Annotated in this window: 49 protein-coding genes (2 of these 49 only partly in view); 17 read left to right on the top strand and 32 right to left on the bottom strand. The window is 63.8% G+C overall.

Annotated elements, in window-relative coordinates; genetic code table 11:
* On the top strand, positions 1-1,736 hold the 3' portion of the coding sequence (locus tag AC07R0_RS23080) for a phosphatase PAP2 family protein (RefSeq protein WP_495106629.1). It extends 187 nt beyond the left edge of the window; the window shows 1,736 of its 1,923 coding nt (coding positions 188-1,923); its start codon lies beyond the left edge, outside the window; it ends in the stop codon at positions 1,734-1,736.
* A gap of 17 nt (positions 1,737-1,753) precedes the next feature.
* On the opposite strand, the gene AC07R0_RS23085 is transcribed toward AC07R0_RS23080, so the two are convergent.
* Positions 1,754-2,980 carry a cyclic di-GMP phosphodiesterase gene (locus AC07R0_RS23085; RefSeq protein WP_495106630.1) on the bottom strand — a complete coding sequence of 409 codons (1,227 nt, stop codon included), beginning with the start codon at positions 2,978-2,980 and terminating at the stop codon, positions 1,754-1,756.
* A gap of 50 nt (positions 2,981-3,030) precedes the next feature.
* Positions 3,031-4,557: a methyl-accepting chemotaxis protein gene (locus AC07R0_RS23090; protein WP_495106631.1), complete on the bottom strand. Its 1,527-nt coding sequence runs from the start codon at positions 4,555-4,557 to the stop codon at positions 3,031-3,033.
* Positions 4,558-4,774: 217 nt separating this feature from the next.
* On the opposite strand from AC07R0_RS23090, the gene AC07R0_RS23095 reads away from it, so the two are divergent.
* The 4 genes from AC07R0_RS23095 to AC07R0_RS23110 all read left to right on the top strand — a co-directional run bounded on the left by AC07R0_RS23095 (position 4,775) and on the right by AC07R0_RS23110 (position 7,843).
* A complete protein-coding gene (locus tag AC07R0_RS23095) occupies positions 4,775-4,930 on the top strand; it encodes a hypothetical protein (protein ID WP_495098638.1) in 156 nt (51 codons plus the stop codon).
* Positions 4,931-4,994: 64 nt separating this feature from the next.
* Positions 4,995-5,948, top strand: coding sequence for a LysR substrate-binding domain-containing protein (locus tag AC07R0_RS23100; RefSeq protein ID WP_495106632.1), 954 nt, complete (start codon positions 4,995-4,997; stop codon positions 5,946-5,948).
* A 17-nt stretch (positions 5,949-5,965) separates the two neighbouring features.
* The gene (locus AC07R0_RS23105; protein WP_495106633.1) at positions 5,966-6,853 is read left to right on the top strand and encodes a Dyp-type peroxidase; all 888 of its coding nucleotides are present in this window, start codon (positions 5,966-5,968) and stop codon (positions 6,851-6,853) included.
* Between the two features lie 66 nt (positions 6,854-6,919).
* Entirely contained in the window at positions 6,920-7,843 is a 924-nt protein-coding gene (locus tag AC07R0_RS23110) for a 4-hydroxybenzoate octaprenyltransferase (RefSeq protein WP_495106634.1), read from the top strand.
* Here the strand turns inward: AC07R0_RS23110 and AC07R0_RS23115 are convergent.
* Together AC07R0_RS23115 and AC07R0_RS23120 are read right to left on the bottom strand one after the other, a co-directional pair.
* Positions 7,828-8,190: a TfoX/Sxy family protein gene (locus AC07R0_RS23115; protein ID WP_310376774.1), complete on the bottom strand. Its 363-nt coding sequence runs from the start codon at positions 8,188-8,190 to the stop codon at positions 7,828-7,830. The genes AC07R0_RS23110 and AC07R0_RS23115 overlap by 16 nt on opposite strands.
* A gap of 2 nt (positions 8,191-8,192) precedes the next feature.
* Positions 8,193-9,152, bottom strand: a complete 960-nt coding sequence (locus AC07R0_RS23120; protein ID WP_315235215.1) for a helix-turn-helix domain-containing protein — start codon at positions 9,150-9,152, stop codon at positions 8,193-8,195.
* A 193-nt stretch (positions 9,153-9,345) separates the two neighbouring features.
* Between AC07R0_RS23120 and AC07R0_RS23125 the strand changes: the two genes are divergently transcribed.
* From AC07R0_RS23125 to fdhA, 3 genes are all read left to right on the top strand, one after another.
* Entirely contained in the window at positions 9,346-11,037 is a 1,692-nt protein-coding gene (locus AC07R0_RS23125) for a glycoside hydrolase family 13 protein (RefSeq protein WP_495106635.1), read from the top strand.
* Positions 11,038-11,066: 29 nt separating this feature from the next.
* Entirely contained in the window at positions 11,067-12,338 is a 1,272-nt protein-coding gene (locus AC07R0_RS23130; RefSeq protein ID WP_495106636.1) for an ABC transporter substrate-binding protein, read from the top strand.
* Between the two features lie 189 nt (positions 12,339-12,527).
* Entirely contained in the window at positions 12,528-13,730 is a 1,203-nt protein-coding gene (gene fdhA / locus AC07R0_RS23135) for a formaldehyde dehydrogenase, glutathione-independent (RefSeq protein WP_495098643.1), read from the top strand.
* 84 nt (positions 13,731-13,814) lie between these two features.
* Here the strand turns inward: fdhA and AC07R0_RS23140 are convergent, their stop codons facing one another.
* The 3 genes from AC07R0_RS23140 to AC07R0_RS23150 are packed head-to-tail and all read right to left on the bottom strand — an operon-like array spanning position 13,815 to position 15,450.
* The gene (locus AC07R0_RS23140) at positions 13,815-14,153 is read right to left on the bottom strand and encodes a TfoX/Sxy family protein (RefSeq protein WP_495106637.1); all 339 of its coding nucleotides are present in this window, start codon (positions 14,151-14,153) and stop codon (positions 13,815-13,817) included.
* A gap of 16 nt (positions 14,154-14,169) precedes the next feature.
* Positions 14,170-15,045 carry a pyrroline-5-carboxylate reductase gene (proC, locus tag AC07R0_RS23145; RefSeq protein WP_495098645.1) on the bottom strand — a complete coding sequence of 292 codons (876 nt, stop codon included), beginning with the start codon at positions 15,043-15,045 and terminating at the stop codon, positions 14,170-14,172.
* 27 nt (positions 15,046-15,072) lie between these two features.
* Positions 15,073-15,450, bottom strand: a complete 378-nt coding sequence (locus AC07R0_RS23150; protein WP_495098686.1) for an FKBP-type peptidyl-prolyl cis-trans isomerase — start codon at positions 15,448-15,450, stop codon at positions 15,073-15,075.
* A gap of 228 nt (positions 15,451-15,678) precedes the next feature.
* Here AC07R0_RS23150 and gorA point away from each other — a divergent pair, with 228 nt between their 5' ends.
* Genes gorA through AC07R0_RS23165 form a run of 3 tightly spaced genes read left to right on the top strand, consistent with a single transcriptional unit; the run spans position 15,679 to position 19,834 of the window.
* Positions 15,679-17,055 carry a glutathione-disulfide reductase gene (gene gorA, locus AC07R0_RS23155; protein WP_495106638.1) on the top strand — a complete coding sequence of 459 codons (1,377 nt, stop codon included), beginning with the start codon at positions 15,679-15,681 and terminating at the stop codon, positions 17,053-17,055.
* A gap of 25 nt (positions 17,056-17,080) precedes the next feature.
* Entirely contained in the window at positions 17,081-18,574 is a 1,494-nt protein-coding gene (locus AC07R0_RS23160; protein ID WP_495098647.1) for an AMP nucleosidase, read from the top strand.
* A gap of 45 nt (positions 18,575-18,619) precedes the next feature.
* A complete protein-coding gene (locus AC07R0_RS23165) occupies positions 18,620-19,834 on the top strand; it encodes a GGDEF domain-containing protein (protein ID WP_495106639.1) in 1,215 nt (404 codons plus the stop codon).
* On the opposite strand, the gene AC07R0_RS23170 is transcribed toward AC07R0_RS23165, so the two are convergent.
* The 3 genes from AC07R0_RS23170 to AC07R0_RS23180 are packed head-to-tail and all read right to left on the bottom strand — an operon-like array spanning position 19,827 to position 29,077.
* Entirely contained in the window at positions 19,827-20,423 is a 597-nt protein-coding gene (locus AC07R0_RS23170; protein WP_495106640.1) for a DUF1003 domain-containing protein, read from the bottom strand. The two genes, AC07R0_RS23165 and AC07R0_RS23170, sit on opposite strands and share 8 nt — an antisense overlap.
* Complete coding sequence (locus AC07R0_RS23175; RefSeq protein WP_495106641.1) at positions 20,410-28,830, bottom strand: glycoside hydrolase family 94 protein; 8,421 nt, start codon at positions 28,828-28,830, stop codon at positions 20,410-20,412. The genes AC07R0_RS23170 and AC07R0_RS23175 overlap by 14 nt, the downstream gene beginning before the upstream one ends.
* A gap of 4 nt (positions 28,831-28,834) precedes the next feature.
* Entirely contained in the window at positions 28,835-29,077 is a 243-nt protein-coding gene (locus tag AC07R0_RS23180; protein WP_495098651.1) for a hypothetical protein, read from the bottom strand.
* Positions 29,078-29,487: 410 nt separating this feature from the next.
* Here AC07R0_RS23180 and AC07R0_RS23185 point away from each other — a divergent pair, with 410 nt between their 5' ends.
* Entirely contained in the window at positions 29,488-31,464 is a 1,977-nt protein-coding gene (locus AC07R0_RS23185) for an AsmA family protein (protein ID WP_495106642.1), read from the top strand.
* 2 nt (positions 31,465-31,466) lie between these two features.
* Here the strand turns inward: AC07R0_RS23185 and AC07R0_RS23190 are convergent, their stop codons facing one another.
* The 6 genes from AC07R0_RS23190 to AC07R0_RS23215 form a co-directional block, all read right to left on the bottom strand.
* On the bottom strand, positions 31,467-32,204 hold the full coding sequence (locus AC07R0_RS23190) for a Crp/Fnr family transcriptional regulator (protein WP_495098653.1): 738 nt from the start codon (positions 32,202-32,204) through the stop codon (positions 31,467-31,469).
* Between the two features lie 435 nt (positions 32,205-32,639).
* Positions 32,640-32,798 carry a DUF3309 family protein gene (locus AC07R0_RS23195; protein ID WP_495098655.1) on the bottom strand — a complete coding sequence of 53 codons (159 nt, stop codon included), beginning with the start codon at positions 32,796-32,798 and terminating at the stop codon, positions 32,640-32,642.
* Positions 32,799-32,917: 119 nt separating this feature from the next.
* Positions 32,918-33,334, bottom strand: a complete 417-nt coding sequence (locus AC07R0_RS23200; protein ID WP_495098656.1) for a hypothetical protein — start codon at positions 33,332-33,334, stop codon at positions 32,918-32,920.
* Between the two features lie 19 nt (positions 33,335-33,353).
* Positions 33,354-33,734 (bottom strand): ElaB/YgaM/YqjD family protein, encoded by a 381-nt coding sequence (locus AC07R0_RS23205; RefSeq protein ID WP_495106643.1) that lies wholly within the window; start codon positions 33,732-33,734, stop codon positions 33,354-33,356.
* A 69-nt stretch (positions 33,735-33,803) separates the two neighbouring features.
* Positions 33,804-33,968, bottom strand: coding sequence for a DUF1328 domain-containing protein (locus AC07R0_RS23210; protein WP_490591492.1), 165 nt, complete (start codon positions 33,966-33,968; stop codon positions 33,804-33,806).
* Positions 33,969-34,266: 298 nt separating this feature from the next.
* Complete coding sequence (locus tag AC07R0_RS23215) at positions 34,267-35,622, bottom strand: CHASE3 domain-containing protein (RefSeq protein ID WP_495106644.1); 1,356 nt, start codon at positions 35,620-35,622, stop codon at positions 34,267-34,269.
* 56 nt (positions 35,623-35,678) lie between these two features.
* On the opposite strand from AC07R0_RS23215, the gene AC07R0_RS23220 reads away from it, so the two are divergent.
* Positions 35,679-36,311, top strand: coding sequence for a response regulator (locus AC07R0_RS23220; RefSeq protein ID WP_495098659.1), 633 nt, complete (start codon positions 35,679-35,681; stop codon positions 36,309-36,311).
* A 15-nt stretch (positions 36,312-36,326) separates the two neighbouring features.
* Here the strand turns inward: AC07R0_RS23220 and AC07R0_RS23225 are convergent, their stop codons facing one another.
* Entirely contained in the window at positions 36,327-36,728 is a 402-nt protein-coding gene (locus AC07R0_RS23225; protein ID WP_495098660.1) for a response regulator transcription factor, read from the bottom strand.
* 327 nt (positions 36,729-37,055) lie between these two features.
* Here AC07R0_RS23225 and AC07R0_RS23230 point away from each other — a divergent pair, with 327 nt between their 5' ends.
* Complete coding sequence (locus AC07R0_RS23230; protein WP_495098661.1) at positions 37,056-37,859, top strand: beta/gamma crystallin-related protein; 804 nt, start codon at positions 37,056-37,058, stop codon at positions 37,857-37,859.
* Here AC07R0_RS23230 and nudK read toward each other — a convergent pair.
* The gene (gene nudK, locus AC07R0_RS23235) at positions 37,856-38,470 is read right to left on the bottom strand and encodes a GDP-mannose pyrophosphatase NudK (RefSeq protein ID WP_495106645.1); all 615 of its coding nucleotides are present in this window, start codon (positions 38,468-38,470) and stop codon (positions 37,856-37,858) included. The two genes, AC07R0_RS23230 and nudK, sit on opposite strands and share 4 nt — an antisense overlap.
* 87 nt (positions 38,471-38,557) lie before the next feature.
* Here nudK and AC07R0_RS23240 point away from each other — a divergent pair, with 87 nt between their 5' ends.
* Complete coding sequence (locus AC07R0_RS23240) at positions 38,558-39,316, top strand: DeoR/GlpR family DNA-binding transcription regulator (protein WP_495106646.1); 759 nt, start codon at positions 38,558-38,560, stop codon at positions 39,314-39,316.
* 108 nt (positions 39,317-39,424) lie between these two features.
* Here AC07R0_RS23240 and AC07R0_RS23245 read toward each other — a convergent pair whose 3' ends face one another.
* Positions 39,425-40,018, bottom strand: a complete 594-nt coding sequence (locus AC07R0_RS23245) for a hypothetical protein (RefSeq protein ID WP_495106647.1) — start codon at positions 40,016-40,018, stop codon at positions 39,425-39,427.
* Between the two features lie 273 nt (positions 40,019-40,291).
* Between AC07R0_RS23245 and AC07R0_RS23250 the strand changes: the two genes are divergently transcribed.
* Complete coding sequence (locus tag AC07R0_RS23250) at positions 40,292-40,843, top strand: hypothetical protein (RefSeq protein ID WP_495098665.1); 552 nt, start codon at positions 40,292-40,294, stop codon at positions 40,841-40,843.
* Positions 40,844-40,928: 85 nt separating this feature from the next.
* Here the strand turns inward: AC07R0_RS23250 and otnI are convergent, their stop codons facing one another.
* The 11 genes from otnI to purT form a co-directional block, all read right to left on the bottom strand.
* Positions 40,929-41,726 carry a 2-oxo-tetronate isomerase gene (otnI, locus tag AC07R0_RS23255; protein WP_495106648.1) on the bottom strand — a complete coding sequence of 266 codons (798 nt, stop codon included), beginning with the start codon at positions 41,724-41,726 and terminating at the stop codon, positions 40,929-40,931.
* A 27-nt stretch (positions 41,727-41,753) separates the two neighbouring features.
* Entirely contained in the window at positions 41,754-42,410 is a 657-nt protein-coding gene (locus tag AC07R0_RS23260) for a class II aldolase/adducin family protein (protein WP_495106649.1), read from the bottom strand.
* Positions 42,403-43,668, bottom strand: a complete 1,266-nt coding sequence (gene otnK, locus AC07R0_RS23265) for a 3-oxo-tetronate kinase (RefSeq protein ID WP_495106650.1) — start codon at positions 43,666-43,668, stop codon at positions 42,403-42,405. The genes AC07R0_RS23260 and otnK overlap by 8 nt, the downstream gene beginning before the upstream one ends.
* Complete coding sequence (denD, locus tag AC07R0_RS23270) at positions 43,665-44,687, bottom strand: D-erythronate dehydrogenase (protein ID WP_495106651.1); 1,023 nt, start codon at positions 44,685-44,687, stop codon at positions 43,665-43,667. The genes otnK and denD overlap by 4 nt, the downstream gene beginning before the upstream one ends.
* A complete protein-coding gene (gene ltnD, locus AC07R0_RS23275; RefSeq protein ID WP_495106652.1) occupies positions 44,684-45,574 on the bottom strand; it encodes an L-threonate dehydrogenase in 891 nt (296 codons plus the stop codon). Before ltnD ends, denD begins: the two co-directional genes overlap by 4 nt.
* 27 nt (positions 45,575-45,601) lie before the next feature.
* Complete coding sequence (locus AC07R0_RS23280) at positions 45,602-46,906, bottom strand: MFS transporter (RefSeq protein WP_495106653.1); 1,305 nt, start codon at positions 46,904-46,906, stop codon at positions 45,602-45,604.
* Between the two features lie 922 nt (positions 46,907-47,828).
* Positions 47,829-48,326 carry a hypothetical protein gene (locus AC07R0_RS23285; RefSeq protein WP_495106654.1) on the bottom strand — a complete coding sequence of 166 codons (498 nt, stop codon included), beginning with the start codon at positions 48,324-48,326 and terminating at the stop codon, positions 47,829-47,831.
* Entirely contained in the window at positions 48,323-49,465 is a 1,143-nt protein-coding gene (locus AC07R0_RS23290; RefSeq protein WP_495106655.1) for an AAA family ATPase, read from the bottom strand. The genes AC07R0_RS23285 and AC07R0_RS23290 overlap by 4 nt, the downstream gene beginning before the upstream one ends.
* Positions 49,466-50,082: 617 nt before the next feature.
* Positions 50,083-50,910, bottom strand: coding sequence for a FadR/GntR family transcriptional regulator (locus tag AC07R0_RS23295; RefSeq protein ID WP_495106656.1), 828 nt, complete (start codon positions 50,908-50,910; stop codon positions 50,083-50,085).
* Between the two features lie 90 nt (positions 50,911-51,000).
* Positions 51,001-52,092 carry a mechanosensitive ion channel family protein gene (locus AC07R0_RS23300; RefSeq protein WP_495106657.1) on the bottom strand — a complete coding sequence of 364 codons (1,092 nt, stop codon included), beginning with the start codon at positions 52,090-52,092 and terminating at the stop codon, positions 51,001-51,003.
* Entirely contained in the window at positions 52,089-53,291 is a 1,203-nt protein-coding gene (gene purT, locus AC07R0_RS23305; RefSeq protein WP_495076894.1) for a formate-dependent phosphoribosylglycinamide formyltransferase, read from the bottom strand. The genes AC07R0_RS23300 and purT overlap by 4 nt, the downstream gene beginning before the upstream one ends.
* Before the next feature lie 149 nt (positions 53,292-53,440).
* On the opposite strand from purT, the gene AC07R0_RS23310 reads away from it, so the two are divergent.
* The gene (locus AC07R0_RS23310; RefSeq protein WP_495106658.1) at positions 53,441-54,547 is read left to right on the top strand and encodes an ABC transporter substrate-binding protein; all 1,107 of its coding nucleotides are present in this window, start codon (positions 53,441-53,443) and stop codon (positions 54,545-54,547) included.
* Positions 54,548-54,556: 9 nt separating this feature from the next.
* On the opposite strand, the gene AC07R0_RS23315 is transcribed toward AC07R0_RS23310, so the two are convergent.
* Entirely contained in the window at positions 54,557-55,147 is a 591-nt protein-coding gene (locus AC07R0_RS23315; RefSeq protein WP_495076892.1) for a malonic semialdehyde reductase, read from the bottom strand.
* 116 nt (positions 55,148-55,263) lie between these two features.
* Positions 55,264-56,336, bottom strand: partial view of an MATE family efflux transporter gene (locus AC07R0_RS23320; RefSeq protein ID WP_495106659.1) — the 3' portion only. It continues 277 nt past the right edge of the window; 1,073 of the gene's 1,350 nt are visible here — the last part of the coding sequence; its start codon lies beyond the right edge, outside the window — the gene reads right to left on this strand; its stop codon occupies positions 55,264-55,266.

The following is a 56,336-nucleotide window of genomic DNA, read 5'->3' on the forward strand; positions in this document are numbered from 1 at the left end:
CCACCAATGTGCGTGGCGACGGCTGCCATGCCACGCTGGATACCAATGCGGGCGTGCGCGTGCTCAGCGGCTTTTTGGATCTGTGGACCCCGGCCACGCTGCTGGTGGATGCTGGCGTGACCGTGGCAGCCACTGGCAGCTGCCCCGCCATCACTGCCTATACCGGCACTGGCATGGACGGCACGGTGAAGAACGCCACCGTATTGAACGCCAACGTGCAGTACGCCATTGACGTGACCACCGCGCGTACCGCCGACCAGGCCTCCGCCGCCTATTTTGATGACCGCCGTGGCAAGGGCTATAGCGTGACCGATGGCCTGGGCCCGCTCACCGCCGCCTGGCGCACAGCCGCGCAGCAAACCACCACCATCACCAGCGTGCCTGCCGACGCCACCACCGTGTTGTACACAGACGGTGGCAACAACACTGGCGTGGGCAGTAGCTTGGGTAACACCAGTTTCGGCAGCGTGGTGGACTTTGTCGGCCTGATGGGCACGAACGCATCCACCGAGCCGGCCAAGCGCTTCTACAAATACGCGCGCCCCTGGCGCTGGAGCAGCAGCGTGGTGGTGGTGCCCGCACTGGTGCCGGCCAAGGGCTCCCCAGCCGCTACCGATGGCGGCTACCCCAGCGGCCACACGGCCGAAGGCGTACGCGATGCGCTGGCCATGGCCTATGTGATGCCCGAGCGATTCCAGGAGATGGTGGCCCGTGCGCTGGAGCTGGGTAATAACCGCATCCTGGCGGGTATGCACTCGCCGCTGGACGTGATCGGCGGCCGCATCCTGGGCCAGGCCTCGGCGGTTGGCAACTTGTACGCTGCGAGCGCCAGCACCCGCAAGGCGGCGTATGACCAGGCCCACAGCGTGCTGATGTCCGCAGTCGGCACCAGCGACCTGACCAGCTTCTACAGCTATGCCCACTCCGGCAGCAACGACCGCTTTGCCGACAGCGCCGCCACCAAGGCCGCCGCCCTGGCGCGCCTGACTTTCGGCTTCACCCCGATTGCGGCTACGGCCGCCGTGGCGAACGTGCCCAAGGGCGCAGAACTGCTGCTGGAAACGCGTTTGCCCTACCTCAGCGCCGACCAGCGCCGCGTGGTGCTCAAGACCACGGCCCTCAGTGCGGGCTACCCTGCGATGGACGATGCCGAAGGCTATGGCCGCCTGAACCTGGTGGCTGCAGCCGACGGCTTTGGTGCCTTCAATGGCGACGTCAGCGTCACCATGGACGCCAGCCTGGGCGGCTTCAACGCGGCCGACACCTGGCGCAACGACATCAGCGGCGCGGGCTTGCTGACCAAGCTCGGCAGCGGCACGCTGGGCCTGAGCGGCAACAACAGCTACAGCGGCGGTACTGTGCTGAACGCCGGCACCCTGGTGGCCAGCTCCGCCAAGGCCCTGGGCAGCGGCGATGTGTACCAGAGCGGTGGCGTGTTGCGCGTCACGGCGGCCAGCCCTTTGGCATTGGGCAAGCGCTTCACGCAGACCGGTGGTACTTTGCAGCTGGTGTTGGCCACGGCTAGCCAGGGCACGCTGGCTGTGGCTAGCGACATCACCCTGGCTGGCAACCTGGCGGTGAGCTTTGGCTACCAGCCTGCGGTGGGCGACCTGGTGACCGTGCTGTCCAGCAGCGGTGCCGCCTTGCATGGCCGTTTCGCCAGTATCACGGTGGATGGCCATAGCGTCACGCCGGTCTACAGCGTCAACGGTTTGCAGCTACGCATCAACTCCTGAGATTGCTGCAGAGGCCGCTAGATGAACCCGGACCAGAGTGACTCCTGGTCCGGAAAACGCCAGTAGTCGGGGTCTTCGCGGGCGGCGATTTTCTCGGTGCAGCCCGCTGCGGCCAGGTTCACCAGTTCGGGGCGTATGCGCATATCTGACTTGGTGGAGAAGAACACCTTCACCACCGGCTTCAGCAGAGTGCCCGGGCTTTGCTCGGTCACCACGCCTATGCGCCCCGAGCTGAGCCGCACCAGCGCGCCCACCGGGTAGATGCCCATGCGTTTCACAAAGGCCTGGAAGATGCGCGGGTCTAGGTGGCCCTTGGTCCATTCGGCCATGCGCTGCAGCGCCAGCGACGGGTCCCAGCCCTTGTTGTAAGGACGGGTCGAGGTCACGGCGTCATAGACATCGCAGATGGCGCCCATGCGGGCCGATAGGCTGATGGCTTCGCCTTTCAGGCCGTCCGGGTAGCCCGTGCCATCCATTTTTTCATGGTGGTGCAGCACCACGTCCAGCGCCATCGGGTCGGCGGCCAGGCAATCCATCAGGATCCGGTAGCCCTCCTTGGGGTGGGCCTGGATGGTGGCGTATTCGGCGTCGGTCAGCTTGCTGGGCTTGTTGAGTACGTCGGTGGGCATCACGGCCTTGCCCATGTCGTGCAGCAGGCCGGCCAGGCCCATGGAGCGGGTCTGCGATTCGTCCAGCTCCAGCTGGCCCGACAGCGCCACCATCAGCGCGCAGACCGCTACCGAATGCATATAGGTGTAGTCGTCGGCGGTCTTCAGCCGGGCCAGGCTGACCATGGCGTCCGGGTTGCGCAACACCGAATCGGTGATGTCCTGTACCAGCGCCTGTGCCAGTTCGGTATCCACCGCATGGCCCATCCGGGCCTCCTGGAAGATGGCGGCCACCACCTGTTTGGCCTTGCTGCAGATCTGCGCGGCGCGTGCATATTCCACCGCGGTGGCGGTGGGGGCGGTGTCGCGCTGCGGTGGTGTTGCGGGCTCCTGCGCGATGGGCGCGGCCGGGGGGAGTGGAGTGGCGGCTGCGGGGGCCGGACCGGCCTCCACATCTAGGCCCTTGCTGGGGTCTATCCATACCTCTGCGACCTTGCTGGCGTGGATGCGTGCGATATCGGTCGGGTCCGCCAGCACGAAATGGTTGCGCCAGAAAGGATGGTCCATCCACGGCGCGCAAAAACCGTCGATGTGCATACCCAGGCGCAGCTGCTGGACGGGTATGCGCTTCAGCATGGGCCGCCTGGGGGAGCTTGCTTAGAACGTCGACACGCTCTAGTAAAGGCCTAACCGAAGCGGAACACCGCCACGGCGTCTTTCAGATGGTCGGCCTGCTCCTTCAGGCTGCTGGCGGCTGCGGCGCTTTCTTCCACCATGGCCGCGTTCTGCTGCGTCATATGGTCCAGCTCGGCGACCGAATGGTTGATGTGCGACAGCTCCTGGCTTTGCCGTTCGGTGGAGTCCGCAACCTCCTGCAGCAGACCGGCCACGGCCTGCACGCTTTGCACCAGGTCACCGATGGAGCCGCCGGCGGCGGTGGCCAGGGTCACGCCGGCATTCACGTTCTGTACGCTGTTGGCGATCAGGCCGCGAATCTCTTGTGCAGCGGTGGCACTACGCTGCGCCAGGGTGCGCACCTCGTTGGCCACCACGGCAAAACCGCGGCCGTTTTCGCCGGCGCGTGCGGCTTCCACGGCCGCGTTCAGCGCCAGGATATTGGTCTGGAAGGCGATGCTGTCGATCACGGCGGTGATCTCGGCGATCTTGCTGCTGCTGGAGGCCATTTGCTGCATGCTGGCTACGAGCTCATTCATTTGCGCGCTGCGCTGCACGGCGTTGGCACTGGCGCTCTTGGCCAGCTGGCTGGCCTGGGTGGCGTTGTGGGCGTTGTTATGCACGGCCGAGGTCATCTGCTCCATGGTGGAGGCGGTCTTTTGCAGGGTGCCGGCCTGTTGCTCGGTGCGCACGCTGAGGTCATTGTTGGCGGAGGCGATTTCGCCCGAGCCCAGTTGCACGGCCTCGGCCGAGGTCTGGATGCTGGACAGCGTGGTACGCAGGCGCTCGCACATGCTTTCCTGGGCGCCAAACAACTGCTCCAGCTCACCCTGGACCTTGACCGTGCTGCGTGCCGTCAGGTCACCCTGGGCTACGGCATGGGCCATGCGCACGGCTTCCATCAGTGCGCGGCGGATGCCGCTGGACAGGCGCCAGGCCACCACACCGCCCACGGCGCAGGCCAGTATGCCCAGCAGCAGCATGGCGCGGATGCCGTTGGCGCGTTCCACATCGGCGGCGGCGCGGCCCTGGTCCATCTGTTCCTGCTGGTGTTGTGCCAACGTTTCCAGCAGATCCTGGTAGGTGCGCACGGCGGGGGCGAACTTGTCGTAGAACTCCGAGCGCATGAAGTCGCTGGAGCCCGAGGCCACCGCGTCCATGAAGTCCTTGGTGGCAGCAGTAAAGTTTGTATGCGCTTTGCTGATGGGGGCCTGCGCGTCGTCGCGCTTGGCATAGGCGGCGTACAGCGCCGTGATGCGGGCCGTGCCGCTATTGAGCTCCTCCACCAGGGGCTTGAGCTTTTCCGGGTCGCTGGTGACGAGCACGCCGTTGGCCGTCAAGGCGTTGCGCCCCAGCAGTGTTTGCCATTGCCGGGCCTCGCGCTCGCGGGCTGCCAGGTTGTCGATGAGGTGGTCCGAGGTGGCGCCCAAGCGGTTCATTTGCACCCAGGCCACTCCGATGTTCAGAGCCATAAAGACCAATAGCGCGGCAAAACCGCAGGCCAACCGTCCGCTGATCGTGCTCGGAATAAGTCTCATCGATACGCCTCCAAATACATGTTATTGGCAGTCTGTTGCCGGTCGCCAGATGAAATCGTGACCCCACCCAGTGGGTATGCGGGGGCCTATTTTGAACGTATTTTTTCGGGCTTCGGGCCGATTTCAGTACCTGTGTACGAAATGGTACACAGTCTAAATCGGGCGTGAGGGTACAGGTTTTATGATGCGGCCTGTTTTTTCAATAAGTGGGGCGAGTATGCGGCGATGGATGTGGGTGGTGGCCATGGCGATGGCGTGCAGTGGCTGTGCCGTGGTGGCCGTGGCCGACGCCGTGGTGACCACCGGCGCCGTCATCGTCAAGACCGGCGTGAAAGCCACCGGCGCGGTGATCGACGCCGTGATTCCTGATTAGCTTCGCCTGTATCGCCCTGGCAAAGGGGGTGCACAGAGCCTTGGACCGGTAGACAATACAGCCCATGACCCTCACCGAACTCAAATACATCGTGGCCGTGGCCCGCGAGAAGCACTTTGGCAAGGCGGCCGATGCCTGCTTCGTGTCGCAGCCTACGCTGTCGGTGGCGATCAAGAAGCTGGAAGAAGAACTGGACGTGAAGCTCTTCGAGCGCAGCGCCAACGAGGTCACCATCACCCCGCTCGGTGAAGAGATCGTGCGCCAGGCGCAAAGCGTGCTGGAGCAGGCCGCCAACATCAAGGAAATCGCCCAGCGCGGCAAAGACCCCCTGGGCGGCGCGCTGCGCCTGGGCATCATCTACACCATTGCCCCGTATCTGCTGCCCGACCTGGTGAAGCAGGTCATCAGCCGCACGCCGCAGATGCCGCTGATGCTGCAGGAAAACTTTACCGTCAAGTTGCTCGAAATGTTGCGCATGGGCGAGATCGATTGCGCCATCATGGCCGAGCCCTTCCCCGATACCGGTCTGGCCGTGGCGCCGCTCTACGACGAGCCTTTCATGGTGGTGGTACCCACAGCCCACCCGCTGGCGCTGCTACCTAGCGTCACCTCCGACCAGCTCAAGGCCGAGACCATGCTGCTGCTGGGCAACGGCCACTGCTTCCGCGACCATGTGCTGGAGGTGTGCCCCGAGTTTGCGCGCTTCTCCAGCGGAGCCGAGGGCATACGCAAGAGCTTTGAAGGCTCTTCGCTGGAGACCATCAAGCACATGGTCGCCGCTGGCATGGGCATCACCCTGGTGCCGCGCCTGAGCGTGCCCAAGGCCGCCCTGTCCACCAAGCCACGCCGGGGCCGCGACGAGGACCCCTATGTGCGCTACCTGCCGTTCGACGGCGAGCCGCCCATGCGCCGCGTGGTGCTGGCCTGGCGGCGCAGCTTTACCCGTTACGAGGCGATTGCCGCCTTGCGCAACGCCATCTACGCCTGCGAACTGCCGGGCGTGAAACGCCTTTCCTGATCTTTGTGGAGCACCCTGTGGAATTTGCACAAGCCGGCATCTTGCAAGCCGTACCCGCCCATGGGCGTTACCTGTTTTTCTCCATTCCGGCCCAAACCAGTGCAGACGCCCTGCGTGCCGCGCTGCAGCGCCTGGTGGACCAGGTCGATGGCCGCCGCGTTGTCGCCGGCCTGGGTGCCACGCTGGTGCAGGCCCTGGGGGCTGAGGTACCCGGCCTGCGGCTCATGCCCGACATGTCTGGCCACGGCGTGCAGGTGCCCAGCACGCCCGTGGCGTTGTGGTGCTGGCTGCGTGGCGCAGCGCAAGGCGAGCTGGTGCTGCAGGCCCGCGCCATCGAAAAAGCCCTGGCCCCGGCCTTCCACCTGGACCGCGTGCTCGACGGCTTTCGCCACGGCGACCCGGCGGCCGAGCATGGCCGCGACCTGACCGGCTTTGAAGACGGCACCGAAAACCCCGAGGGCGCCGAGGCCGTGGCCGCCGCACTGCAGCAGGACGGTTCCAGCTTTGTCGCCGTGCAGCAATGGGTGCACAACCTGGACGCCTTCGACGCACTCGGCACGGACGGGCAAAACAAGGCCATGGGCCGGCGCATGTCCGACAACGAGGAGCTGGACGACGCGCCGATTTCGGCCCATGTGAAGCGCACAGCGCAAGAAAGCTTCAGCCCCGAAGCCTTTGTGCTGCGCCGCTCCATGCCCTGGGCCGTGGGCCACCAGTGCGGCCTGTTCTTCGTGGCCTTCGGCGCCACCCTGGATGCGTTCGAAGCCCAGATGCGGCGCATGGCCGGGCAGGAGGACGGCGTGGTCGATGCCACCTTCAGCTACTCCAAGCCGGTCTCGGGCGCCTACCTGTGGTGCCCGCCGGTGCTGCAGGGCAAGCTGGACCTGCGGCAACTCGGCCTGTAAGTCTGTTTGCTACATAAATCGTAGCTGCTAGCGCAGGCTCTACCTGCGCTGGCAGCCTGTTTGGCTATGAAATCTGTGCGTCTTTATCTGCAACTGATACGCTGGGATCGCCCGGCTGGCTGGCTGCTCTTGCTCTGGCCCACCCTCAGCGCGCTGTGGGTGGCGGCGGGGGGCTTCCCGGGCTGGCATCTGCTGGCGGTGTTCACCCTGGGCACCATCCTGATGCGCAGCGCCGGCTGCTGCGTCAACGACGTGGCCGACCGCGAGTTCGACAAGCACGTCAAGCGCACGGCCCAGCGCCCGGTGACCAGCGGCGCGCTGTCGGTGGGGGCGGCGCTGCGCTTTGGCGCGCTGCTGGCCATCGCCGCGTTTGCGCTGGTGCTGACGACCAATGCGGTCACGGTGGTCTGGTCGTTTGCCGCGCTGGCCGTGGCCCTGGTCTATCCGTATGCCAAGCGCTATGTGTCCATGCCGCAGGCCGTGTTGGGCGTGGCCTTCAGCTTCGGCATTCCGATGGCATTCGCCGCCGTGCGGGGCGGGCCGGCCTGGCAGGTGTTCAGCGCCGCCGGCTGGGTGGGCTTCAGCCTGGCCGCCTGGTGGCAGAGCGTGCCGCCGCTGGCCTGGGTCTTGTTGCTGGGCAACCTGTTCTGGGTGCTGGCCTACGACACCGAATACGCCATGGTCGACCGCGACGACGACCTGAAGATCGGCATGAAGACCTCGGCCATCACCCTGGGCCGCTTCGACGTGGCGGGCGTCATGGCTTTCTACGCGATTTACTTGCTGATTTGGCTGCTGGCGCTTGAGCCGTATGTGCAAGGTGCTATTTTTTACGTAGCAATCGGGGTGGCGGCGCTGCAGGCGCTATGGCACTGGACCCTGATCCGTAGCCGCCAGCGCGATGGCTGCTTCAAGGCCTTCCGCCTGAACCACTGGGTCGGGTTTGCGGTGTTTGTCGGCGTGGCCGGCGGTAGCTACGCTTTCGGCTGAGCCTTCTTCTTCGGTTTCGCTTTGGGTTGTGGTTTGGGCTTGGGTTCGGGCAGCGCGTGGGCCGTGACCTGCACCAGTTGGCACAGCCAGGTCGCGTCTTCCCACTGGTCGGCGGTGATCCGCCAATGTGGCCGGGCACCGGGAAAGGGCGCGCCCTCCACCGCCTGGCCGATCAGGCGCTGGCCGGCTTCGGTGGGCTTGAGGAACAGCTGGTTGTCGCACAGCAGCGCTACCGGCTTGCCCGCCAGGTAGACGCAGTATTCGCCAAACATGCGGCGCACGGACGCGGCGCCGGTGGCGGCCAGTTGGTCGAGCAGGAATTCGGCGGTGCTGGGGTGGGTGGCCATGTTTACTCCGTTATCGGCATTGTGCTGCCCCGCTCGGCCCGGCGCTTGGCACGCCACTGCTGCGGTGTGGCGCCGAACTGCTGGCGGAAGGTCTGGATGAAATAACTGGGGGTGGTAAAGCCGCAGGCCCAGGCCACCTCTTTGCCCACCATATCGGTCTCTTCCAGCAGATGCGCGGCGCGCGCCATGCGCTGGCGGTTGATGTGGGCGATCAGGTGGCCGCCGGTGGTCTGGCTGAACACATGGGACAGGTATTCGGGCGTGCAGCCAGCCTGCGCGGCCAGGGCGGTGACGTTCAGGGCGTGGTCGCCCAGCTGGTTGTTGACCCACATGCGTACCCGGGCCACCAGCGGCGGCTCGGGCTGGGTGCGCGGCGCCGCATCGTCCAGCACCCGCAGCACGCCTGCGCAGGCGCTGGCCAGCAGGGCGCGCACCTGCAGGCGGGCATTGGCATCTTCGGCATCAAAGCCCAGTGCGGCAGCGTCGGCCAGCCAGTCGTGGATGCGGGCGGCGTGCGGGTGCTGGCGCGATTCCAGGTGGTCTATGCCGGGGCGGCCGGGCGTGGTTTCGGCCGCCAGGTGGCAGGTAAGGGCCGTGCCGTCGGCATACACCACCAGGTTGCTGAAGTTGCCCGAGATGGTTTCGGCATGCAGCATGCGCGGCGGCATCAGCAGGGCTTCGCCCGTGCCCAGCGCCAGCGGGCCGTGCGGCATCGTGAACTGGGTGCTGCCGCCGATCTGCAGGAACAGCTCGGGCACCAGGTGGAAATGGCCCTCGCCGCGCAGGCTGCCGGCACTGCTGGCGCGCGTGCCGCCGCAGCTGCGCACCGCCATGCCGCCGGCCAGCAGGCTGGCCATGCTGTGGCGCAGATGCGCGCGCATGCGCAGGGCTTTTTCGGCACTGTTGCGGGCGGTTTCTTCCGCCGGATAGGGCAGGGTGCGGCGATTGGGTTTTTGTTGCATGGCCTGGGCATTAAAACCGGTTGAACCAAACTGCACCACAGGTGATTCACCGTATTTACCCTTGGATATGGGCTGGAATGCATCCCAGTTTTATTGCATAGCTTGCAGTTTTTTGGCAGTGGATTCGCTGGTGGCAAGCAGGGGCGGCTTCTAAACTTTCGGCAACCCAACTACCCCGAGAGAAGGAAGCGCAATGGCCCCAGCATGGTGGAAAAGCAGCGTGGTGTACCAGATCTACCCGCGCAGTTTTTGCGACAGCAATGGCGACGGCGTCGGCGATCTGCGCGGCATCACCAGCAAGCTGGACTACCTGCAGACCCTGGGAGTCGACGTGGTCTGGCTGTCGCCGATCTACCCGTCGCCCAACGACGATGGTGGCTACGACATCAGCGACTACCGCGCCATCGCCCCCGAATTCGGCAGCATGGCCGACTTCGACCAGATGCTGGCCCAGATGCACCAGCGCGGCATCCGGCTGGTGATGGACCTGGTGGTGAACCACAGCTCGGACGAGCACCCCTGGTTCACCGAGGCCTGCAAGTCCAAAGACAACCCCTACCGCAACTACTACATCTGGCGCGCCCCGGCGGCCGATGGCGGCCCACCGACGAATTGGGAGGCCGCGTTCTCCGGCTCCACCTGGGAGTTCCATGCGCCTACCGGCGAGTACTACCTGCACCTATTTTCCAAAAAGCAGCCCGAACTGAACTGGGAGAACCCGCGGATGCGCGCCGAGGTGCATGGCCTGATGCGCTTCTGGCTGGACAAGGGCGTGGACGGCTTCCGCATGGACGTCATCAACATGGTCTCCAAGACCTATGCGGCCGACGGCAGCCTGCAGGACGCACCGGTGCTGCGGCCCGGCTTCTTGCAGCCCGCCTTCACCCTGCTCACCAATGGGCCGCGGCTGCTGGAGTTTTTGCAGGAAATGCGCCGCGAGGTGCTGGACCACTACGACACCCTGACCGTGGGAGAAGCGCCCTGCGCCACCATCCGCCAGGGCGTGGAGATCACCCATCCCGACACCGGCGCACTCAATATGCTGTTCCAGTTCGAGCACATGGACCTGGACTCGGTGCCCGGCCACGGCGAGGGCAAGTGGGCGCTGAAGACCCTGGACCTGCGCGACCTGAAAGCCTGCCTCACGCGCTGGCAGGACGGCCTGGCCGGCCAGGGCTGGAACAGCCTGTACCTGGGCAACCACGACCAGCCGCGTCCCGTATCGCGCTTTGGCAACGACAGCACTTACCGCGTGGAGTCCGCCAAGATGCTGGCCACCCTGCTACACGGCATGCAGGGCACACCCTACGTGTACCAGGGCGAAGAGCTGGGCATGACCAACAAGCCCTATGCGTCCGAGGCCGACTGCTACGACCTGGAATCCATCAACATGTACCGCAGCGCCACCCAGGAGCGCGGCATTGCGCCCGAGGTCGCCCTGCAAGCCATCCGCAGCAAGGGCCGCGACAACGCCCGCACGCCGATGCAGTGGAACGCCCATGCCCACGCCGGCTTCACCACCGGCACGCCCTGGCAGCCGGTGAACCCCAACTACCCGCAGATCCACAGCCAGGCGGCCTTGCTCGATACGAACTCGGTGTTCCATTACTACCGCCAGCTGATTGCCCTGCGCAAGGCCCAGCCGGTGCTGGTGCATGGCCGCTACCAGCTGCTGCTGGCCGAGCACCCCGAGGTCTATGCCTACCTGCGCACGCTGGGGGACGAGCGTTGGCTGGTGCTGTGCAACTTCTATGGCGGCACGCCGGTGCTGGACCTGCCCTACCAGGTGGCGCAGCGGGTGATCGCCAACTACCCGTCTGCAGGCACCAGTCTGCACAACATGGTTTTGCGGCCTTTTGAAGCCGCGATGTTTCGGTTGGAGTGAGTGGTTTTGAATAACTTTCAGGAGACAAGATGAAGCTGCAAAAGATGGTTTGGATGGGTGTGTGGGCATTCGGCGCGGCCAGCGCGCAGGCGGCGGGGGTGACGCTCACCATGTCCTGCAACTCGAGCGAGCAGGAGATCCAGTACTGCAAAAAAATGGCCGCCGAGTGGGGCGCCAAAACCGGCAACACGCTGGAGCTGCTGAGCATTCCCCAGTCGTCCAGCGACATCCTGGGCCTGTTCCGCCAGATGCTGGCCGGCAAGTCCGACAAGCTCGACGTGCTGCAGATCGACGTGGTCTGGCCCGGCATTCTGAAAGACCAGTTGCTCGACCTCAAGCCCTATACCAACGGCGTGGAAAAGAACCACTTCCCGGCCATGGTGGCGAATAACACGGTCAACGGCAAGCTGCTGGCCCTGCCCTGGTTGACCGACGCCGGCGTGATGTTCTACCGCAAGGACCTGTTGGCCAAATACGGCGAAAAGCCGCCCAGCACCTGGGCCGAGCTGACCGCCACCGCCAAGAAGGTGATGGACGCCGAGCGCAAGGCAGGCAATGCCGCCATGCAGGGCTTTGTGTTCCAGGCCAAGGCCTATGAAGGCCTGAGCTGCACCGGCCTGGAGTGGGTGGCCAGCTTCGGCGGCGGCACCATCATCGACCGCGCGGGCAAAACCACCATCAACAACCCCCAGGCCGCCAAGGCGCTGGACATGGCGGCCGGCTGGATCGGCACCATCGCCCCCCAGGGCGTGCTGAACTACGCCGAAGAAGAGGCGCGCGGCGTGTTCCAGAGCGGCAATGCCGTCTTCATGCGCAACTGGCCGTATGTCTGGGCGCTGGGCAACGGGGCCGACAGCGGCGTCAAGGGCAAGATCGGCGTGATCACCATGCCCAAGGGCGACGGCCCGGACAGCAGCGGCGCGGCCGCGCTGGGCGGCTGGCAGATGGCGGTCAGCAAGTACTCCAAACACCCCAAGGAAGCGGCGGACCTGGTGCTGTACCTGACCAGCGAGGCGGTGCAAAAAGAGCGCGCTATCACCCTGGCCTCCAACCCCACCATCCCCAAGCTGTACCAGGACAAGGACATCCTGGCCGCCAACCCGTTCTACGGCGATTTGTTCGAGACGCTGAAGGTCGCCATCCCCCGGCCGGCCACGGTGACTGGCGTCAAGTACAACGAGGTTTCGGCGGCCTTCTGGAACGCCACGCACGAGGTGCTGTCGGGCAAGTCCACGGGCACGGCCAGCGTTAAGAAGCTGGAAGGCAAGATCGATGCAATTCGCCGCGGGCCCAGCTGGTAAGGCCTCGCGCTAAGAACGTGAACACGTTCTTACGAACACTTACCGGCGTATGGACCTAACTGGCCGATTGGTGTCGCAATTTGGCCAGAGCCACCATTCCTCCGCACTACGATGGGGCACGCGTCTGTCCGCAGGGCAGATGGCGTATCCATATTCACGTGTGTATGAAGAACAAAGGAGACAAACGCTATGTCAGATAACCGAGGTGTCGTGTACCTGGGGCAAAACCAGGTCGAGGTGCAATCCATACCCTTCCCCAAGCTCATCAACCCGTTGGGTCAGAAGGCCGAGCACGGGGTGATTTTGAAAGTGCTGTCCACCAATATCTGCGGCTCCGACCAGCATATGGTGCGCGGCCGCACCACTGCCATGTCCGGCCTGGTGCTGGGCCATGAAATCACCGGCGAGGTGCTGGAAGTGGGCCGCGACGTGGAGACCCTCAAGAAGGGCGACCTGGTGTCCGTGCCCTTCAACGTGGCCTGCGGCCGCTGCCGCACCTGCAAGGAGCAGCACACCGGCGTCTGCCTCAGCGTGAACCCCTCGCGTGCTGGTGGTGCTTACGGCTATGTGGACATGGGTGGCTGGATCGGCGGCCAGGCCGAGTACGTCATGGTGCCCTACGCCGACTTCAACCTGCTGAAGTTCCCTGACCGTGATCGCGCCTTGGCCAAGATCCGGGACCTGACCTGTCTGTCCGACATCCTGCCTACCGGTTACCACGGAGCGGTGACCGCCGGCGTGGGCCCGGGCAGCACGGTCTATGTGGCCGGTGCCGGCCCGGTCGGCCTGGCTGCTGCCGCATCTGCACGCCTGCTGGGTGCTGCCGTGGTGATCGTTGGTGACGTGAACCCGGCCCGCCTGGTGCATGCGCGCAAGGTCGGTTTTGAAACCGTCGATCTGTCGCAGGACGTGAGCCTGGCCGACCAGATCGCCGCCATCCTGGGCACGCCCGAGGTGGACAGCGCTGTGGATGCCGTGGGCTTCGAAGCCCGCGGCCACGGCCACGCCGGATCGCAAGGCGAAGCGCCCGCCACCGTGCTGAATTCGCTGATGGAGATCACCCGCGCGGCCGGAAAAATCGGCATCCCCGGCCTGTACGTGACGGACGATCCGGGCGGTGTCGACAAGGCCGCCAAGAGCGGCGCCCTGAGCCTGCGCTTCGGCCTGGGCTGGGCCAAGTCGCACAGCTTCCACACCGGCCAGACCCCGGTGATGAAGTACAACCGCGCGCTGATGCAAGCCATTCTGTGGGACCGCATCCACATCGCCGACATCGTTGGCGTGCAAGTCATCTCGCTGGACGACGCGCCCAAAGGCTACGCCGAGTTCGACGCGGGTGCGCCCAAGAAGTTTGTGATCGACCCGCACCAGCAGCTGCGCATGGCGGCTTGAGTCGGTTTGTGAGGTTGGGGTGAAATAGGCTGCTAGCGCAGGTAGTACCTGCGCTAGCAGCTATTTTTTATGTAGCAATCGGTTTCAGGCCTTGGGCTTACGCGGCTTGGCTGGCTTGGGTTCGGGCAGCGCATCGGCCGTGGTGCGCACCAGTTGGCACAGCCACTCGCGTTCGTCCCAGGCGTCGGGCGTGATCAGCAGGTAGGGCTTGGCGCCGGGATAGGGGAAGCCTTCGGTGGGCGCGGGAATCAGGCCACGGCCCTCGGGGGTGGGCTTGAGGAAGAGCTGGTCGTCGCAGACAAAGCCCACCGGTTTGCCGGCCAGGTAGATGCAGTATTCGCCGAACATCTTGCGGGCCGTGACGGGGCCCGCAGTGGTCAGCTGGTCCAGCAGGAAGTCGATCGTGCTTTGCTGCGTGGCCATGGTGCGGTGGGCTGGTTTACTCGCCGAACTCGTCACCCAACTCGTGGGCACGGTGTTGCGCGGCCTGCATGGCACGGATGAAGTGCGCTTTCACCTCGCTCTGGTCCATGGAGGTGGTGGCAGCAAAAGTGGTGCCGCCCTTGGAGGTGACGCGCTGGCGCAGGATTTCGGGCGGCTCGTTGGACGCATGGGCCAGGGCCGACGCGCCATAGAAGGTGCCCACGGCCAGCTTGTGGGCCTGGGCGCGGCTCAGACCCATGTCGGCGCCAGCCTGGATCATGGCTTCGATGAAATAGAACACATAGGCCGGGCCGGAGCCAGACAGGGCGGTGACCGCGTCCAGCTGGGTCTCGTCGCCCACCCACAGGCTTTCACCGGTGGCGGCCAGTACTTTTTCGATGACGTGGCGGTCGCTGTCGGTCACGGCGTCTCGGGCGAACAGGGCGGTCATGCCCTTGCCGATCAGCGCGGGGGTATTCGGCATGGCGCGCACGATGCGCTCGCTGTCCAGCCAGCGGGCGATGCTGCTGCTGCGGATGCCGGCGGCCACGCTGAGGTGCAGGGCCTGCTTGGTGTGGAAGCGGGCTTGCAGGGCAGCGTCCTTGAACACCTGGGGTTTGACGGCCCAGACCACGGTGCGGGCGCTGGCCAGTGCGGGGCCGGGCATTTCATGGGCCACCACGGCGAAGTCGGCCAGCAGTTTGTTGCGGGCTTCCTCCCAGGGCTCGACGACCACGATGTGGTTCGCCGGCACGCCTTTTTTGATCAGCCCGCCGATGATGGCGCTGGCCATGTTGCCGCCGCCAATGAAGGCGATGTGCTCATGCGCAGCGGTGCTGCCACGGGGGTCGGAGGTGGAGGTTGTGTCTTGCGTGGCCAGGGAGGGTGCCATGGTGGGTCCAAAAATCCAGAGAGAAATTTACTTGCCGTTGATGGCCAGCAGCTCGACTTCAAATTGCAGCGTGGCGTTGGGCGGAATGACGCCGCCGGCGCCACGTTCACCGTAGGCGATGCTGGCCGGGCAGGTCAGTTTGGCCTTGCCGCCAACCTTGATGCGCTGCACGCCTTCGGTCCAGCATTTGATGACGCCATTGAGCGGGAATTCGATGGGTTCGCCGCGTTTATAGGAGCTGTCGAATTCCTTGCCGTCCAGGAAGGTGCCACGGTAGTGGACCTTGACCTTGTCACTGGCCGTGGGGCTGGCGCCGGTGCCGTCCTTGAGCGAGCGGAACACCAGGCCACTGGATGTGACAACGGCGCCGGGCTCTTTGGCAGCATCGGCGGCGTCTGTTGCCATGGCGCTGAAAGTGCTGCTGACCAGCAGGCAGAAGGCGGCGGTACACAGGGGGAATTTCACAGATAACCTTTGGGTAGAGCGTAGAGGCTGCCATTATTGCGATTTATGCGCGGCCGGGTCGCCATGTTTCATTAAAAAAGGTAATGGCGTAGTAAGCGCTTGTTTCGGAAGCTATTTTTTTTATAGCAAAATGCGGCTTTACACACCGCAGCAACAGGAGTCTCTGGAATGTCTGCATTCGCATTTGATCTATTGGTGGTGGGCGGTGGCAGCGGCGGGGTACGGGCCGCGCGCATGGCGGCCCAGCGCGGTGCGCGGGTGGCGTTGGTGGAGGCCGGGGCCTTGGGCGGTACCTGCGTCAACGTGGGCTGCATTCCCAAAAAACTCTACAGCTATGCGGCCCACTATGCAGAGTCCTTTGAAGAGGCTGCCGGCTTTGGCTGGCAGGTAGAGCGGCCAAGTTTCGATTGGGGTCTGCTGAAGACCCGGCGCGCCGCAGAAATCAGCCGCCTGAATGGCGTGTACCGCCAGCTGCTGGTGGGTGCGGGCGTGACGCTGTTGACCGGCTGGGCCACGCTGGTGGACGCGCATACCGTGCAGGTCGGCGACCAGCGCTACAGCGCCCAGAACATCTTGCTGGCGACTGGCGGCACACCCACCGTGCCCTCGGTGCCGGGCGCCGAGCACGCCGTGGTGTCGGACGCGATGTTCGACCTGGACCCGTTCCCGCAGCGCCTGCTGGTGGTGGGCGGGGGCTACATCGCCTGTGAGTTTGCCTCCATCTTCAACGGCCTGGGTGCACAGGTGACCCAGGTGTACCGAGGCCAGCAGCCGCTACGCGGTTTTGATGACGATGTGCGTGCATTCCTGGCGCAGGAGGTGCGCAAGGCCGGTGTGGATCTGCGCCTGGGGACAGAGGTGGCCAGCATTCTGCGCACCGCCGCAGGCCTGGAAGTGCGCCTGGGGAATGGCGACACGCTGACGGTGGACCAGGTGCTGTACGCCATAGGCCGGGTGCCGAATGTGCAGAACATGGGCCTGGAGGTTGTGGGCGTGGCGCAGGCACCTGACGGTGCAGTGCTGGTGGATGCGCGTTACCAGACCTCGGTGCCGTCGATCTACGCGCTGGGCGACGTGACGGCGCGCGTGCAGCTCACGCCGGTGGCGCTGGGCGAGGCCATGGCACTGGTAGACCATTTGCTCGGCCCCAAGGCCGGCAAGGCTGCGCGGCAGATGGACTACGACTTGATTCCCACTGCCGTGTTCACCCACCCCAACATCGGCACCGTGGGCCTGACGGAGGCCGACGCGCGCCAGAAATTTGGCCGGGTCAGCATCTACCGCAGCGAGTTCAAGGCGCTCAAGCACACGCTGAGTGGCAGCACGGAGCGCACGCTGATGAAGCTGGTGGTGGACGATGCGACCGACCGCGTGGTGGGCCTGCACATGGTGGGCGCGGACGCGGGTGAAGTGGTGCAGGGCTTTGCCGTGGCCATGAAGGCCGGTGCGACCAAGGCCGTGTTTGACAGCACCATCGGCATCCATCCCACTGCCGCCGAAGAGTTCGTCACCATGCGCGAGCCTGTTATTGCCCCTTCTTCTTGACCTTGTTGCGTTGCACAATAGCCCCATGCCCTATCTGCCCCCTTTCATCGCCCCGACCCGTTTCACCGACCCGGATGCTGCATTGGCGCAGGTCCAGCGGATTTATGACCAGCAGATCGACCATCTGCGCCAAGCCATGCAGCGCTTTGTGGCGGGTGAGACACTGCCCGGCCATGTGCGCGCCTGCTACCCGTTTGTGCGTCTGCATACCGAGACCGTGGCGCGCGCCCATGTGCTGGAAAGCGCCCATCTGAGCTACGGCTTCGTGGCCGGCCCGGGCCGCTTCGAGACCACGCTAACGCGCCCCGACCTGTACCGCAGCTATTACCTGGAGCAGTTCCGCCTGCTGCTGCAAAACCACCGCGTCGAGCTGGAGATCGGTACCAGTGCCTTGCCAATTCCGGTGCACTTCTCGTTTGCCGAGCATGACCATGTGGAAGGTCATATGGACGCTGCACGCCGTATGCTGATGCGCGATGTGTTTGACCTGCCCGACCTGGCCGCCATGGACGACGGCATTGCCAACGGCACCTACGAGCCCAAGGCTGGCGACCCGCTGCCGCTATCGCTGTTCACCGCGCCGCGCGTGGATTATTCGCTGCACCGCCTGCGCCACTACACCGGCACCGGGCCCGAGCATTTCCAGAACTTTGTGCTGTTCACCAACTACCAGTTCTACATTGACGAATTCGTGCGCATGGGCCATGCGGCCATGGCCGACCCGAACAGCGAGTATTGCGCCTTTGTCGAGCCCGGCAACGTGATCACGCGCCGCGTGGGCCTGGCGGCCGAGGCCGTGGATGCACTGGGCGCCGCGCCGCCGCGCCTGCCGCAGATGCCGGCCTACCACTTGGTGCGCTCGGACAACGCGGGCATCACCATGGTGAACATCGGCGTCGGCCCGGCGAATGCCAAGAACATTACCGATCACATCGCCGTGCTGCGTCCCCATGCCTGGATCATGGTCGGCCACTGCGCCGGCTTGCGCAACAGCCAGCAACTGGGCGACTACGTGCTTGCCCACGGCTATGTGCGCGAAGACCATGTGCTGGACGAAGAACTGCCGCTGTGGGTGCCGATCCCGGCGCTGGCCGAAATCCAGCAGGCGCTGGAACAGGCCGTGGCCGACGTCACCCAGGTGCAAGGCGTGGCGCTGAAGAACATCATGCGCACCGGCACCGTGGCCAGCACCGACAACCGCAACTGGGAGCTGCTGCCGAACAACCAGCCGCAGCGCCGCTTCAGCCAGAGCCGCGCCGTGGCGCTGGACATGGAAAGCGCCACCATCGCCGCCAATGGCTTCCGCTTCCGCGTGCCCTACGGCACCTTGCTGTGTGTCAGCGACAAGCCTTTGCACGGCGAGATCAAGCTGCCCGGCATGGCCAACCATTTCTACCGCGAGCGCGTGGACCAGCATTTGCGCATCGGCATCCGCGCCATTGAGCTGCTGCGCGCCCAGGGGCTGGAGCAGTTGCACAGCCGCAAGCTGCGCAGCTTCGCCGAGGTGGCGTTCCAGTAGGCGCGCTGCAGTGGCCCGGCTACATACCACTCTATTCGTAACGCGATGCAGTTAGACATACCCACTCTGCTGGTGCTGGCCACCGTCAACCTGTTTGTGCTGTCCCTGGCCTTGCTGGCCTTGATGGGCCGGCATACCACGCCGCCCACGCGCTGCGCGCAGATGGCGGTTGCGACGCATATGCTGGGCGGGGTGTTGGCGATTGCGGCGTCATACAGCTGGCAGACCGTATGGGGCACCTTGGCGATTGCCGTGTTCGGCTGCGGACAGTGGCTGCTGCACCGGGCGCTGGGCGGCTGGCTGGGGCACCGCGCACGGCTCAGCCCGACCCGCAGGCGGCCGCGCCGGCGTGGCCCACAAGACTGGCTGAGCTACCGTTGGGCCACCCGCTGCATGCTGGTGCTGGTGCTGGCCGTACCTGTGGGTTATGCCTTGGGCTGGGACAACCCGCGGTTCCAAATGGGCTGGTCGCACGTAGGCCTGGCGGCCATGCTGCTGGTGGTGGCGCGTGCCACCCTGTTCCCTCTGCGCGCTGCGGGGCGGGATTGGCGTTGGCTGCTGTGTGCCTGCCTGATGGGCATGGCGATGCTGTTGCTGGCGCGCGCGATGGCGGGCGAATTCCTGGCCGAGCAGGTGCTGCAGTTGTTTAACCTGTTGCTGGCACTGGCCGTGAATGTGGTGTCCTTGGTGGCTACTCTGGCCCTGTTGGCGGCCTGGCGAGACGAGGCCAAGGCCCGTCTGCGTAGTCTGGCCATGACCGACGGCCTGACCGGCCTGCTGAACCGCCGTGGCTGGCAGGAGCGCGCTGAAAGCATGTTCGCCAACGCCCAGCGCTACCAGCAGCCACTGACCCTGATGATGCTGGACATAGACCATTTCAAGCGCATCAACGACACCCATGGCCATGAGGTGGGCGACCTGGCCTTGAAGCTGTTTGCACGCCTGTTGCGTGAAAGCCGGCGCACCGGTGATTTGGTGGGCCGGCTGGGTGGTGAAGAGTTCTGCATCGTGCTGGCCAATACCCATAAATCTGCCAGCATCGGCTTTGAGCAGCGTCTGCGCAGCGTGCTGGTCCTGCGGGCCGAGCAGGAGCTTGGCTTTCCCCTGGACTTCAGCGGCGGCGTGGCCGTGCTGAAGGAAGGCGATGGCACGTTGACCGGTCTGCTGGCCCGGGCCGATGCCGCGCTCTACGAGGCCAAGCGCCAGGGTCGAGGTCGTGTGCTGCAGTCCGAGGGCGGGCTAGGACAAACGGTTATTTAGACCGAGGGGCGCTTGGTGGCGGGGCCAGGGCGGCGGCAGCTTCGGGGTTCTTCTCGATCAGGTGCGTCAGCAGCTCCAGTTGCTGCTTCTGGATGGCCAACAGCTCACCCCACTGGCCTTGGCGCAACAGGTCTATCTTTTCATGCAGTAGCATGATTTCCAGTTCAGCCTTCAGATTCACCTCGTAGTCGTGCTCGGCATGCAGACGGTCCTTCACGGCTTGCCGGTTTTGCGACATCAGGATGATCGGTGCCTGTATGGAGGCCAGCATGGACAGCACCAGGTTCAACAAGATGAACGGATAGGGGTCGAATACCGCGTTGTAGTGGGTCAACAGCAAGGTATTCATCACAACCCACACCACCAGCACTGCCCCAAATAGGCCAATGAAGGTCCAGGACCCGCCAAAGCGGGCCACTGCATCGGCCGCTCTTGCGCCTAGAGAGGCGTCTTCGTCCAGGTCGATGGCCGTGTTGCGGGCGATGTGCTTGTGTTCAGCGATGTGGCGTGCAACCTTTTCGGCTTGCAGGTCCTTGGCTTGGCTGGGCTGGCGGGGTCGCTTGGGGGAGGTAGAGTCAGGTATTTTCATGGGGTGCCTCCAGGGGAATGACAAAGCAGGGGGCTCCTGCCAGGGTGCTCCATGGCAGTGCCTCACCGGGTAGCAGCAAACGCGCATCCGCACGCCCCGCGCTGGCCAGCGCGGTATCCACTGGTGCGCGGACCAGGATGAAGCGCATCTCCAGCGTTTCCCGGCGCAGCAGCAGTTCGGCCCGGGGCCAGTGCGTGGGCAGGCAGGGCTGGAAGCACAGGCTATGGGGCCCTTGCTGCAGGCCGAAAATCGACTCGATTGCGGCGCGGTGCATCCAGGCGGCTGACCCGGTGTACCAGCTCCAGCCGCCACGCCCCACATAGGGCGCATGGGTGTAGACGTCACCGGCCATCACATAGGGCTCGATGCCATAGACGGCATTTTGTGCCGGCTTGCTTGCCCGGTGTGCCGGGTTCAGATAGCAGAAATAGCGGTAAGCGGTGTCTCCATCGGCGGCCTTGCCTTGGGCTTGCTGCGTGGCATAGGCTGCCTGGGCCATCACCGCCCACGCGCCAGCGTGGGAGTACTGCCCGCCGTTTTCACGCACACCCGGCGGGTAGGCCTGGATGTAGCCGGCGCTTGGCACCGCATGGGCCAGGGGCGGGTCCAGCAGGCGGACAAGCCCTGCTGCCGGGTCCACCAGATGCTCTTCCACCGCAGCTAGGGCCATGCGTTGCAGAGCGGGTGCGGCGGCGCCGGATAGTACCGCCCAGGCCTGGGCAATCAGGTCGATCTTCGCTTCGGGATTGGCGTCGGAGCCCAGGGGTTCGCCATTGTCGAAAAAGGCGCGTTTGAACCAGCGTCTGTCCCAGGCGGGGCCGCTGAGCGCCGTTTTCCAGCCCTCGGCAGCCTGTGTCCAGCGTTGGGCTCTGGCGCTGTCTCCGCGTTGGGCGGCAATCGGTGCGAAGCCTGCGACCACTTGGCACAGAAACCAGCCCAGCCATACCGATTCGCCCTGGCCCGCAATGCCGACGCGGTTCATGCCGTCGTTCCAGTCGCCACTGCCCATCAGTGGCAAACCGTGGATGCCCACGGCCAGACTGCGGTCGATGGTGCGTGCTGCATGCTCGTACACCGTGACACTGTCCTTGCCGATGGTGGGGGTGTAGTAGGCATCTTCCGCGCCTTCGGGGATGGCCGCGCCTTCCAGGAAGGGCAGGCTGTGTTCCAGCAGGCTGGTGTCGCCCGTGGCCCGCAGGTAGTGCAGGCAGGCATGGGGCAGCCACAGCAGGTCGTCCGAGAAATGGGTGCGCACGCCTGCACCGCCCGGGTTGTGCCACCAATGCTGCACGTCCCCCTGCGGGAACTGGCGCGCCGCGCACTCGATGATCTGCGCACGCAGCATCTTGGGTGCGGCCCAGGCCAGGGCCATGGCGTCCTGCAGCTGGTCGCGGAACCCGGTGGCGCCACCGGCCTGGTAGAAGGCGGCCTTGGCCCACATGCGACAGGCCACGGTCTGGTACAGCAGCCAGCGGTTCACCATGGCGTCGAACAGCGGGTCGGGTGTGCTTACCGTGGTGGTTCCCAGCAGGCGGTCCCAGTGCTGCTTGGCTTCTGCCAGGCGTTGCTGTGCCGGCAGGCCCGCGGCACTGGTGGCCAGCTGCTGCGCGGCTTCCGGGCTGTCCGCATAGCCCAGCAGGAATACCCGTTCGTCGGCCTCGCCCGCAGGCAGCTCGAGCATGCTGGCCATGGCGGCGCAGGGGTCCAGCCCGCCACCGCTGCGTTGGTTGAAATGGTCCGGTATGACCAGGCGGCCCCGGGCATCGAAGCATTCGCGCCGGTCGCAAGTCCAGTCGTCCGCATCTCCATCGGTACCAGCCAGGGCCAGGAAGGCGGTTCCGTTGCCAAAGCCGGCAGAACGCTCGGCTTGGGTGCACAGCAGGGCCGTCACACTCTGCGGTTGATCGGCCAAAGGAATATGCGCGTGCAGCGTGTGGGTACTGCTGCGGTCGCTGCGGTTGGCACCCATCATCCATTCCGCCACGCCTATCACACGCAGCTGGGCGGTGCGCAGGCCCCGGTTGCGGATATGCAACCGTATCTGCTTGACCGAGCTGTGGATGTCCACGCACCAGCTGGTGGTTACATCGATATCGCCGTGGCGGTGTCGGATGCTGCTGTGGCCTTGCCCGTGGGAGATCTGGTAACCGACATCGGCTCCGCCGCAGCCGTGCGGGGCCACATTCCAGATTTCCTGGGTCTTGCAGTCCTGCAACAGAAACCATTCTGCGGGCGGATCGGCCACCGGGTCGTTGGACCAGGCAGTGAGCTGGTTCATACGGCTATTGCGTGCCCAGGTGGTGCCGCCTCCGGCTTCTGTCAGTTGGCAGCCAAATGCCGGGTTGGCCAGCAGATTGGTCCAGGGTCTTATCGGACGCTTTTGGGGGCTGACATCGAAGTGAAAATCTCCAGAGTCCGCATCGAAGCGACCTGTGGGGGCTGCCGGCATGGTGCCCGGGCTGGTGGTGACCGGAATGGCCACGGTGGCGGTGTTTTGCCTGTCCTCCAGCGCAGTCTCATGCAGTGCCGCCCAGGCCTGCACATGGTGTACCAGGGGGCGGCCATCGGCGCGCAAATGCAGGCGGGCCAGCGCATGCAAGGTGTTGAGTTCGTCGGCCGAGAGTTCTTCCGAACGCAGCAGGTAAAAACCAGTGGGGGTGGATTCTGCGCTGCTGTCGGCCAGGTGGCGGTCACGCAGCATGCCGATCTCGCGGTGCAGCTCCATCTGGTAGGACGCGGGCTCGGTATTCACCACCACCAGGTCACATCCCAGGCCGCCCCAGGACCAGACCCGCAAGGCCTGGGCCAGTGCCCGTAGCAGGCCCAGGCCTTCCGCGGCGCCGGCGGTGACTAGCAGGATCGGCCGGTCGCCCGAAATGTCCAGGCGCCACAGCAGGCGCTTGTCGCATACGCCCAGGCTGGGTGCCCGGGTGGTGCTGCGCCCCATGCGTGTCAGGTTGAGCAGCAGCGGGGTGGTCATGGTCTGGATCGCGGCCAGGTTGTCAGGCGACAGACCCAGCATGCGCAGGCGGATGCCGGTCAGGGTGTCCGACATCAGCGAAGCCCGTTGCACATTGCTGTGCTGGCGGTATTTGTCTATCACCGCCCCCAGGGTGGCTCCTGAGTCCGAGGCGGCGGTGGCAAAGGTGATGCGCGCCTTGCCCTGCGGGGTGATACGCAGGCGCACAGCTAGCGCGCTGACCGGGTCCAGCCCGGTGTGCAGCGGGCCGGAGGCCGTGGGTCGCGCGTCCATGGCTGCACGGGGTTGGCTGGCGTCCTGGTTACGGCCCCGCCACTGCTGCCGGTCGGTCTGGATGCGTATGCCAATTACCTGGGGATCGGTATCGACCAGAAAGTGGGCCGCCTGCAGCGCCTGCTCCGTGGGCAGGCGTGGTGTGCGCTGGAACAGCAGCGCCTGGTCTTCGTCTTCCCATTGCGCCTGTACGAACAGGTTGGCGAATGCGGGGTGGGCTTCGTCTGCGCGAGCATCACTCAAGGTGACTTCGAAGGCCGACAGCAGCTCGATCTCCAGCGGACGTTCGCCCAGGTTGCGCACTTCCACCTGGCGGAATTCGATGTCGTCCTCGGGGCTGACCCATACTGTGGTGTGGGTCTGCAGTCCGGGCCAGCTGGCGTCGAAGCAGACCCGGTCGGCGTGGAAGGTGCTTTGGTAGTGCGCTGCCGGGTCGGGCGCTGGATGCTGGGTGATGGACACCGGCTGGGCTTGCCCGCTCCAGCGCAGGTAGAAGAAATGGCCAAAGGCGTCACGCAGCGCGTCGTCGCGCCAGCGGGTGATGCCGGTGGTGCGCCAGCGGCTCCAGCCCGCGCCATTCGCCCGTAGTGCCACGTGGTAGTGCCCGTTGGATAGCAAGTGGGTGGGCTCCAGTGCCGTGGCACCGGGTATGAGTTCGCGCAGCAGGTTGGGGTGGCGATTCTGCATGTCCGTTGCGGCAGGGCGTGCGGGCGGGGTATGCAGCAGTGCTACTTCGCGCGGCGGGCTTTCGTGCAGCAGAGAGGCGACGGCTTCGATATGCACATTCGCCATGCCCCAGCGTTGCGCCGGACCGTCCAGCAGTACATTGGCCAGGGCCACGATTGTCATGCCCTGGTGGTGGGCCATGAAGGTTGCCACGGGGGCGAACACTGCATTGTCAGACTGCCGTTCTGGCGTGTAGTCAAGTGCCTCGATAAAACCATAGCGGCCGCTCGCCTTGATTGTGTCGAGTGCTTTTAAATTGATAGCAGATCGGTGGGGTGAAATCTGTGCAGCCAAGGCGCTGGCATAGGGTGCGATGACCAGCTCGTCGGGTGGCGTGCGGCGCAGCGCCAAGCGTGGCACGCCCTGCGGTGCGTACTGGTAGGCCAGGGTGTAGTCGCGTCCGGCATAGGCCGACTCGGAGATGCCCCAGGGCACTTTGCGGCTCTTGGCGAAGGCGATTTGCTCGTGCAGCGCGCCGTGGCAGGCCTCTTGCAGCACACTGCCCGGGGGCTCGTTCAGCACCAGGGTGGGCATTAGGTACTCGAACATGGAGCCGGACCAGGAACGCAGACAGGTGTCCGTGCCCACGGCGAAGAACGGCCGGCCCAGCGAGGCCCAGTGGCGCACCGGCACATCGCCCTTGGCAATGGCCAACAGGCTGGTCAACCGGGATTCGGACGCCAGTAGATCGTAGAAGCCGGCGTCCAGCTGCTGCTCGGCGACCCGGTAGCCGATGTGCAGCAAATGCCGCCTGCGGTGGTACAGAAAGCGGTAGTCCGGCGCCCAGGCCAGCGCCTCGAAGGCCAGTGCCAGCGCCTGCAGACGTTGGGCTACAGGGTGGCTGCTGGCTTCGGCCTGTGTGTCCCGTGCGGCCGACATGCGTGCAGCCCGGTGGTCGGCCAACTGCCATTGCAGCTGTTGGCGCAGCGCCGGTGACAGGGTGGTGCGTGCGGTCAGCAAGGGCATCAGGCGCTGGCGCAATTGCTGCAGGGCGGCCTGAGCCGCACTGGCGTCGTAGGGGGCGGTTGCCAGTTCCTGGCAGGCTTGGGCGACTGCCAGCAGATGGCCGCTCAGGTTGCCGCTGTCCACGGTGGAGATATAGGTTGGCAGCAGGGCCGCGCAGCTTTGCGTGTCGTACCAGTTCAGGAAGTGGCCGCGGTGGCGTGGCAGGCGTTGCAGGGTGGCCAGCGTGGCCTCCATGCGCTCCAGCAGGTCCTGGGTGCCGATCCAGCCGAACTGGCGTGCGCAGGCCACGCTGAGCAGGTACAGGCCGATGTTGGTGGGCGAGGTGCGGTGGGCCACCATGTCGTGGGGTAGTACTTGCAGATTGTCCGGTGGCAGGAAGTTGTCCTCCGGCCCGACACAGCGCTCGAAGAAGCGCCAGGTGGCGCGCGCGGTGCTTTCCAGAATGGCACGGTCTTTGGTGGGCAGCACCGCATCGCGGCGTGGCGGGTGTGGCGTGCTGGCCCACCAGGTCCATATTGGGGAGGCCGCCCAGAGTGCGCACAGGCACAGGCTCAACACCGGATAAGGCGTGCCAATGGCTACCAGTGCACCGGCCAGCAACGCGGCCAATGCGGGGACGCGCCAGTGGGTGCGCAGCAAGCCCGGCAGATCGGTACTGGCCAGTGACTGTGCGGTGGCGGCCGTGGTCCATTGCAATAAATGGCGGCGGCTGAAGACCATGCGGTATAGCGCCCGCGCGATGGCGTCCAGATTCAGCATGGCTTGCGCCAGCAGTTGGGCCAGATGCCACAGCCCACCCCAGCAGGCGCGCGCCAGGTCCGCGCCGGCATGGCGGTAAAAGTGTTGTTTGGCCAGGTCATCACGGCTGGGCGATAGCCCGGCAATGGCTCCCATCAGCGGGCCAGCAGCAAACGCAGCGATGACCAGTGTCAGCGTCCACCCGGGCGGTATGCTGCCGGTGGCCAGGGCCAGCAGCAGCAGGCCCAGCGACATGGGAGCCACCAGCGAACGGCGCAGGTTGTCGAACATCTTCCACAGGTGGATGGGGCGCAGGTGGAACTGCCGTGGCCGCAGCAGAAACGGCAGCAGTTGCCAGTCGCCCCGCATCCAGCGGTGCACGCGGGAGGCGGCCACGTCGGCGTGGAAGGGTGCGTCTTCGATCAGCGTGATATCGCTGACGGTCGCGCAGCGCACCATCGAGCCTTCGAGCAGGTCGTGGCTGAGCACGGCGCCCTCGGGCAGGCGACGGGCCAGCACGGCATGCAGGGCGCGCACCACCAGCAGGCCTTTGCCGGTGAACGTGCCTTCGGCAAACACATCCTGGTAGATCTCGGACGAGGCCGCGCTGTAGGGGTCGATGCCGCATTGCCCGGCAAACAGCCAGTGGTAGAGCGTGAAGTCCTTGGTGGCGGGCAGCGGCGTGGACACCCGCGGCTGCAAGATGCCATAGCCACTGGCGATACGCCGGCCGGTGGTATCCAGCTGCGGCTGGTTGTAGGGGTGGGCGGCCACGCCGACCAGGTCGCGCAGGCGGCCCGGGGGGAGCTGGGTGTCGCTGTCCAACGTGAGGATGTAGGGTGTATCGGCTGCAATGCGCGATGCCTCGCCCCATTCGATGAAGGCCTGGCGCTCGCCAGTGGCCATAGCTTCCACCAGCAACTCCAGCTTGCCGCGTTTGCGTTCCCAGCCTATCCAGCGTTGCTCGGTTTCACTGAAGCTGCGTTCCCGGTGCAGAAGAATGAAGCGGGGTGCCTCTCCCGCTGTGACGGGGTAGCGCAGGTTGAGCATGGCCAGCTGCTCTATTGCCAGCTGTACCAATGCGTTGTCGGACGGCAGGTGTTCGGCGTCTGCATCGGCGTAGTCGCTTAACAACGCGAACTGCGCCTGGGCTTCCGGGTTGGCGATATGGTGCAAATGCAGCCTGCGTACCAGGGCCATCACGGAGGCGGCATCGGTCAGCAGTGCCGGGATGACCACCAACACGCGGTGCTCTGCTGGAATTCCGTCCACCAGGCCCATGCGCGGTAGCGGCCTGGGGTGCGCGGACTCGCTGACCAGGCGGTTGATGACCGCCACGATGGCCTCGGACGCAGGCCAGACCATCAATGCGGCTGCCAGCCACATCCAGCCACCAATGTTGTGGGTGCTGAGCGCGGCAACATGCGGCCGTTGCAGTAGCCAGGCTACGACGCCGGCACTGCCTAGCAGCAGCGACAGCAGATATACCGGCAAGGCCGAGCGCTGCCGCAGCTTGCGCCAGAGTTCCGAGGCCTGCTCCTGCAGGCCCAGGCCCAGAGCTTGGGACAGTGTGGGGCGGCCAGCACCACGCATCCAGTAGCTGGCGACCGTGCTGGTGGCGTGCGGGTCGGCTGACTTGCGCATCAGGCCCAGCAGGGTTTGGGCCACGGCAGCTTCACTGCGGCCGCTGCGCCGTGCCAGGCGCTCGATGCCGTGCAGTGTCTGGTCGCGCGTGCTGGTGTGCTCGGCTTCGAAGGCGGCAGAAGTCAGCATGATTTGCATCAGCACGCTGGCCTGGGCGATGATGTCCGGCCAGTCGGCATCGCCAATCGCACGCAATGACTTGACGGCGTTGCTGACACTCAGGTTGTCGGCGGCCTGGTCGGCATTGTGCTGGGTGTGGGCCGCTGCGGCATCCGGCAGCGCATGCTCCAGCCAGCTGGTGCACGCCCCGTCGTCACTGCCTTGGCGCTCCTGTATGCGCAGTGCCATCTGGGCCAGAAATACGCGGCCAACACCCCGTTGGTTCAGCAAGTGCAGCAAGCTGTCCAGGGTCTGCGGGGTGTAGCGCTCGAGCTTGTCGCAGCACAGATTGGCCACTTCACGTGCTGCCTTGTTGGTGGCAACGCGCTCGGCCAGACGGCGCAGGTTTTCCACCAGCACCACACGCAAGGTGGTGGGCAGGGCCCAGATTTCGGCCAGATACAGTTCGCGGCTCTCCTGGTAGGCAGTGAGGTACTGCTGCAGCAGGGCTTCATTGAATGCCCCATCGGTGTGGGCAACGAAGGCCCAGGCCACGCCGTAGATCCGCGGCAGGCCCGCCAGCGGCTCATCTTCCAGAATGGGCAGCGTGCGGAAGTAGCTGCGCGGCAGACCCGTGCGGATTTCTTCTAGCTGGGCCTCGATCAGGTGAAAGTTGTCCAGCAGCCACTCGGCAGCGGGACTGATGTCATACCCCGTGGCGGCCTGTGCGCCGATGTAGCGGTGGGCTTCCTGCAGCGTGTGGATGTTGTCGCGCAGGCGGGGGAAGAAATTGCCGGCCCGCAGGCTGGGTCGGCTGGCGCGGTGGGTGGCACCCAGGCTGTGGCCGTGCTGCGCGAAGCGCTGCAGACCGAAGATTTCCGAGCGGATGGGAGCCAGCACCGGCCCACGCGCCTTGTCCAGCATCTGGCACACCCCCGATGGTGCATCGGGTACCAGTTGCTGCAGCTCTGCGATAGACATGGCGTTACAAGGCCAGCAAACAGCCACCCATCAGCAGTGTCACGATGAACAGGGTCGTCACAAAACGTGCGGCTACGAAGCCGTGGAGTCTCTCCGCGCAGTACTGCAGCACAGACAGGCCGCCTGGTGCCGCTCGGCAATGGTCCAGGTGCTCGCCCAGGGCGGCGAGTTCCATGGGGGAGGTATCTGCTGTGGCACCAAAAGAAGATGTGCTCCAGCGCGAGGTAAGAATGGTCTGGCAGCTCATGGGCGTTCCTTATGCCAAGCGCTCGGCCCTTCGGGGCACGTGTGGCGCATGTGCTTCAGGGGGAACGCCTTGGCGGGCCCGCGGTGCGGGCCACGTGTAACCAAGCGGCAACCTCAATGTAGGCCGCTTGAGGGCGGCTGTATGTCGGAGAGCAGGCTGTGTCTTGTAAGACAACACGCGGTGTATGTCCATGTTGCCTGTGTGGAGGCCAGTGCGATGCTGCCGTGTTCGGTACCACCTATACACTGGGGTGCAGCCGAATTTTCTTCACGCATCTCTGTTTTTGTTTCATGGAAAAGGTTGTTACACGCATGCCCACTAGCGCTCCTTCTGAACCTTCGGCGCGTCCTGCGGTCTCGCGTAAGGCGTTTTTTCCTTGGCGGCTATGGTCTGCTGCGATCGTTTGCGCATTGTTGGCGGGCGTTGCGCTGGGCGAATGGTGGGGTTGGCCGTTTCTTGCGGCGCCACTGCAGCGGATGCTGGGGGACTCCATGCAGCGGCGCGTGGTGCTTGCTCCACAGGGCTTTCAGATCCGATTCGTGGGAGGGCTGCGGCTGCAGACCCCCTTGCTGGAGGTGGCCGCGCCCGACTGGAGTAAGAAGCCGCATATGCTGTTGGCGCAGGATGTGGCCCTGGAGCTGCGCTACCTGGACCTATGGCGCACCTACCAGGGCCAGCCTCTGCGTATCCACAGCTTGCAGGCGCGCACGTTGGACAGTGATCTGGAGCGTCTGGCCGATGGCCGGGCCAGCTGGCAATTCGGACCGGACCATCCAGCTGAGCCGTCCAAATCGTCGGCTCAGTTGCCCTTGTTCGGCCATCTGCAGGTAGACCAGGGCGCCGTGCGAGTCAACGATGTACCTTTGGGGCTGGCGTTGACTGCCCAGCTTTCTCTGGCTCCAGGCCAGGCTGCGCAAGCGGATGGACCGGCGGCCAGCGTGCTGCAACTGCAGGGCAACGGCCGCTACCGCAATTTGCCCCTGAAGTTGGAGGTGCAGTCCTCGGGGGTGTTGCCGTCCGAGCTGGGCGCTGCGCCCACGTTGCCGGTCAGCTTGGTGCTGGACCTCAGCGTGGGTCGCGCCAAGATCCATTTCAAGGGCCGAGCAGCCGATGCGCTGCAACCTCGCGACTTCCAGGGAAGCTTCAACGTCCAGGGCCCTTCGCTGGCCGCCGTGGGCGACCCGTTAGGCGTGACGCTGCCGACCACATCGGCGTTCCGTACCACCGGCGCCATCGCCCGCAAGGGGCCAACCTGGAGTGTGGTGGTGAGCGATGCCACCGTAGGCTCCAGCAGCCTGAATGGCGCTTTTACCTATGAGACTGCCCGCCCTGTGCCGCTGCTGGCCGGTCGCCTGGGCGGTAAACGTCTGCAGTTGGCCGACCTGGGCCCGGTGGTCGGGACCACGCCGGCCACCATGGCAGCCAGCGAGGATGCCAGTGTGTCCGTACCGGCAACACGCGCCAAGGGCCGTGTGTTGCCGAACCGCCCGTTCGACCTGGCGGCCATGCGGGTCATGGATGCGAATGTGCTGATCGACATTCAACAGGTGGACCTGAATTCCCGCCTGCTGCAGCCACTGCAGCCGCTGAGTGGTCATTTGCAGCTTCAGGCCGGCTTGCTGACTTTGCAGAACATGGTGGCGCGTACCGCCCAGGGCCAGGTGCAGGGGGATCTTTCACTGGACGGGCGGGCGGATGAGGCTCTTTGGAAGACCGATCTGCATTGGAGCGGCGTGCAGCTAGACCACTGGCTGCGCCAGACGCGCGACAAGGGGCAGCCCCCCTACATCAGCGGCCAGCTGCAGGGCCAGGCCCAATTGCAAGGCAAGGGGCGCTCCACCGCCGAGATTTTGGCCAGCTTGCAGGGGCAGTTGCGCATGGACTTGCGCAATGGCGCGGTGTCGCACCTGGGAGTGGAGTTGCTGGGGCTGGACCTGGCGCGCAGCCTGGGGGTCTGGATCAAGGGGGACGATGCACTGCCCGTGTCTTGTGCGGTGGCGGACTTGGCCGCCGCGGGCGGCGTGTTCCGCCCCAAGGTGATGGTGGTGGATACCGACAATTCCACCGTGTGGACGGAGGGCTCACTCTCCCTGGCCAGCGAGACCATGGATCTGCGCCTGGTGGTCAGCCCCAAGGACTTCAGCCCACTGGCCCTGCGCACGCCCATCCGGGTAAGTGGCAGCTTCAGCCAGCCCGATGTATCGCTGGAAAAAGGCCCCTTGGGCCTGAAGGCCGCCGGGGCCGTGCTGCTGGGACTGATCAACCCATTTGCGGCCTTGATCCCCTTGATGGACTTGGGTGACAGCGACAAGGCCCAGCAGGGGGCAGCCGGTTGCCAGGGCTTGCGCCAGCGCGCTGCGGCACTGGCGAAGAAGCCGGTGAAATAGGGTTACACCAGTGGCCTGGGGGGCGGTTTGCCGTCGCCATATAGATCGGCTAGCCGGGTCAGGGCCTTGACGTCGCGCAGGTACAGGCGCCCGTTGTCGATGCGGTGCAGGCCGCGTTTTTCCAGCTTGCGCAGGGTCTTGTTGGTATGTACCAGCGACAGGCCGAGCCCGTCGGCCACATGCTGCTGCGTCAGGGGGAATAGCACGCCGCTCGCGCCACCATCGGGCTGCAAGGCGGCGGCCCGCTTGAACAGCAGTATCAGCAGCATGGCGATGCGCTCTTCGGCGCTGCGCCGCCCGACCGACAGCAGGGTGTCGTCCACCAGCGATTCTTCGTGGGCCGTTAGCCAGGTGATGTTGAAGCCCATGGTGGGCGAGCGTCGGTGTAGTTCCCAGAGCGCATCGCGCTGGAACACGCATAGTGAGGTGTCGGTCAGTGTCTGCACACCGTGGGCCGATGCGTCGCCCATCTTCTGCTGCACGCCCACAAAGTCACCGGCCAGCAGAAAGGACAGGATCTGGCGCCGCCCATCACTCAAGGTTTTGAAGCGAAAGGCCCAACCCGTCAGCAAGGTGTATAGCGGTGCATCGGTCTGGCCTTCATGGATCAGCGTTTCACCCGCGGCCAGCTGAACCTCGCGCCGCTTCAGGGACTGCACCAGGTCTAGCTCATCCCCGCTATGGGCAATGAACAAAGGAAGCTGCCGCAAAGGGCAGGCGCTGCAACGGGTTTCACTCATGGGGGTCTCGTGGTCGGCATGTTTGGCGCGCGGTTATGTCTTATGACATATGGCTTGCGCAGCAGCACACCTACATTGCAGTTTTGGTCTTCTATTCCGCTTACATGCAAGTATCTTACTCACCAGATAACGCGCCCCAGCTTGCGCCAGAAGCGGTTGTGTCCGCAGAGGACTGGGATGTCTTGTTTTGTGCCGTACTGGAGCAGCTATGTACCGCGGTCGCCTCGGAGCGTGTCGATGCGTCGGTGCGTGCGTGTGTGTATGAGTGTGTGGAAGCGTTGAAACTGCTGCAGCACACCTTGCCGGGTACGCGTACAGGCCGTTCCCCGTAGCCATTGGCCACGGGAAACGCGGCTTCTTCTGCGCGCTACTGAACGAACGCTAGCAGCTGCAAATACAGTCGTTGATCATTCGTTGCCGCTGTTTCGCAAGACGCTACAGCCGACCGGTTAACAGCAGCACGATCAGCACGATCAGCACCAAGCCCAGCCCACCGCTGGGACCATAGCCCCAGCCTGAACTATGCGGCCAAGTGGGCAAAACGCCAACCAGCATCAGAATCACAACGATCAATAAAATGGTGCCTAGGCCCATGGTCATCTCCTGGTAAAAACAAGTGGGGTCGGTACAAACCTAGAGCAGAGCCTGGCTTCCCCGTCATCCGGATTTGTGGCGTTGCTACGCCAGGATGGTGGGCTTGGTGAGGCTGATACTCAGGGCTTGCCGGTAGAAGATGCGGGTGCCATGATTTCCACCTCGTGCATTTCACGCAGAATGCCGCCGCCGGCTACGCTGCCAGAGGCCGTTCCCTGGCCTTCGATGCGAGCCCGGCAGGCAGCCTTATCGGCACCATTCAGGGCTTCGCAGCGCTGCAAGGCATTGGCTTGAAGATCGGCCTGCGCGGCGGTGCTCAGGCTTTGCTTCGGGACCGCATGGGCACTGCGTGCCTCGGTCAGGCAGGTTGCCTTGTCTTGCTGGGTTTTCCCGTTGTTGCAAGCCAAGACCTCCTGTTTGTAGTCTCCCGAAGCATCTATGCTCACCTGCGCGGTGGCCGCCGTCACCGCCATCAGTGTGGCTGCGCCAAAGTAGATGTAGCTGCTAAGGATGGGGCGGGAGTTGGTGGTGCGCATGGTGTGCTCCGGCATGTGCTTAGTTGCGCTGACTGGAGCGGCGCGCCAGACCGGCAAAGACGGTCAGCAGGGCACCTGCGGCTACTGCGATGGCAACCGACTTGACCGGCTGCTCCCTGATGTAGTCGATGGTGTGGTCGGTGGCTCGGCGTGCTTGGACGCGCAATTTCTCCGAGCTGTCATGCAATGCTGCCGAGCTGGATTGCAGCAGGGCGCTGGCCTTGGCCGCAGCACGGTCGAAGGCTTGGGTGCTATGGCCGTGCAGGTCGTCCACGGTGTCGGCTACGCCATCCAGGGCGCGGTTGGCAGCGCGTCGAGTGGATTGGATTGCTTTTTCTGCGGACATTGCCGCTTCGTCGGCCAGGGTGCTGGTGTGGTCGGAGAGTTTGTTGTTAAACATGGGTTTTCCTTTGCAGAGTAGATAAAACGTTGTGGTTGTCTTGGACGACTGTGTGCGACGTATGAGCGCTTAGCCCGACTTGATCAGGCTGAACAAGAAGCTGGCGACTGCCATGACGGCAAAGACGACGAACAAAATCTTGGCAATGCCCACGGCACTGGCAGCGATGCCGGTGAAGCCGAACAGGGCTGCAATCAAGGCAATAACAAAGAAGACAACGGCGTAATGCAACATGGCTTGGTTCCTGGCAATGGGGTGTTAAGGCCCCGGGTTTCAAGGTTGTCGCAGCCTGTCACGTTGCGATGCCTTGAGTGTGAACCTGGGGGCGTTTGCGGCCCATAGGCGGCGTTGCCGCAGCCATGTCGGGAGAGGGCGGTTGCCCGCGTAGGACGTTGCTGACAGGGTGGGGGCTCCCCCCCCAGGCCGCACGCTGCGCGTTTTTGCATTCCTCTTGCAGAGGGCGAACCTGGAGGCCGGGCAAAGCCGGTTCCACGGGTTCCTGGACTGAAAGCTGTTGTGCCTTGAGCGGGTTCTAAGTCGCCAGGACTTTCGACTCGGGCAGCGTGACGTGGATGCGCGTGCCCAGGCCCGGGGCGGAGCTCAGCGTCAGCACGCCGCCTTCGGCCTCCACCCGGAAGCGCATGCCCATCAGTCCGTAGGCGGAGATGGGTTTGATGCTGGTGTCGAAGCCCACGCCATCGTCGCGTACCGAAATCTCTACCCGGCCTTGCCAGGCGGTGAGGGAGATCCAGATGTTCTTGGCGTTGGCGTATTTGGTGATGTTGGTGATGGCCTCCTGCACCAAGCGGTAGACCACCAGCTCGGCGGACTTGGTCAGTTGCACGGCATCCAGCGTGCAGTGCACCGCCACGTCGGAGTGCTCGGCAAACTCCTTGGTCAGAATGTCCAGAGTGGCCACCAGGCCCAAGTTGCTCAGGGCAGACGGGCGCAGGTCTTCGATGATGCGCCGGCCCAGTGAGATGCAGCTGTTGATGGTGGATACCAGGTGGGCCAGCAGGTCCAGTGCTTCTGGCGAGGTGACGCTGATGCGCGACTTGATACGGGCTGCATCCAGCTTGGCCGAGGTCAGCAGCGAGCCCAGGTCGTCGTGCAGATTGCGCGCCAGCCGGTTGCGCTCGTCTTCACGGGCACTTTGCAAGTGGTGGGTCAGCTCGGTGAGTTGCGCTGTGCGCTGCACCACTTCGACCTCCAGCCGGTCGCGCTCTACCTGCACCATGCGCCGCAACTCTTGCTGCTGTCGGCTGAATAGGAAGATCTGGCGCAGGTACATGAACAGGGCCCCCAGGCTGAGCAGCGTCAGCGCGGCCACCCCCAGACGGTTGAACATCAGCGTGGTGTAGATGCTTTTACGGCTTTGCGTGATGTTGTTCAGCTCGTAGTCTTGCAGCTTTGCGCAGAGCAGGCGGAATGCATCCATCTGCTCTTTGCCAATGCCGCTCAGCATCACCTCTTTGACCGATTCCAGCTTGTCGGTCTCATACAGATGCATGGTCAACGACAGCTCGGACAGCTTGGTTTCCGAGACCGCATGCAGCTGGGCCATCAGCGCCTCGGGCGTAGCGTTGTCGCGGTAATACTGGTCCAGGAAATCAAACGAGGTTTTGATTTTCTTTAGTGCGCTGTTGTAAGGCGCCAGGTACTCCTTGCGCCCTGTCAACAGGTAGCCGCGTTGCCCGGTTTCTGCATCCACCAGGCTTTGAGACAGGATCTGGATGTTTGTCCGTGCCAGCGACATGGTTGTCAGCGTGTCCAGGCGGTCCACTGACTGGAAGTAGGAACCCTCACTGATCAACACCATGGACAGGGCCACGGAGCAAGCCAGCGCAAACACGATGCGGTTGCGTTTGACTACTGTGAGGAATCTCATCTCCATCCTTTTGTCGAAAATGTGGGATCATGCAGCAGAAAGTACTGCCCCATACCATGATCCGAATTGCTATTGTTGATGACCACGCCATGGTGCGTGCTGGACTGCGCCAGTTTTTCGCGGACCAGATCGACTTCGCCGTTGTAGCTGAGGCGACCAATGGCCGCGAGGCGCTGGACATTGTTCGCAGGGGAGATGTCGATGTGATCGTGATGGATATTTCCATGCCCGACCACAGCGGTGTGGACGCCCTGGTCGCCATCAAGGCCCGCGAGCCGGATCTGCCGGTGCTCATACTCAGTGGTTTTGCCGAAGCGCATTACGCCACCACCCTGTTGCGCCAGGGCGCCAGCGGATACCTGAACAAGGACTGCGACCCCGAAGAGATCGTGAAGGCCATACGCACCGTGCACCGTGGCCGCAAGTACATTACCGCTGCCGTGGCCGAGCGCCTGGCCGACGGCCTGGGTGGCGACGCCGACAAGCCCTTGCATGAGCAATTGTCCGAGCGTGAGTTGCAGGTGTTTTTGCGCCTGGCCAAGGGTGAAACCATTGGTAATATGGCTGTCAGCATGTCACTCAGCGTGAAGACTGTCAGCACCTACCGTACCCGGGTGATGGAAAAGATGCAGCTGGAGTCGAACAGCGACCTGACCTATTACGCTCTAAAGAACGGCCTGATCCAGTAAGCCGCTTGCGCGGGTTCATGCCAGCACGCCAGGGACAGTGCCACCACTGGCTAGGTGGTCGCAGTAGGTGATCAGCGCGTCAATATCGTTGGATTTGTCAAACACCCGGTCGGCACCCAGGTCCAGGCATTTGCGCCGCATGTCCTGCGTGGCGTAGTTGCTCAGTACTACCAGCTTGTGGTGTAGCCTGGGTGTATGCAAGGCTCGCAACACTCCCAGGCCTGAGCCTGATTTCAGAAAAATATCCACGATCACCAGGTCGACCTCGTGGCTGGCATCGCTCAGCCACTGTACCGCCGTGCTTTCGTCTTCTGCCGTGCCTATGACCTGCACGGGGACGAGCTCCTCCAGCGTGGCGATCAGGCTTTCCCGTATGACAGGGCTGTCTTCGACGATATAGGTTTTGAGCGGTGGCATGGCGATGGCATTACTTTCTTTGGCTCCAGAATCTGCGCCGTGGCTCTGTAAGAGCGCATAGGTGGCGAAGTGGTGTCCACAGCTCACAGTCGATGGTATGCAAAAAGTGTGGCTGAAGTATGCCTTTCGCCCAGTTGGTGCCACCATCGGGCATACGCGCAGCTACTTGTAAGACCTTTCCTACGCAGCGGTCAGAGCTGTTATCTGTTTGTAGGATTTCTACTACCTCCGGCCAAGCTGCCGTCTGCTGGTTCGGCCATCTGGATTGCAGGAAACTGGAGGAGTGGCGGATTCCCATCCGCACATCTTCCATCTAAAGAGGCAAGCATGCACACATTTTTCAAAACTGGTTTTACCCTGGCGACCCTGGTGGTGGCCGGCCATGTCGCCGCCCAGGTGACTTTTTACGAACACGAGGGCTTCCAGGGCCGGGCCTTTACCGTGGAACAGCCGGTGGACGACTTCCGCAGCCTGGGTTTCAATGACCGGGCCTCGTCGGTGGTGGTGCTGGGCGAGCGCCGCGAAGTGTGCGAGGACGCGGGTTATGGCGGCCGCTGCGTGGTCTTGTTGCCCGGCCAATACCCTTCGCTGGCGGCCATGGGTCTGAACGACCGCATCTCCTCCGAGCGGCCCCTGCGCGGCAATGAGCGCACCGGTGACTACCGTTATGCCCCCGTACCCCAGCCCGCTTACGACAACCGCCGCCGTGACAACGAGCGTCTGTTCCAGGTTCCTGTGACTTCGGTGCGCGCCATCATGGGCACCCCGCAGCAGCGCTGCTGGACCGAGCGCCAGCAGGTGGACCAGGGCGGCGGGGCGAATATCCCCGGCGCCTTGGTGGGCGCACTGATCGGCGGCGTGCTGGGCCACCAGGTGGGCGGCGGCCGGGGCAAGGACATTGCCACCGCCGGTGGCGCCGTGGCCGGTGCGGCGGTAGGGTATGGCGTGGGTGGCGGCTATGGCGCCCCGCAGACGCAAGATGTGCAGCGCTGCAGCAGCGTGCCGGCCTCGGCCCGCCCCGCCTACTGGGACGTGAGCTACAACTTCCGGGGCCAGGAGCACCGCGTGCAGATGACGACCCAGCCCGGCCCCACCATCACGGTGAACCGCCAGGGCGAGCCGCGCGCTTAAATCGGGCCATTCACCAAACCCTGCAGCTGCGCGTACTGCAGCAGCAGGATGGTCTTGCCGTCGCAGATACGGCCATCGGCCACCATCTGCACGGCCTCCGCCAGGGGCAGCTCCAGCACCTGGATGTCTTCGCCTTCGTGGTGTTCCCCTCCGCCGTCGGACACCTTGTCTGCCGCGCTGTATTCGCCGACGAAGAAAAACACCTTTTCCGTGACCGAGCCGGGGCTCATATAGGCTTCGAACACCTTGCGCACCTGCTGGATGCGGAAGCCGGTTTCCTCCTCCGTCTCGCGGCGTATGCAGGTGGCGGGGTCGTCCTGGTCCAGCAGGCCGGCGCAGGTCTCGATCAGCATGCCGTCGGCATTGCCATTCACATAGGTAGGGAAGCGGAACTGCCGCGTCAGCACCACCGTGCCCTGCGCCGGGTTGTACAGCAGGATGGTGGCGCCGTTGCCCCGGTCGTAGGTCTCGCGGCTCTGGCGTTGCCAGCTGCCGTCACGCCGGCGCAGCTCGAAGCTGGTTTTCTTCAGCACGTACCAGTCGTTGGACAGGACTTTTTCGTCGACGATACGTAGGTTTGGCAGGTTTGGCAGGTTTTCCAAGGCTTGCATGCGGGCTCCAGGGGATAGATTTGCCAGCAGTCTAGCAAATCGTGCAGAATCGTGCAAAACATGCAACTTCATGCAGATTGACCATCCATGCTGACCCAGCAACGCAAACAACTCATCCTGGACACCCTGCGCCGCGACGGCCGCATCGTCGCCGCCGACCTCAGCGCCAGCCTCGCCTTGTCGGAAGACACCATACGCCGCGATCTGCGGGCCCTGGCGGCCCAAGGCCTGCTGCAGCGCGTGCACGGCGGCGCCTTGCCGGCATCGCCCGCAGTGGGCAATTTCGCCGCGCGCAGCCAGCTGCAGATGCCGGGCAAGCAGGCCATCGCCAAGGCGGCGGCGGCCATGGTTCAGCCCGGCCAGGTGGTGTTCATCGACGGTGGCACTACCTGCCAACAACTGGCGCAGCGCCTGCCGCCCACGCTGCGGGCCACGGTGGTCACGCACAGCCCGACCATTGCCCTGGCCCTGGTGGAGCACCCGCTGGTGGACGTGCAACTGATTGGCGGCCACCTGTTCAAGCACTCGGTGGTGGCGGTGGGCGCGGCAGCCATCGAGGCGATCCGCCAGGTGCGCGCCGACCTGTATTTCATGGGCGTGACCGGCATCAGCGCCACGGCCGGCCTGAGCACCGGCGACATGGAAGAAGCCCATGTGAAGCGCGCACTGATGGCCCAGGCGGCCGAGACCTGGGTGCTGGCCTCGGCCGAGAAGCTGCACGCGGCCTCTCCGTATGTGATTGCCGCCTGCAGCGAAGCCACCGGCCTGGTGGTCGAGCCCCAGACCAGTGACCAGCAGGTGGCAGCGTTGACCGCGCTGGGCCTGGCCCTGGTGCGCGGCAGGTGACAGGGGTGCCGCTCCTGTCTTGTGCCTGGCTACATTTTTACAAGCATTTAAGGCCTGTGGCGCAGACAATATCTGCACAGGCAGCTATCAAATGAATAGCGATATGGTCTACGGTGCGGGTGGTGGTACGTCGCCCGACCGGGGGCTGCCGGGCCGGATTGCGCTTTGCATAGGCCAGGCGCTGGGCTCCAGCGACACCACCAGGCGCTTGCGGGCAATGGCCTGCTGCGCGGTACTCAGCTGGGCGTACAGCGGCTTGGCGGCGTCCAACACGTCTTCCCAGGCGGCGCTGCGGTTGTTGGCGCGGTCGATCTGCGCGCCAATGGTGGCGAGAGGGTTGGCCTCATTCAGCGGCGCGCGTGCCGCCCAGCTGTTCTCGTCCAGCATCAGGCGCTGCAAGGCCTGCGCGTAGCGCTCAAACAGCGGCAGCTGGGCCGGCACCAGCGCCAGCTCTTCCGGCAGGGTGCGCAGCCTTTCCTCGGCGTACAGCTTGATCAGCATGCTGCCTGCGGGCTCGGCCGCGCTGGCGGCGCATTTGCTGCTGTCCGGTTCGCGGCCCCCGGAGGGCCGGCCGCCGCCCATGCCGCCGGGGGCTTGCGCCCAGCTGCTTTGCACCGCCAGCAGGCCTAGCAAGGGCAGACTGAGCCAGGTGCGGCGCGGGCGCATGGAAGAGGGATGGGAGGCCGGGGCAAAGGGCTGCATCAATACGCTTTCAGGCTGTGGATTCAGCCGCCGATGCTAGGCCTGCAGCTCCGCGCTACGTATGTACCGCCAGTGAAAAACTGCAAAGGCCTATAAGCCCCATAGGCCGCTAGCGCAGATGTTATATGCGTGAGAAGCTATGAATAACGTAGCAAATGGAGCGCTAGGCAGTAGGACATCTACTACATGCATTCGACACCCAGTCCGCTGTATGCATGACCGGTAGGGAGTCACACTGACCGTAGCACTTTTGCCTGTTCACGGAGGACTTCCATGCATTCACTTTTCAATCTCAAAGCTTCACTCGCCGTTGCCGCTCTGCTGGCCTTGCCTCTGGCCCAGGCGGCGAACATCAGCAAGGACGAATACGCCAGCGGCAAGGCCCGCGTGGGCGCCGAGTACAAGACCGCCAAGGCCGCATGCGATTCGCTGGCGGGCAATGCCAAGGACATCTGCCAGGAAGAAGCCAAGGCCAAGTACAAGGTGGCCCTGGCGGATATGAAGTACAGCTACACCGGCAAGCTGTCTGACCGTACCAGCGCGCTGGAAACCAAGGCCGAAACCGACTATGCCGTCGCCAAGGAGAAGTGCGACGACAAGGCCGGCAACGACAAATCGGTCTGCGTGAAGGAAGCCAAGGCCATCGAAGTCAAGGCCAAGGCGGATGCGCGTACCAACGAGAAAGTCGGCGACGCCAAGGCCGATGCAACGGCTGAAAAGCACGATGCCGATTACGACGTCGCGGCACAGAAGTGCGACGTGCTGGCCGGCGATGCCAAGACCAGCTGCATCAGCGCCGCCAAGGCCAAGTTCGGCAAGAATTGATCGCCTGTAACGCTAGGGGCTTTTAGACCTCTGGCGCATATATAGTGTGCGCAGGATGCTATTGATGTAATAGCAGTTGGCGCATTTACTTGTGGCGCTGCAGCCAGCCCAGCCCGGCCGTTGTACCGCCCGGCACCGCCCCCCGCTGCGCCCGGTACTCGCAGCCCACATGGCCCGCATAACCCAGCTGGTCCAACAGGGCGAAAAGGTAGTCGTGGTTGATTTCGCCCACGTCCGGTTCATGCCGCTCAGGCACGCCGGCGATCTGGATGTGGCCGACCTGGCCGGTCGGTAGGTACTGGCGAAGCTTCATGGCCAGGTCGCCTTCCATGATCTGGCAGTGGTACAGGTCCATCTGCACCTTCAGGTTGGGCGCGCCCACGGCTGCCACGATGGCATGCGCCTGGGCCTGGTGGTTCAGGTAAAAGCCCGGCATGTCGCGGGTGTTGATGGGCTCGATCAGCACGTCCAGCCCGGCCGTAGCGGCCTGCGCTGCGGCCCAGGCTAGGTTGGCCTGGTACACCTCGCGCAGGCTGTCACGCGTGTGGCCCTCGGGCAGCAGGCCTGCCATCACGTGGATGCGCGGGCAGGCCAGCGTCTGGGCGTAGTCCATTGCCTGTGCAAAGCCCTGGCGGAATTCTGCTTCCCGGCCCGGCAGGCAGGCAATGCCGCGCTCGCCCGCGTCCCAGTCGCCCGGCGGGGCGTTGAACAGCACCTGTTGCAAGCCGTGCTGTTGGAGCTGTGCAGCGATATCGCTGGCCGTGAAGGCGTAGGGGAACAGGTATTCCACGGCTTTGAAGCCGTCCGCAGCGGCGGCGCCGAAGCGGTCCAGAAAACCGTGCTCCTGGTAGAGCATGGTGAGGTTGGCGGCAAATTGGGGCATTGGGTTTCTTTCAAATATCTACGCGAACTACCAGGCGGCGCCAAACTGCTCGCGCAGCGCCTGGATCTGGTCTTCGTCTAGGGGGCGGGCCCGGCTCATGTGCCACAGGCGCGCGGTTTCTTCCAGCTCTTCCAGCACAGCGCTGGCTTCGGCCGGGCTGCTGTGCCACACATTCGGGCCCAGGCGGTCCAGCATCACCGCGCGCAGCGGCGTGCCGCGCTGTTGCATGGCGGCAATGCGCTGGGCTACCAGCGCGCCTACGGCCGGGTCGCCGGGCCGGTGGTAGGGGATCAGCGGCACATGGCCGACCTTCATCACGTAGTACGGGGTGATGGGCGGCAGGATGTCGTCCGGCTGCCACACGCCGGTCAGCGTCAGCGCCACCAGGTGTGTGCTGTGGGTGTGGATCACGCAGCGCGCCTGCGGCTCGGCGGCGTAGATGGCGCGGTGCAACACCAGGGTCTTGGACGCGCGGGCGCCGCTGCGCTGTACACCGTCCGGGTCCACCCTGGCCAGCGTGGCCGGGTCCAGCTGGCCCAGGCAGGCGTCGGTCGGCGTGATCAGGTAGCCTGCATCGTCGGGCAGGCGCACGCTGATGTTGCCTGCACTGGCATGCACATAGCCGCGCGCATACAGCGAGGCGCCGACGCGGCATATCTCTTCGCGCAGCTGCAGTTCATTCATGGAGTTGCTCAAAAGCTTGGGTGAAAAAGTCCGGGCTACCAAAGTTACCCGACTTCAGCGCCAGATGCAGTACATGCACACCACTTTGCGCCGATGTCCAGGGCACACCGGGGGCGATTTGCGGGCCGATGGCCATCTGCGTGACGCCTAGGGCCTGCACCACGGCACCCGAGGTTTCGCCGCCGGCCACCACCAGCTGGCGCACGCCGGCATCGACCAGGCCGCGCGCAATGGCGGCCAGGGCGTGTTCCACCAGCGTACCGGCTGCCGCCACGCCCAGCTGGGCCTGCACGGCTTTCACGGCGTCGGGTTCGGCCGTGGCGTAGACCAGTACCGGGCCGTCGGCTAGCAAGGGCTTGGCCCATGCCAGTGCCTGCGCCACCACATCGTCGCCGCGCGCCAGGGCCAGCGGATCGATGGCGAAACTGGGCCGGCCGCCCTGTTGAAAGCGCAGCACCTGGCCATTGGTGGCCACCGAGCAACTGCCGGAGACGATGGCGCGCAGGCCGGTGGCCGGCGGCAGACCATCGGCGGCGGCATTGGTGATCTGCCAGTTCTGCGGCAGGCCAATCGCGATGCCCGAGCCGGCGGTGACCAGCGGCATGCCCGCCAGCGCCGGGCCGATGTGCTGCAGGTCGGCGTTGGAGATGGCGTCCAGCACGGCGATTTGCACACCCTCGGCTTGCAGTGCGGCAAAGCGGGCTCGGATCGCATCCGGCCCCTGCGCCACCACGTCATAGGCCACCAGGCCGACTTTGCGCTGGGTTTGCTGCTGCAGCACCTGCGCCAGGTTGGCGTTGGTCATTGGCGTCAGCGGGTGGTTGCGCATGCCGCTGTCCGACAGCAGCTGGTCGCCCACGAACAGATGGCCCTTGAAGATGGTGCGCTGGTTCTCCGGGAAGGCCGGGCAGGCGATGGTGAAGCGGCTGTCCAGTGCGTCCAACAGGGCGTCCGTCACCGGGCCAATATTGCCCTCGGCGGTGGAGTCAAAGGTCGAGCAGTATTTGAAGTAGATTTGTTGCACGCCCTGGGCCTGCAGCCAGCGCAGGGCTTCCAGCGACTGGGCGACGGCATCGGCCGGCGCGATGGTGCGCGACTTCAGCGCCACCACGATGGCATCGGCCTGCACCGGCGCTGCGCCAGCCGGCGGCACGCCAATGGTTTGCACCGTGCGCATGCCGTTGCGCACCAGGTTGTTGGCCAGGTCGGTGGCGCCGGTGAAGTCGTCGGCGATGCAACCGAGCAGTGGGCGGGTCATGCGTGTTTCTCCAGAAGCGGGAGCCGTACGGCACCCGGATTTTCCTGCACATATTCGCGCAGTATGTCGTTGAAGCTGGCGTCGGCCAGCAGGCCCAGCGCAGTGGCGCGGGCGCTGTGCACGCGGCTGGGCCAGGCGGTCACGATGGCGGCAATGCGCGCATCGGGCTCCCAGTCCAGCAGGGCCGTGGCGGCGGGGCCGGCCATGTCTTCCAGCGCCTGCGCCATAGCGCCCACGGTGGTGGTCAGTGCAGGCAGGTTTACGGCGGTGCGTGCGCCCCATGCGACGGCGCTGGCCTGGGCGGCGCGCAGCAGGCCCTGCACGGTGCGGCCCGGCGATGCCAGGGCCACCGGTGTATCGGCGGCCACTGGCACGCGGGCGCGCTGGCCGGCCAGCGGTTCGCGCAGCATGCCGCTCAGGAAGCTGGAGGCCGCCGCATTCGGCTGGCCGGGGCGCACGGCCACGGTCATCAGCCGCACATTGCGGCCCTGCACCAGGCCGCGCCGGCTGAAGTCGGCCACCAGTTGCTCGCCGATGAATTTCTGGATGCCGTAGCTGTTCTGCGGCGTAGGCAGGGTGTGGTCCTCCACCACGGCAGGCAGGGGCTGCTCGACCGTGCTGCCGAACACCGCCACCGAGCTGGAGAACACGAACACCGGGGCCGTGCCCAGCTGTCGGCAGGCCTGCAGCAGGGCCAGCGTGGTGTCCACATTGCTGTGCAGGCCCAGGTCCAGATCGGCCTCGCATTCACCGCTGACGGCGGCGGCCAGGTGGTAGACCAGGGCTGTGTCTGCGGTCAGCACTTGCCCGCTGGCCAGCTGCGCCTGCAGGTCGCCACTGACAAAGCGCACGCGCGGGTCGGCGGCCAGGTCCGCCGGCGGCGGCATGCGGTCGGCCAGCACCAGCTGGGTGATGGGGCGGTGCAGGGCACCAGCCAGCGCGAAGTTGTCATGTGCCAGCAACGCCCGCGCCAGGCGCGCACCCACGAAGCCGCAGCCACCGGTGATGAGAATCTTCATGGCGCTTCGGGCAGGGTGATGCCCGGGAAGATTTTGATCACCGCCGAATCATCCTCGCGCCCATGGCCGGCGGTGGAGGCCTGCATGAACATCTGGTGCGCCGTAGCCGACAAGGGCAGCGGGAATTTGCTGGCCCGCGCCGTGTCCAGCACCAGGCCCAGGTCTTTCACAAAAATATCTACGGCCGACAGCGGCGTGTAGTCGCCCTTGAGTACATGGGCCATGCGGTTTTCAAACATCCAGCTATTGCCCGCGCTGTGGGTGATCACCTCGTACAGCGCATCGGCCGCCACGCCTTCGCGCAGGCCCAGGGCCATGGCTTCGGCGGCGGCGGCAATGTGCACGCCGGCCAGCAGCTGGTTGATGATCTTCACCTTGCTGCCGGGGCCGGCGGCATCGCCCAGCTTGTAGACCTTGGCCGCCATCGCGTCCAGCGCGCCGCCCACTTTGTCGTAGGCCGCAGCGCTGCCGGAGGTCATCATGGTCATGTCGCCGGTTGCCGCCTTGGCCGCGCCGCCGGAGATGGGCGCGTCCAGGTACAGCAGGCCCATGGCGTTCAGGCGTTTTTCCAGCGAGATGGACCAGTTCGGGTCCACGGTGGAGCACATCACAAACGCGCTGCCGGGGCGCATGGCGGCTGCCGCGCCGTTTTCGCCAAACAGCACGCCCTCGGTCTGCGCGGCGTTGACCACCACGCTGACCACGACCTCGCAGTGCGCAGCGACTTCGGCCGGGTTGGCACAGGCCACGCCACCCTCGGCGGCAAAGGCCTGCGCCGCCTTCACCCGCACGTCGCAGACGTGCACCTTATAGCCCGCGCGGCGCAGCGAGCTGGCCATGCCGCGCCCCATGGCGCCCAGGCCAATAACGCCAATATTTTGTTGCATGATTTCTCCAGAGGGATGTGAAAAGACTTATCGATTAACCAGATGGGCCGGCGTACGCCACACGGCGATGGCGCCCACTACCATCATGCCGGCCAGCACATACATGCCGATCTGGGTGCTGTGGGTCAGGTCCTTCAGGTAGCCGATCAGGTAGGGGCTGACGAAGCCCGCCAGGTTGCCCACCGAGTTGATCACCGCAATGCCTGCCGCCGCGCCGGTGCCCGACAAAAACGCCGTGGGCAGCGACCAGAACAACGGTGCGCAGGTCAGCGTGCCGGCCGCTGCCAGCGACAGGAAGGCGATCGCCACCACGGTGTTCTGCGTGTACGAGGCAGCCACTGTGAAGCCGATGGCGCCCATCAGGGCCGGAATAATCAAGTGCCAGCGGCGTTCACGCTTGGCGTCGGCGCTGCGGCCAAACAGGTTCATGGCGATGATGGCGCAGATGAAGGGAATGGCGCTGAGCAGGCCAATATTCAGGTTGCCGGTAATGCCGGTGGACTTGACCAGGGTGGGCAGCCAGAAGGTCAGCGCGTACTGGCCCATTACGAACGAAAAGTAGATCAGGCACATCCACCACACGCGGCTGTCTTTGAACACGGCCGACACCGAGTGCGGGCCTTGCAGCGTGTGCTTGGCGTCGGCGGCGATTTCGCTGGACAGAAAACGCTTTTCCTCGTCGTTCAACCATTTGGCTTTGCTGATACTGTTGTCCAGCACCAGGATCACGGCCACACCCACCAGCAGGGCGGGCAGGGCTTCGATGATGAACATCCATTGCCAGCCGTTCATGCCGTACACATCGTGGAAGCTGTCCATGATCCAGCCCGACAACGGGTTGCCGAAGATGCCGGCCACGGGAATGGCCGACATGAACACCGCCACGATCTTGCCGCGCCGGTGCGCCGGGAACCAGTAGGTCAGGTACAGGATGACGCCGGGGTAGAAGCCGGCTTCGGCCAGGCCCAGCAGAAAGCGCATCACATAGAACTGCGTGGGCGTCTTCACAAAAATGAAGGCCGCCGACATCAGGCCCCAGGTGATCATGATGCGGGCAATCCAGATGCGCGCGCCGATCTTGTGCATCAGCAGGTTGCTGGGTAGCTCGAACAAAAAGTAGCCAATGAAGAACACGCCCGCGCCCAGGCCAAACACGGTTTCGCTGAAGCCCAGGTCCTGCCCCATCTGCAGCTTGGCAAAGCCCACGTTCACCCGGTCCAGGTAGGCCACCACGTAGCACAGCATCAAAAAGGGCACGATGCGCCAAAACACTTTGCGATAGACGCGTGTTTCGACGTCCTCGGGGACGGCGGATAGGGTGGCGGAAGTCATGGAACGGTCTCCTGGTTGTAGAAAGCCAGTGGGCAAATTATATTTGTCTACTGATCATGTTGTCATACAACTTTAGGCGACGGGAGGTTTTTAGGGTATTGGGGGTTTCCCGGGGCTGGGGTGTTAATTAGGCGCTGAAGCTGCGGTTGGGTGCTGGGACCCTGGTTAAACAGAGGGGCTGTTTGACGTTGGAGTTAGAGCGCAAGCTGCTCACGAATTCTCCTCAGCATTCCAAGTCGTCCTCGTTCGGTGCAATCATCCTTGACCTGGGTAAGGATTCCTTCAGCTTCTGCCGCTCGGGCCACGTTGCAGAGGACTAGGGTTAGATTTCTCACGTCACGCACGTAGACCTCAATGGGTATGACGATGCTGGTTGCATAGCCACCAAAACCGCAGTGACTGCGTATCTTGTGAATTTGATGAAATGCCTAAAAGGTGAATCTTAAAAACTTGATGAGGTATTGCACAGAGGTGACTAAGAAATACAGCAAGATCAACGGAAGTAAGAGCGCCGCGACAACCCTTAGTGCATTTGCGAATCCAGCACTGCTCATCTCCTCCACTTGATCAAATAGCCAAGCCAGACGAGTTCCAAAGCTCTTGAAGCGCCAGACTCCAATGAGAACGATAAGCAAAACCAGAAGGCTAAAAACAAGGTCCATGAGCTAACCGCCGATGTTTAAATTTGAGGTCTACGTAATGTAGACCTCAAAATCTGCCGGATAAAAAAGTCGCTGCGATCTATATCGGTCATCAAAATTTCCTAAAAGTGCTTGCAGGCTGATTTTCCGAGTTTTATATAGATATAAAAGTTTTTGCTTTCATATTTACGAAGCTAACGGGCAAGCACCATTAAGACTGCATGTGTGACTACGGAGGAGCTCTAACTACACAGAATTGCTATCGCAACATACATAGCTATTTATCCACCCTTGCTTTTGTAAAAGCAATGCTTTTCATCTAGAAACACCACATAGAAAGTATTGCAGTCGAACAAATGGGGGCCGTTGTTATGCGCCTTTCCAGCATAAGTAGGAGGTATCACAAACCCACATAGGCGCCCCTCCCAGCCGAGACGAAACCTTCCCCAAATCGCCTGATGAGGGACATGCTTAGGAGGTGAAAAGTCTGAATTCGACGGAAATTTCCCGTATAACGAAAGGACTCTCCCGTTTTTTTTCCCAATAGGTACTGTCTCCCAATGATTTAATGGCTCCCGACAATATTCTTTCAGTTTATTTAAGAAATCGGCCAATTTCTCCTTAGTCCAATCTTTGAAATCCTGACTGCCATTTTGGACGTCAAAGTAGGAGAAGTTAAATTTACAACGCCTTGCCAAGGTGTCATTAGGCAAATCAATACTAGCAATTGAAATGCCAGCGAGGAATTTATCTTTTCCGGCATTTTTATAGCCACTCACAGTTTAGGTACTCCACCGATACGCCCCTCGTTGTATGCCGTAATAATGGAGCGATCATTTCTCAAAATATCGCCTGGAACCTCATCCAGTCGATATGCATAGCTTGCGTTATCCTCTTTATTCACTAGGTAAGTTCTATATCTACCACACAAATCAAGCACGTCAGAGTTATGTGTGGTAATCAATAGCTGCGCGCCATTTGGATTTGAACTCGGATCTACAAATAAATCAATCAGCTTGGGTAGTATGTGAGGATGAAGATATAAGTCAAATTCATCCAAAATTAATATCCCACCCATTGCCAACGTGAGAGCGTATCCCGACAAGTATCGAAACAACTGCTTTGTTCCACTGGACTCAGTAGAAGGGTATACAGCAGATTTCACTCCGCCTACGTCATGATAGAAAATTGGGAAGTAACGCTTTTTCCCATCATCCCTCTCTTCGTTTGATATTTTTATATCACTAATTCCAATGTCACAATGTTTTATAAATTCTATTGCAAATTGAAATATCGTTGGGTTGTCAACAAAAAATCTAGATGCACCATCAATGTCTACCATCCCCTTATCCGTCACGCCTGCACTTGTAACATTGAACCATATATTTTTAAATAGCAAGTATATGGAGTTTAATTCCTTTAAATCATGCTGATGTGCCGTAGATATGATTGAGGCATTATTACGAAGCTTCACTGATTTTAAAGCTTCTAGTTTTTTTACAGCATAAACAATTGAGTCTGCCGATCTTTCAAAAAGTTTTGTTCTTCTTTTTTTTGTTTGATACAAAACCTCAGTTACAACTCTCTTTTCCGAAACCTCAAGCTCGTAGAAATAATTAACACCGTTATCTGTAAATTCCGCATAAAAAGAGCACGGATCATCACTGTGATAGAAAGGTGCTACTGGAATTCCCACTTCTGGATCAGCGGAAAACGAACGATGAGCAAAATTGGCTATAAATGCAAGCCCTTTAAGTAAATGTGTTTTGCCACTCCCGTTTGCACCTTTTACGCACATAACAGTGGAAAAATCTCTACCTTTCGAGATCGCCTCGGGGACATTAGCGTCCAGCACAAACGAAATATTTACACCTTCTTTAAATGAAAGAAAATTTTTAAATCCATACCTAAGTAACATAGTTTTCCTATCGGGAACTTTCGTCGAAATTGACGGAAGTGTAGCGCAAGAAATTCATGAGCCGCACTCGGTGGCATATCGCCCCTTGCAGTGGGATGGTTGTCAAGAATTTCCTGTGAATTGCTCACAAATACTGTCCCAGAAGACGGTGTAAGCCAGTGCTCTTTTGACCTGCATGTTCATCAAGATGGCTACGAGTAACCTTATAGAGCACGCCGAATTCGTGTGCTACCTGGGTCTTCTTGCGACCGACCACAGCAATTAAGTGCAACAAGTCGGCTTTTTGATTCAATGTGCCCGGTCTGTACACATCCGAAGAAAAGAAGAAGTACTTCGCCCGCTGGGCGCACATCCCGGCCAGGGATGCTGGCAGCACCCAGCAAATCCAAAGGTTCAAACCAAATCACCCGTTAGCGCACGAATTACCTGCGCAACCAGCTGTCAATTTGAGAGTGAACGTCTATCCGGCCCTGGGGTCGGAGCCGAAATGCGGGTGAGCATAGTGGGCTCCTATGGGCAGGCAGAGCGCAATTCGGATCTGACCCCATGACCTCGCGCCGTGTGCGTCTGATAGCTGGCCAGCGCAACAGGCTGACAACCTTTTTGCCGCGTGCGCTTCAGGCGGACGTTCCGCGCTTGCGTGGAGCCGCCGCCAGGGGCGCGCCCAGCTCGCCCAGCAGGCGGTCGGCCAGGTCTTTGCCTTGGGCGGTCCAGAACACGGGGTCGGCGCTGCCTATGCGCCGGGCGGCGTTGACCATGTGGGTGGCACCGGCCAGGCGGGCGGCGCTGGGGTCGCCGGCTTCTATGGCCTGCACGATCAGCGCGTGCTCGTCACGCACCTGCTGGGCGAAGTCGGCGCGGGTGGCTTCGTTGGCTCGGGTGACGCGCGTGGCGTCCAGCAGGAACTGGTTCAGGTAGGCCAGCGTGGCCAGCAGGAAGGGGTTGCGCGCGGCGGTGGCGATGGCGGTGTGGAAGGCCACGTCTTCGGCCACGCCGTCGCCGCCGCTGGCCACGGCGCGCTGCAGCGTCTGGATGGTGGCTTTGATCTGCTTGATGTCCTGCGGCGTGCGGCGGGCCGCAGCCAGCGCGGCGGATTCGGCCTCCAGCGCACGGCGCACCTCGACCATCTGGATCACCGCGTCTACCGAGCCGTCCGTGGCCAGCACCAGCGGTGTTTGGGTACTGGCCTCGCGGCGCATCACGAACGCGCCCGAGCCCTGGCGTGATTCGATCAGACCTTGCATCTTCAGCCGTGACAGGGCCTCACGCACCACGGTGCGGCTGACGCCGAAGCGTTCGGCCAGCTTCCCTTCGGTCGGCAGGCGTTGGCCCACGGGCAGCTGGCCTTCACGGATGCTGACGGCCAGTGCGTCGGCCAGCTGTTCGGACAGGCGGGCGCCTACGCGCAGGGCAGGCATCTGGTCTAGGGGAAAGGGGCTGTCCATGGGGTGGTCTGGGATAACGGCGGGTGCGCCATCAATATAAACGTTTCTGGCCGCTGGCGCAGATTCTGTGTGCGCCAGTAGCTATTTATTTCATAGCATGGATGTGGGTGCCATCCGATTGTCTTCCACCGCCATGCGGTTGCGGGGCAGGTACTGTGGGTAGTCGCGTTGCAGGTAGGCTACCAGGCCTTCGCGCAGGTCGCAGCGCACGCGCCACAGCAGGTCTGCGTTGGCGGCGGTGACTTCCATGCGGATCTGCACGCCGTTGGCGGCGGTGTCGGTCACGTCCAGCTTGCAGTGGCGGCCGTCCCAGGCGGGTGACGCCTGGCAGATGCGCTGGGCTTCGTGGCGCAGCGGCTCCATGGGCATGCCATAGTCCACCCACAGAAATACCGTGCCGATCAACTCCGGGTTGCGGCGCGACCAGTTCTGGAACGGGTTTTCAATGAACCATTGCAGCGGGATGATGAGGCGGCGCTGGTCCCAGATCTTCAGCACCACGTAAGTGCCGGTGATCTCCTCCACCCGGCCCCACTCGCCCTGCACGATCAGCACGTCGTCTATGCGCAGCGGCTGGCCTAGCGCGATCTGCAGGCCGGCCAGCAAATTGCCCAGCACCGGCCGCGCCGCGATACCCACCACCAGGCCGACCACGCCGGCCGAGGCCAACAGGCTGGCGCCGAACTGGCGGGCACCGGGAAAGGTCATCAGGATCGAGGCCAGCCCGGTGACCAGAATGCCGAACACCAGGGTGTTGGCCAGCACCCGGGCCTGGGTGTGCACGCGCCGGGCGTTGATGTTGTCTTCCACCTGCAGCGGGTGCAGGGCGATCAGGCCCTTGGTGGTGCCGCGCACTACGCGCAGGCCCAGCCAGGTCAGGCAGGCCAGCAGCAGCAAGACGTTGGCGTGGCGCACGCCGGCGATCAGCGGGAACTCGGGCGGCGCCACCTGCCACACCGCCTGCAGGGCCAGCAGCGGCAGCACGAAACGGGTAGGCGCAAGGCACTCTGCCGCAATCGTGGACGCCATGGGCATGCTGCGCGTGAGCCGTCGCACCAGGGCTGCGCCGATGATGTGGACCACCAAAGCCAGCACCAGGGCTACTCCCGCCGCCAACAAAATGCGTAACGCCGAGTCGTCGGCCCAGGCGATGAGGTGGTTCACCGTGTGGGCGGCGTTCAAGCCGTGCGCGGCTTGACCAATGCAGCGGCCTGTTTGGCGCGGCTGCGGGCTTGTTCCACATCGGCATCAAACACCAGGGCCACGCCCATGCGGCGCTTCACAAAGCTCTCGGGCTTGCCGAACAGGCGGATGTCGGTGTTGGGGATGCGCAGCGCCTCGGCCACGCCGTCGAAGACGACGTTCTTCGCATCGACCCCGCCATAGATCACGGCGCTGGCGCCCGGGCTCTTCAGTGCGGTGTTCACCGGCAGGCCCAGGATGGCGCGGGCGTGCAGCTCGAACTCGTTTTGCCACTGGGTGCACAGCGTGACCATGCCGGTGTCGTGCGGGCGCGGGCTGACCTCGCTGAACCAGACTTCATTGCCCTTGACGAACAGCTCCACGCCGAACAGGCCCTGGCCACCCAGGTTGTCGGTCACGGCCTTGGCGATCTGGCGCGAGCGTTGGATGGCCGGCAGCGGCATGGGGTGGGGTTGCCAGCTTTCCACGTAGTCGCCGCTGACCTGGACGTGGCCAATCGGGTCGCAGAAATGCGTCTCCACCTTGCCATCGGCGCCCAGGGCGCGCACGGTGAGCTGGGTGATCTCGTAGTCGAAGTCGATGAAGCCTTCGACGATGACGCGGCCGTGGCTGACGCGGCCACCGGCCATGGCGTAGTCCCAGGCGGACTTCACATCGGCGGGGCCGTTGATCTTGCTCTGGCCCTTGCCCGAGCTGCTCATCACCGGCTTGACGATGCAGGGGTAGCCGATCTTGCTATCGATGGCGGCCTGCAGCTCGTCCAGCGAGTCGCAGAACACGTAGGGGCTGGTGGGCAGACCCAGGGTTTCGGCGGCCAGGCGGCGGATGCCTTCGCGGTCCATGGTCAAACGCGCGGCGCGGGCGGTGGGGATCACGCGCACGCCGCCAGCGGCTTCCAGCTCTTCCAGCGCCAGGGTGGCGATGGCTTCGATCTCGGGCACCACCAGGTGTGGGCGCTCGGCTTCGATCAGTGCCTTCAGCTGGGCCGGGTCGCTCATGGTGATGGTGCGCGCGTGGTGGGCCACCTGCTGGCCGGGCGCATTCTCGTAGCGGTCCACCGCAATGGTTTCCACGCCCAGGCGCTGCAGGGCAATCAGCACCTCCTTGCCAAGCTCGCCGGAGCCGAGCAGCATGACTTTGGTGGCAGACGGGGACAGAGGGGTACCGAAGGTGGTCATGGGGAAATCCGTACAGAGAAAAAGGGCAGGGCGCGGGCGCGCGGATGGCCGGAAGGGAGGAATTTACCGCATATATGCCCCGGTCTGGGCTTTCCTGCGCGGCCGGCTTGTGGCCCAATCGCGGTCCCAGCCTTACCTCCGTACTATCCATGAAGACTCGCTACTCTCTTGGCCTTGCCGTGTTGTTTGCCTGTAGCGGCATGGCCGCCCAGGCGCAGATATGGATAGGCCAGACCGCCGGCTTCTCCGGTGCCGTGGCCGCGGGGGTGAAGGAAACCACCGACGGCGCCAAGCTGTATTTCGACCGCGTCAACGCCAAGGGCGGCGTGGCCGGCCAGAAGATCGAGCTGATCTCCATGGACGACAAGTTCGACACCCAGCAGGCGGTGGAAAACGCCCGCGTGCTGATCGAGGAAAAGAACGTGGTGGCCCTGTTCCTGACCCGTGGCACGCCGCACACCGAGGCTGTCATCCCGCTGCTGGACAAATACCGCGTGCCCCTGGTGGGGCCGTCCACCGGCGCCATGGTGCTGCACCAGCCGGTGCGCAAATACGTGTTCAATGTGCGGGCCACCTACCAGCGCGAGGCCGAGAAGGCGATTGCTCAGCAGGTCAGCAGCGGCTTTACCAAGATTGCCCTGGTCTATACCGACGACAGCTTTGGCCTGGACGGCCTGGCCGGTGCGCAAAAAGGCCTGCAGACCGCCAAGCTGGCGCCCAGCGGCGAATACAAGTTTGACCGCAGCAAGCCTGACTTCTCCAAGATCGCGCCAGCCGTGGCGCAGTCGGGCGCGCAAACCGTGTTGCTGGTGGCCTCGGGCGGCGCGGCGGCGGAGGCCATCCAGGCGCTGAAGGCGGCCGGCAGCAATGCGCAGTTTGTGACCCTGTCGAACAACGCCTCGGCCGGTTTCATTGCCAGCCTGGGAGCGAATGCGCGCGGCGTCATCGTCAGCCAGGTGTTTCCGCAGTCGCTGTCCTACGGCCTGGTGAAGGAATGCGCCGAGCTGTCCCGCGCCAAAGGCCTGGGCGACCCCAGCCCGGCCATGCTGGAAGGTTTTGCTGCCGCCAAGGTGCTGGTCGAGGGCCTGAACCGCAGCGGCGGCAAGCCCACGCGTGAGCGCCTGCAGGCCGCGCTGGAGGGCCTGAGCAAGTTCGACCTGGGTGGCCTGGAGCTGGGCTACAGCCCCACCGACCACACCGGCCTGGACTTTGCCGACCTGGCCATCGTCGGCCTGGACGGAAAGTTCAAGCGCTAGGTACGTTGCTTAAACGATGCTGCAGGCCGTGTCGAACGACAGGCGGGGGCCGCGCGGGTAGGGTGTACCCACTTCGCCGTAGCCCAGGTTGATCAGGAAGTTGGCCTTGAAGCGGCCGTCGAGGAAGAACTGCTCGTTCACCTTGCCGGCGTCAAAGCCGCTCATGGGGCCACAGTCAAGGCCCAGCTGGCGGGCCGCCACGATCAGGTAAGCGCCCTGCAGCGAGCTGTTGCGGAATGCCGTGGCTTCGGCCAGCGCGGCGTTGTTTTCGAACATGGGCTTGGCGTCCATGACTGGGAACTGCTCAGGCAGGTAGTCATAGAAGCGGCTGTCCATGGCCACGATCACGGTGACCGGAGCGGCCATGGTCTTGTCGGCATTGCCGGGGGCCAGAGCCAGCTTCAGCTTGGCCTTGGCTTCGGGGCTGCGCACGAACACCAGGCGCGCAGGCTGGCAGTTCATGGAGGTAGGGCCCCACTTGGCCAGTTCGTGCAGCTGGTGCAACAGGGCGTCGGTGACTGGCTGGTCGGTGAATTTGCTGAAGGTACGTGCGTGCAGAAAGGTTTGTTCCAACGCGGCGGTGGGCAGGGGTGTGGGCATGGTTTTCCTTTGGGTGGTGTGTTTGGTGCTGCTATAAATTAAGTAGCGACTAGCGCTGATTTTGTCTGCGCTAGCGCCCTATTTTCTCTAAATTTTGTAGTGCGTGCAGCGGACCGTTAGCGCCTCTTGACCCGGCGCTGCGAGCTGCGTGCATGCGGCAGCCAGCCGTGCCAGTGCCAGCGCGACCACATCAGCAGGCCGCGCACCCATTCGTCTGCCGCATAGGCAATGAAGATGCCCGGCAGGCCGAAGTTGCGACCCATGATGTACGAGCCCGCGCCCAGCACCAGGAAGAACGAGCCCAGGCTGGCCGCCACCGGGTAGATCACGTCGCCGGTGGCGCGCAGGGCGCCGGTGATGATCAGGTTGAAGGCCCGCCCGGTCTCCAGCGCCACGGCAATCCACAGCAGGGTATGTGCGGCCTGGATCACATGCGGGTCCTTGGTGAAGACGTGCATCAGCCAGGGCGAGGCCAGCGCCGCCAGCACCGCCATGCCGCCCGAGGCCATGATGCCGTTGCGCAGGCCCTTGCGCACCAGCATGTGTGCCTGCGTGAACTGGCCAGCCCCCACCAGGCGACCGACCATGATCTCGCAGGCCCAGCCGATCGCCAGGCTGATCAGCAGCACATAGCGCAGCAGCTGCAGGGTGTAGGCATGGGTGGCCAGGGCCGCCACGCCCAGGCGCGCCGCACTGGCCAGCGACACCATGAAGGCCACCCGGTAGCCCAGCTCGGCGCTGGCGCCCGGCACGCCGATGCGCAGCACCGGTGCCAGCACGCGCGGCTGTAGCACCCACCAGTGGCGGGCGCGGGGCACCAGGTCCATGCGCTTGCGCCACAGGATCAGGTGCAGCGCCAGGCCCAGAGCCCGGCTGATCAGCAGCGCCACCGCAAAGCCGTACAGGCCCAGGCCTTCCCAGGGTCCCACGCCCAACATCAGTGGCACGGCCAGCGCCAGGTGCGTGCTGTGCATCACCACCATCACTTTCAGCGAGTCGCGCACATGCAGGTGGGCGCGCAGGATGGAGGCCATGGTCAGGTTGTAACCGTCCAGTAGCGCGGCCGGCGCCAGCAGCTGCAGATAGGGGCTGACCAGGGGCAGGATTTCGTCGGGCGCGTTCAGCAGGTCCAGGATGGCATCGTTGCCCAGCACCAGAATGGCCACCACCAGCGCGCCGGCCCAGGTGC

This window comes from Rhodoferax sp. GW821-FHT07F03 (assembly GCF_059418745.1).

What these genes read in the sequence shown, in the direction of transcription:
- AC07R0_RS23085 (WP_495106630.1), bottom strand. Translation starts at nt 2,980, where the DNA reads ATGCTGAAGCGCATACCCGTCCAGCAGCTGCGCCTGGGTATGCACATC.
- AC07R0_RS23090 (WP_495106631.1), bottom strand. Translation starts at nt 4,557, where the DNA reads ATGAGACTTATTCCGAGCACGATCAGCGGACGGTTGGCCTGCGGTTTT.
- AC07R0_RS23095 (WP_495098638.1), top strand. Translation starts at nt 4,775, where the DNA reads ATGCGGCGATGGATGTGGGTGGTGGCCATGGCGATGGCGTGCAGTGGC.
- AC07R0_RS23100 (WP_495106632.1), top strand. Translation starts at nt 4,995, where the DNA reads ATGACCCTCACCGAACTCAAATACATCGTGGCCGTGGCCCGCGAGAAG.
- AC07R0_RS23110 (WP_495106634.1), top strand. Translation starts at nt 6,920, where the DNA reads ATGAAATCTGTGCGTCTTTATCTGCAACTGATACGCTGGGATCGCCCG.
- AC07R0_RS23115 (WP_310376774.1), bottom strand. Translation starts at nt 8,190, where the DNA reads ATGGCCACCCACCCCAGCACCGCCGAATTCCTGCTCGACCAACTGGCC.
- AC07R0_RS23120 (WP_315235215.1), bottom strand. Translation starts at nt 9,152, where the DNA reads ATGCAACAAAAACCCAATCGCCGCACCCTGCCCTATCCGGCGGAAGAA.
- AC07R0_RS23125 (WP_495106635.1), top strand. Translation starts at nt 9,346, where the DNA reads ATGGCCCCAGCATGGTGGAAAAGCAGCGTGGTGTACCAGATCTACCCG.
- AC07R0_RS23130 (WP_495106636.1), top strand. Translation starts at nt 11,067, where the DNA reads ATGAAGCTGCAAAAGATGGTTTGGATGGGTGTGTGGGCATTCGGCGCG.
- fdhA (WP_495098643.1), top strand. Translation starts at nt 12,528, where the DNA reads ATGTCAGATAACCGAGGTGTCGTGTACCTGGGGCAAAACCAGGTCGAG.
- AC07R0_RS23140 (WP_495106637.1), bottom strand. Translation starts at nt 14,153, where the DNA reads ATGGCCACGCAGCAAAGCACGATCGACTTCCTGCTGGACCAGCTGACC.
- proC (WP_495098645.1), bottom strand. Translation starts at nt 15,045, where the DNA reads ATGGCACCCTCCCTGGCCACGCAAGACACAACCTCCACCTCCGACCCC.
- AC07R0_RS23150 (WP_495098686.1), bottom strand. Translation starts at nt 15,450, where the DNA reads ATGGCAACAGACGCCGCCGATGCTGCCAAAGAGCCCGGCGCCGTTGTC.
- gorA (WP_495106638.1), top strand. Translation starts at nt 15,679, where the DNA reads ATGTCTGCATTCGCATTTGATCTATTGGTGGTGGGCGGTGGCAGCGGC.
- AC07R0_RS23160 (WP_495098647.1), top strand. Translation starts at nt 17,081, where the DNA reads ATGCCCTATCTGCCCCCTTTCATCGCCCCGACCCGTTTCACCGACCCG.
- AC07R0_RS23165 (WP_495106639.1), top strand. Translation starts at nt 18,620, where the DNA reads ATGCAGTTAGACATACCCACTCTGCTGGTGCTGGCCACCGTCAACCTG.
- AC07R0_RS23170 (WP_495106640.1), bottom strand. Translation starts at nt 20,423, where the DNA reads ATGAAAATACCTGACTCTACCTCCCCCAAGCGACCCCGCCAGCCCAGC.
- AC07R0_RS23175 (WP_495106641.1), bottom strand. Translation starts at nt 28,830, where the DNA reads ATGTCTATCGCAGAGCTGCAGCAACTGGTACCCGATGCACCATCGGGG.
- AC07R0_RS23180 (WP_495098651.1), bottom strand. Translation starts at nt 29,077, where the DNA reads ATGAGCTGCCAGACCATTCTTACCTCGCGCTGGAGCACATCTTCTTTT.
- AC07R0_RS23190 (WP_495098653.1), bottom strand. Translation starts at nt 32,204, where the DNA reads ATGAGTGAAACCCGTTGCAGCGCCTGCCCTTTGCGGCAGCTTCCTTTG.
- AC07R0_RS23195 (WP_495098655.1), bottom strand. Translation starts at nt 32,798, where the DNA reads ATGGGCCTAGGCACCATTTTATTGATCGTTGTGATTCTGATGCTGGTT.
- AC07R0_RS23200 (WP_495098656.1), bottom strand. Translation starts at nt 33,334, where the DNA reads ATGCGCACCACCAACTCCCGCCCCATCCTTAGCAGCTACATCTACTTT.
- AC07R0_RS23205 (WP_495106643.1), bottom strand. Translation starts at nt 33,734, where the DNA reads ATGTTTAACAACAAACTCTCCGACCACACCAGCACCCTGGCCGACGAA.
- AC07R0_RS23210 (WP_490591492.1), bottom strand. Translation starts at nt 33,968, where the DNA reads ATGTTGCATTACGCCGTTGTCTTCTTTGTTATTGCCTTGATTGCAGCC.
- AC07R0_RS23215 (WP_495106644.1), bottom strand. Translation starts at nt 35,622, where the DNA reads ATGAGATTCCTCACAGTAGTCAAACGCAACCGCATCGTGTTTGCGCTG.
- AC07R0_RS23220 (WP_495098659.1), top strand. Translation starts at nt 35,679, where the DNA reads ATGATCCGAATTGCTATTGTTGATGACCACGCCATGGTGCGTGCTGGA.
- AC07R0_RS23225 (WP_495098660.1), bottom strand. Translation starts at nt 36,728, where the DNA reads ATGCCACCGCTCAAAACCTATATCGTCGAAGACAGCCCTGTCATACGG.
- AC07R0_RS23230 (WP_495098661.1), top strand. Translation starts at nt 37,056, where the DNA reads ATGCACACATTTTTCAAAACTGGTTTTACCCTGGCGACCCTGGTGGTG.
- nudK (WP_495106645.1), bottom strand. Translation starts at nt 38,470, where the DNA reads ATGCAAGCCTTGGAAAACCTGCCAAACCTGCCAAACCTACGTATCGTC.
- AC07R0_RS23240 (WP_495106646.1), top strand. Translation starts at nt 38,558, where the DNA reads ATGCTGACCCAGCAACGCAAACAACTCATCCTGGACACCCTGCGCCGC.
- AC07R0_RS23245 (WP_495106647.1), bottom strand. Translation starts at nt 40,018, where the DNA reads ATGCAGCCCTTTGCCCCGGCCTCCCATCCCTCTTCCATGCGCCCGCGC.
- AC07R0_RS23250 (WP_495098665.1), top strand. Translation starts at nt 40,292, where the DNA reads ATGCATTCACTTTTCAATCTCAAAGCTTCACTCGCCGTTGCCGCTCTG.
- otnI (WP_495106648.1), bottom strand. Translation starts at nt 41,726, where the DNA reads ATGCCCCAATTTGCCGCCAACCTCACCATGCTCTACCAGGAGCACGGT.
- AC07R0_RS23260 (WP_495106649.1), bottom strand. Translation starts at nt 42,410, where the DNA reads ATGAATGAACTGCAGCTGCGCGAAGAGATATGCCGCGTCGGCGCCTCG.
- otnK (WP_495106650.1), bottom strand. Translation starts at nt 43,668, where the DNA reads ATGACCCGCCCACTGCTCGGTTGCATCGCCGACGACTTCACCGGCGCC.
- denD (WP_495106651.1), bottom strand. Translation starts at nt 44,687, where the DNA reads ATGAAGATTCTCATCACCGGTGGCTGCGGCTTCGTGGGTGCGCGCCTG.
- ltnD (WP_495106652.1), bottom strand. Translation starts at nt 45,574, where the DNA reads ATGCAACAAAATATTGGCGTTATTGGCCTGGGCGCCATGGGGCGCGGC.
- AC07R0_RS23280 (WP_495106653.1), bottom strand. Translation starts at nt 46,906, where the DNA reads ATGACTTCCGCCACCCTATCCGCCGTCCCCGAGGACGTCGAAACACGC.
- AC07R0_RS23290 (WP_495106655.1), bottom strand. Translation starts at nt 49,465, where the DNA reads ATGTTACTTAGGTATGGATTTAAAAATTTTCTTTCATTTAAAGAAGGT.
- AC07R0_RS23295 (WP_495106656.1), bottom strand. Translation starts at nt 50,910, where the DNA reads ATGGACAGCCCCTTTCCCCTAGACCAGATGCCTGCCCTGCGCGTAGGC.
- purT (WP_495076894.1), bottom strand. Translation starts at nt 53,291, where the DNA reads ATGACCACCTTCGGTACCCCTCTGTCCCCGTCTGCCACCAAAGTCATG.
- AC07R0_RS23310 (WP_495106658.1), top strand. Translation starts at nt 53,441, where the DNA reads ATGAAGACTCGCTACTCTCTTGGCCTTGCCGTGTTGTTTGCCTGTAGC.
- AC07R0_RS23315 (WP_495076892.1), bottom strand. Translation starts at nt 55,147, where the DNA reads ATGCCCACACCCCTGCCCACCGCCGCGTTGGAACAAACCTTTCTGCAC.